The 49718-nt window shown below is 61.7% G+C and carries 43 protein-coding genes and 1 pseudogene; 32 read left to right on the top strand and 12 right to left on the bottom strand.

What is annotated here, in order from left to right; all coding sequences use genetic code 11:
• Positions 1–75 precede the first annotated feature (75 nt).
• Together AC3WWH_RS30950 and AC3WWH_RS30945 are read right to left on the bottom strand one after the other, a co-directional pair.
• Positions 76–324, bottom strand: a pseudogene (locus AC3WWH_RS30950) (GNAT family N-acetyltransferase); the annotation flags it as partial.
• 23 nt (positions 325–347) lie between these two features.
• Complete coding sequence (locus AC3WWH_RS30945; RefSeq protein ID WP_492377451.1) at positions 348–2705, bottom strand: Orn/Lys/Arg family decarboxylase; 2358 nt, start codon at positions 2703–2705, stop codon at positions 348–350.
• 277 nt (positions 2706–2982) lie between these two features.
• On the opposite strand from AC3WWH_RS30945, the gene AC3WWH_RS30940 reads away from it, so the two are divergent.
• Genes AC3WWH_RS30940 through AC3WWH_RS30910 form a run of 7 tightly spaced genes read left to right on the top strand, consistent with a single transcriptional unit; the run spans position 2983 to position 8984 of the window.
• Complete coding sequence (locus AC3WWH_RS30940; protein ID WP_113399310.1) at positions 2983–3408, top strand: biotin/lipoyl-containing protein; 426 nt, start codon at positions 2983–2985, stop codon at positions 3406–3408.
• Positions 3408–4805, top strand: coding sequence for an acetyl-CoA carboxylase biotin carboxylase subunit (locus AC3WWH_RS30935; RefSeq protein WP_113399309.1), 1398 nt, complete (start codon positions 3408–3410; stop codon positions 4803–4805). Before AC3WWH_RS30940 ends, AC3WWH_RS30935 begins: the two co-directional genes overlap by 1 nt.
• On the top strand, positions 4792–5259 hold the full coding sequence (locus AC3WWH_RS30930; RefSeq protein WP_058322051.1) for a hypothetical protein: 468 nt from the start codon (positions 4792–4794) through the stop codon (positions 5257–5259). Before AC3WWH_RS30935 ends, AC3WWH_RS30930 begins: the two co-directional genes overlap by 14 nt.
• Positions 5256–5966: a 5-oxoprolinase subunit PxpB gene (gene pxpB, locus AC3WWH_RS30925; RefSeq protein ID WP_058322052.1), complete on the top strand. Its 711-nt coding sequence runs from the start codon at positions 5256–5258 to the stop codon at positions 5964–5966. Before AC3WWH_RS30930 ends, pxpB begins: the two co-directional genes overlap by 4 nt.
• Positions 5963–6955 (top strand): 5-oxoprolinase subunit C family protein, encoded by a 993-nt coding sequence (locus AC3WWH_RS30920; protein WP_492377450.1) that lies wholly within the window; start codon positions 5963–5965, stop codon positions 6953–6955. The genes pxpB and AC3WWH_RS30920 overlap by 4 nt, the downstream gene beginning before the upstream one ends.
• Positions 6956–6964: 9 nt before the next feature.
• On the top strand, positions 6965–7732 hold the full coding sequence (locus tag AC3WWH_RS30915) for a LamB/YcsF family protein (RefSeq protein WP_058322053.1): 768 nt from the start codon (positions 6965–6967) through the stop codon (positions 7730–7732).
• Positions 7733–7781: 49 nt separating this feature from the next.
• Positions 7782–8984: a pyridoxal phosphate-dependent aminotransferase gene (locus tag AC3WWH_RS30910; protein WP_058322054.1), complete on the top strand. Its 1203-nt coding sequence runs from the start codon at positions 7782–7784 to the stop codon at positions 8982–8984.
• An 11-nt stretch (positions 8985–8995) separates the two neighbouring features.
• Here AC3WWH_RS30910 and nac read toward each other — a convergent pair whose 3' ends face one another.
• Entirely contained in the window at positions 8996–9901 is a 906-nt protein-coding gene (gene nac, locus AC3WWH_RS30905; RefSeq protein ID WP_058322055.1) for a nitrogen assimilation transcriptional regulator NAC, read from the bottom strand.
• Between the two features lie 148 nt (positions 9902–10049).
• On the opposite strand from nac, the gene AC3WWH_RS30900 reads away from it, so the two are divergent.
• The 11 genes from AC3WWH_RS30900 to gnd all read left to right on the top strand — a co-directional run bounded on the left by AC3WWH_RS30900 (position 10050) and on the right by gnd (position 19554).
• Entirely contained in the window at positions 10050–10808 is a 759-nt protein-coding gene (locus tag AC3WWH_RS30900) for an SDR family oxidoreductase (RefSeq protein ID WP_058322056.1), read from the top strand.
• Positions 10805–11512: an amino acid ABC transporter permease gene (locus tag AC3WWH_RS30895; RefSeq protein ID WP_093233868.1), complete on the top strand. Its 708-nt coding sequence runs from the start codon at positions 10805–10807 to the stop codon at positions 11510–11512. The genes AC3WWH_RS30900 and AC3WWH_RS30895 overlap by 4 nt, the downstream gene beginning before the upstream one ends.
• Positions 11509–12273 carry an amino acid ABC transporter permease gene (locus AC3WWH_RS30890; RefSeq protein WP_058322058.1) on the top strand — a complete coding sequence of 255 codons (765 nt, stop codon included), beginning with the start codon at positions 11509–11511 and terminating at the stop codon, positions 12271–12273. Before AC3WWH_RS30895 ends, AC3WWH_RS30890 begins: the two co-directional genes overlap by 4 nt.
• Positions 12270–13037 (top strand): amino acid ABC transporter ATP-binding protein, encoded by a 768-nt coding sequence (locus AC3WWH_RS30885; RefSeq protein WP_058322059.1) that lies wholly within the window; start codon positions 12270–12272, stop codon positions 13035–13037. The genes AC3WWH_RS30890 and AC3WWH_RS30885 overlap by 4 nt, the downstream gene beginning before the upstream one ends.
• Before the next feature lie 33 nt (positions 13038–13070).
• Positions 13071–13907, top strand: a complete 837-nt coding sequence (locus AC3WWH_RS30880) for an ABC transporter substrate-binding protein (protein WP_113399307.1) — start codon at positions 13071–13073, stop codon at positions 13905–13907.
• A gap of 100 nt (positions 13908–14007) precedes the next feature.
• On the top strand, positions 14008–14682 hold the full coding sequence (locus AC3WWH_RS30875) for a 4-carboxy-4-hydroxy-2-oxoadipate aldolase/oxaloacetate decarboxylase (protein WP_113399306.1): 675 nt from the start codon (positions 14008–14010) through the stop codon (positions 14680–14682).
• A 51-nt stretch (positions 14683–14733) separates the two neighbouring features.
• Positions 14734–15501 carry an SDR family oxidoreductase gene (locus tag AC3WWH_RS30870; protein WP_113399305.1) on the top strand — a complete coding sequence of 256 codons (768 nt, stop codon included), beginning with the start codon at positions 14734–14736 and terminating at the stop codon, positions 15499–15501.
• Between the two features lie 31 nt (positions 15502–15532).
• A complete protein-coding gene (locus AC3WWH_RS30865; RefSeq protein ID WP_492377449.1) occupies positions 15533–16045 on the top strand; it encodes a gluconokinase in 513 nt (170 codons plus the stop codon).
• Positions 16045–16992, top strand: coding sequence for a 2-hydroxyacid dehydrogenase (locus AC3WWH_RS30860; protein ID WP_492377448.1), 948 nt, complete (start codon positions 16045–16047; stop codon positions 16990–16992). The genes AC3WWH_RS30865 and AC3WWH_RS30860 overlap by 1 nt, the downstream gene beginning before the upstream one ends.
• Positions 16993–17001: 9 nt before the next feature.
• Positions 17002–18033, top strand: coding sequence for an L-idonate 5-dehydrogenase (locus AC3WWH_RS30855; RefSeq protein ID WP_113399304.1), 1032 nt, complete (start codon positions 17002–17004; stop codon positions 18031–18033).
• Positions 18034–18135: 102 nt separating this feature from the next.
• Complete coding sequence (gnd, locus tag AC3WWH_RS30850) at positions 18136–19554, top strand: NADP-dependent phosphogluconate dehydrogenase (protein WP_492377447.1); 1419 nt, start codon at positions 18136–18138, stop codon at positions 19552–19554.
• Positions 19555–19609: 55 nt separating this feature from the next.
• On the opposite strand, the gene AC3WWH_RS30845 is transcribed toward gnd, so the two are convergent.
• From AC3WWH_RS30845 to AC3WWH_RS30830, 4 genes are all read right to left on the bottom strand, one after another.
• Positions 19610–19867 (bottom strand): hypothetical protein, encoded by a 258-nt coding sequence (locus AC3WWH_RS30845; RefSeq protein WP_058324660.1) that lies wholly within the window; start codon positions 19865–19867, stop codon positions 19610–19612.
• 773 nt (positions 19868–20640) lie between these two features.
• On the bottom strand, positions 20641–21972 hold the full coding sequence (locus AC3WWH_RS30840) for an HlyD family type I secretion periplasmic adaptor subunit (RefSeq protein WP_492377446.1): 1332 nt from the start codon (positions 21970–21972) through the stop codon (positions 20641–20643).
• Entirely contained in the window at positions 21969–23822 is a 1854-nt protein-coding gene (locus tag AC3WWH_RS30835; RefSeq protein ID WP_082641189.1) for a type I secretion system permease/ATPase, read from the bottom strand. Before AC3WWH_RS30835 ends, AC3WWH_RS30840 begins: the two co-directional genes overlap by 4 nt.
• Before the next feature lie 93 nt (positions 23823–23915).
• Positions 23916–28091 (bottom strand): beta strand repeat-containing protein, encoded by a 4176-nt coding sequence (locus AC3WWH_RS30830; protein WP_492377445.1) that lies wholly within the window; start codon positions 28089–28091, stop codon positions 23916–23918.
• Between the two features lie 1627 nt (positions 28092–29718).
• On the opposite strand from AC3WWH_RS30830, the gene AC3WWH_RS30825 reads away from it, so the two are divergent.
• Positions 29719–30189, top strand: a complete 471-nt coding sequence (locus tag AC3WWH_RS30825) for a hypothetical protein (protein WP_058324663.1) — start codon at positions 29719–29721, stop codon at positions 30187–30189.
• A 49-nt stretch (positions 30190–30238) separates the two neighbouring features.
• Here the strand turns inward: AC3WWH_RS30825 and AC3WWH_RS30820 are convergent, their stop codons facing one another.
• Complete coding sequence (locus AC3WWH_RS30820; protein WP_058324664.1) at positions 30239–30880, bottom strand: LuxR C-terminal-related transcriptional regulator; 642 nt, start codon at positions 30878–30880, stop codon at positions 30239–30241.
• 5 nt (positions 30881–30885) lie between these two features.
• On the bottom strand, positions 30886–32271 hold the full coding sequence (locus tag AC3WWH_RS30815; protein ID WP_058324665.1) for a sensor histidine kinase: 1386 nt from the start codon (positions 32269–32271) through the stop codon (positions 30886–30888).
• Between the two features lie 280 nt (positions 32272–32551).
• Between AC3WWH_RS30815 and AC3WWH_RS30810 the strand changes: the two genes are divergently transcribed.
• The 4 genes from AC3WWH_RS30810 to AC3WWH_RS30795 all read left to right on the top strand — a co-directional run bounded on the left by AC3WWH_RS30810 (position 32552) and on the right by AC3WWH_RS30795 (position 37555).
• Entirely contained in the window at positions 32552–33286 is a 735-nt protein-coding gene (locus AC3WWH_RS30810) for a hypothetical protein (RefSeq protein ID WP_058324666.1), read from the top strand.
• 65 nt (positions 33287–33351) lie between these two features.
• Complete coding sequence (locus tag AC3WWH_RS30805; protein ID WP_058324667.1) at positions 33352–34119, top strand: EAL domain-containing protein; 768 nt, start codon at positions 33352–33354, stop codon at positions 34117–34119.
• A 218-nt stretch (positions 34120–34337) separates the two neighbouring features.
• Entirely contained in the window at positions 34338–35573 is a 1236-nt protein-coding gene (locus AC3WWH_RS30800; RefSeq protein ID WP_058324668.1) for an HlyD family secretion protein, read from the top strand.
• Entirely contained in the window at positions 35555–37555 is a 2001-nt protein-coding gene (locus AC3WWH_RS30795; protein ID WP_058324669.1) for a glycosyltransferase, read from the top strand. The genes AC3WWH_RS30800 and AC3WWH_RS30795 overlap by 19 nt, the downstream gene beginning before the upstream one ends.
• A gap of 600 nt (positions 37556–38155) precedes the next feature.
• On the opposite strand, the gene AC3WWH_RS30790 is transcribed toward AC3WWH_RS30795, so the two are convergent.
• The gene (locus AC3WWH_RS30790; RefSeq protein ID WP_058324670.1) at positions 38156–39088 is read right to left on the bottom strand and encodes a LysR family transcriptional regulator; all 933 of its coding nucleotides are present in this window, start codon (positions 39086–39088) and stop codon (positions 38156–38158) included.
• Between the two features lie 91 nt (positions 39089–39179).
• Between AC3WWH_RS30790 and speB the strand changes: the two genes are divergently transcribed.
• The 5 genes from speB to betA all read left to right on the top strand — a co-directional run bounded on the left by speB (position 39180) and on the right by betA (position 45166).
• Complete coding sequence (gene speB, locus AC3WWH_RS30785; RefSeq protein ID WP_058324671.1) at positions 39180–40157, top strand: agmatinase; 978 nt, start codon at positions 39180–39182, stop codon at positions 40155–40157.
• Between the two features lie 56 nt (positions 40158–40213).
• The gene (locus AC3WWH_RS30780; RefSeq protein WP_058324672.1) at positions 40214–41722 is read left to right on the top strand and encodes an aldehyde dehydrogenase family protein; all 1509 of its coding nucleotides are present in this window, start codon (positions 40214–40216) and stop codon (positions 41720–41722) included.
• 109 nt (positions 41723–41831) lie between these two features.
• Positions 41832–41999, top strand: a complete 168-nt coding sequence (locus AC3WWH_RS30775; RefSeq protein WP_113399746.1) for a hypothetical protein — start codon at positions 41832–41834, stop codon at positions 41997–41999.
• Between the two features lies 1 nt (position 42000).
• Complete coding sequence (locus tag AC3WWH_RS30770; RefSeq protein ID WP_058324673.1) at positions 42001–43464, top strand: cytosine permease; 1464 nt, start codon at positions 42001–42003, stop codon at positions 43462–43464.
• Between the two features lie 16 nt (positions 43465–43480).
• Positions 43481–45166 (top strand): choline dehydrogenase, encoded by a 1686-nt coding sequence (gene betA / locus AC3WWH_RS30765; RefSeq protein ID WP_058324674.1) that lies wholly within the window; start codon positions 43481–43483, stop codon positions 45164–45166.
• 374 nt (positions 45167–45540) lie between these two features.
• On the opposite strand, the gene AC3WWH_RS30760 is transcribed toward betA, so the two are convergent.
• A complete protein-coding gene (locus AC3WWH_RS30760) occupies positions 45541–46398 on the bottom strand; it encodes a LysR family transcriptional regulator (RefSeq protein WP_058324676.1) in 858 nt (285 codons plus the stop codon).
• A gap of 92 nt (positions 46399–46490) precedes the next feature.
• Between AC3WWH_RS30760 and AC3WWH_RS30755 the strand changes: the two genes are divergently transcribed.
• The 4 genes from AC3WWH_RS30755 to AC3WWH_RS30740 all read left to right on the top strand — a co-directional run bounded on the left by AC3WWH_RS30755 (position 46491) and on the right by AC3WWH_RS30740 (position 49216).
• A complete protein-coding gene (locus tag AC3WWH_RS30755; protein WP_058324677.1) occupies positions 46491–47276 on the top strand; it encodes an SDR family oxidoreductase in 786 nt (261 codons plus the stop codon).
• Positions 47277–47291: 15 nt separating this feature from the next.
• On the top strand, positions 47292–47999 hold the full coding sequence (locus tag AC3WWH_RS30750) for a ribonuclease activity regulator RraA (protein WP_058324678.1): 708 nt from the start codon (positions 47292–47294) through the stop codon (positions 47997–47999).
• Entirely contained in the window at positions 47996–48922 is a 927-nt protein-coding gene (locus AC3WWH_RS30745; RefSeq protein WP_058324679.1) for a dihydrodipicolinate synthase family protein, read from the top strand. The genes AC3WWH_RS30750 and AC3WWH_RS30745 overlap by 4 nt, the downstream gene beginning before the upstream one ends.
• Before the next feature lie 171 nt (positions 48923–49093).
• Positions 49094–49216 carry a hypothetical protein gene (locus AC3WWH_RS30740; protein WP_256436675.1) on the top strand — a complete coding sequence of 41 codons (123 nt, stop codon included), beginning with the start codon at positions 49094–49096 and terminating at the stop codon, positions 49214–49216.
• 127 nt (positions 49217–49343) lie between these two features.
• On the opposite strand, the gene AC3WWH_RS30735 is transcribed toward AC3WWH_RS30740, so the two are convergent.
• The coding region (locus AC3WWH_RS30735) for an aldehyde dehydrogenase family protein (protein WP_492377444.1) at positions 49344–49718 on the bottom strand (375 nt) is incomplete at its 5' end.

The raw sequence follows: 49718 nt of genomic DNA, 5'->3' as shown, positions 1-49718 counted from the left end.
AATCGCAGGCGAAAGACGCCAACAGCCATCAGGCCGCGCCGCCGATCACCAAATCAGCGGTAATTCGAGGTCTCCAGGTCGCTTGCGAAACAGTACGACATAGGCGTAGCCGACCACTGCGCCCTCCTTGATCGCGACAAGGTGCGGGAAGCGGCGGCTCTTCAAGTTCTTCCGCCGCTCGCGCAGATCGTCCGGCTGCGGCGTGTCGCCCTCGTCCACACCCTCCTCGATGCCGCGGCGAATGTGGCGGCGATAGATCGCCAGCATCGCGTCCACGTCGCCGTCCCGCGACGGGCGAATGACGATTGACTTGTCCTGCGGCATGAGGGATCCGAAATTCCTAAATCCTATTCGGCGACGACGTAGGTATGAAGTCGTACGCGGCCCGATGCGTCCGTTTCACGGTAGAGACCTTGGATCTCGACGTCAAAGCCGGGAAACGTGTTGAAACAGGCTTCGAACATCTTGAGGTATTCGATCATTGGCTGCGCACGCTCGGTCAACCGCTCGCCCGGCACGATGGTGGCGATCCCCGGCGGATAGACGACGAAAGGCGTCGTTGCGATCCGTCCGGCGATGGCGTCGATCGGAAGATAGTCCACATCGTTGCGCACGAGGCAGCGCGCCGCGTCGTGGGGCGAAAGGGCGATATCAGGCAGGTGCGCTTCGGAAAATTGCTTCGCCTGCAGCGCGCTGACATTGGCGTCGCGGAAGAAGCGATGCATATCGCCGCACAGGTCTCGCAACCGCACGCCAGCGTAACGACCGGGCCGGCGACGATAGAATTCCGGGATCGCCTCTTCCAGAGGCGCATTGTCGTCATGAAGCCGCTTGAAAGCGACAAGGCCGCTGATCAATGTGCCCGCCTTGCTTGCCTCGACGCCGGGCGTGAGCAGGAACAGCAGGGAATTCAGGTCGTTCTTTTCCGCGACGATCCGGTTCTCACGCAGGTATTGCGCGACAATCGGCGCCGGAATGCCGTGCTCGGCATATGCGCCGGTCGCTCTGTCGAATCCGGGCGTGAGCAGCGTGAGTTTGTTGGGATCGGTCATTGCGAAGCCCGGCGCCATATCGGAAAAGCCGTGCCACGCAGCACCTGGGGCGAGGTGCCAGAAGGCCGGGTTGGTGGCGAGCTGATCGGTGGCAACACTCTCCCAGGGCACGTCGTGCACCGCTCCAGGGCTTGCCACATCCGGCATCGCCACACGGTCCGGCACGAAGGGCTCGAAAAACCAGCGGCGCTCGGGCCGACGCTCCTTCTCCTCGAACTCCCGGCGCACGGCCCGTATCTTCTTGCGCAGTTCGATGCCGAGGCGGATCGTATCGTCCCACAGCACTTCGCCAGAGCGGCCCTTCATCATCTGCGCGCCGACGTCCAGGGAGGCGAAGAGCGGATAGAAGGGCGATGTCGACGCGTGCTGCATGAAACTCTCGTTGAAGCGCCGGTGTTCGACCCGGCGCTTCTGGCCGGTGATGTGCCGATCCTTCATGTGGATCTGCGAAGCCTGTGAAAAGCTCGCAAGCTGCTTGTGCGTGGATTGCGTGGCGATGATGCCCGGCGCTTCGGGTCCGAGTTCTGCAAGGCCCATGGCAAAACGACCGGCATAGAGCGGATGAAACTTCATGAAGCCCGCCCAGGCCTCGTCGAACAGGATGTAGTCGCACAGATGCCCGATGGCCTTCAGGATCATCTCCGCATTGTGGATCGTGCCATCATAGGTGCACTGTTCCACCACCGCCACCCGAAACGGGCGCGGCTTTTGCCAGGCGTTGGGGTCCTTGACCAATGGGTGGGTGCGGATGCGTTCCCGCAGCGTCTCCTCGTTCAGGGAGCCAAAATCCATGGGCCCTATCAGGCCATGGGCGTTTCGCGCGGTCGGCACATAGACCGGGATACCGCCGGAGATCATCAGCGCGCCGTGATGGGCTGCCTTGTGGTTGTTGCGGTCGAACAAAACAAGGTCGCCATCGGTGACGAGGGCGGAGAGCGCGACCTTGTTGGAGGTCGAGGTGCCGTTGAGGACGAAATATGTCTTCTCCGCGCCAAAAATCTTGGCGGCTTCCTTCTGCGCCGCGAGCGCCGGGCCCTCATGGGTCAGGAGATCGCCGAGGTCGAGCACGGAATTGTCGAGATCGTCGCGGAAAACCGCTTCGCCCAGATGCTCCATAAACACGCGGCCGACCGGGCTGCGGCTATAGAACACGCCCCCATTATGACCGGGACATGTCCAGAGCTGGTTGCCTTCCTCGGCGTAATCCACCAGCGCGCCAAAGAAAGGTGTCTTCATCGTCTCGGCATACTGCTTGAGGCGGCTGATGAGATTCTTTGCGATGAAGGCGGGGGTCTCCTCGGACAGGAAGACATAACCGTCGATGAAGTCGAGCACTTCTACCGGCACATCCTCGAAGCGCTTGCGGCGGATCAAGAGAATGATCGGAAATTCGAGACCTCGGCGGCGCATCAGATTGATGAGGGAGGCTGTCTTGCCCTCCATGCCCTTCTTGCCCCAATCGACCATCATGCAACCGATGGCCGCGTCCGTCTGGACGGCGATTTCGGCGTCTTCAAGATTGCGTGCGCGCACCACCTCGAAACCGGACCGTTCGATCTCCTCAACGATCTGGTGGTAGCGGGCCCCCTCCAGGTCCTCGCTGTCGAAGGCGGGTGTCGCGAACAAAAAGGTGAAGCGCCTGAAGTAGTCCATCTGAGCCTCCGCCATCTATACGCAGCGAGTTGTTCGTGTGTTTCGTGACGATGTTGTGACGGCGGCCCGGATTATCTGTGATCTTCGAAACCAACTCGTGCGGGCCATTCGTCCAAGAGTCCTCGTGGAGCAGCGGGAGAGGGAGCGGTGGTTCTCTCTATTCAAAGTTTGTCTGCCCCCATCAAACGGGATGCTGTGTAAGATTTCCCCAACTGCACCGGACGGATCACGGCTCTCAGGACCGCACCCCGGTGACCTTCGTTCCGTGGGGAAAACAATGGATCTGCAAAAGATCAAGACGCTTCTCGACTTTGTCGGGCGTTCGCGTGTCTCGGAGCTGGCAGTCAGCGATGCGGACACGACTGTCGTCATTCGCAATCCGGTTCGTGTAGCCGACCTGGAAATCCCAACCACCGTGCAGGCAACGCCAACGACGGTCGAGCCGCCAAGGTTGGACGACCAGCCGCAAACGCAGCTTGTTCGTGCTTCGACCTCAGGCATCGTACATCAGTCAAACAGCCCGGGATCCGCTCCAATCGTGGCGGAAGGCGATCCGGTAGAGGTGGGTCAGGCTCTCTGCATCGTGGAGGCGATGAAGGTCTTCACGACCATCTCGGCTCCGTTCGGCGGTATCGTCAAACGCATCTTCTTTGCGGACGGCCAGGAGGTCGCCTTTGGCGACCCGCTCGTGGAGATCGGGTGATGGACGCGTCTTTCGAGGTCACCCGGAAAACCGGTCATCCATTCCAGTCCGTCCTCATCGCCAATCGAGGAGAAATCGCCGTCCGGATCGAACGGGCCTGCAAGGAACTCGGCCTTCGCGCGATCCGTGTTGCATCCGAGGCAGATAGGGCCGGCGCGGCAGCACCGGGCGAAGGCGGTCCGCTTTCGATCGGGCCGTCCGCACCAGCCAGGAGTTATCTCAACCAGGCGGCGATCCTCCTTGCTGCGCGTGTGACCGGCGCGGAGGCGATCCATCCGGGTTACGGGTTTCTCTCGGAGAATGCGGAATTCGCCGAAGCGGTCGAAAGGGCCGGACTGGCTTTCGTTGGCCCGCCGGCCTCGGCAATCCGCATCATGGGCGACAAGATCGCCGCGAAGCGCGCGATGATGGCGGCCGGCGTCCCTTGCGTGCCGGGACCGGGCGAGCCTCTACCTGATAACATAGATGCCGTGCGCGCCACCGCTGAGGCCATTGGTTACCCGGTCATCGTCAAGGCGGCCGGCGGCGGCGGCGGGCGGGGCATGCGCGTCGTGCGCGATGGCGCCGATATAGCCGATGCGGTCGCGATCACGCGCGAGGAGGCGCGCCGCGCCTTCGGCAAGCCTGAGCTCTACGTGGAAAAGTTTCTGGAGCACCCGCGCCATGTCGAATTCCAGGTGCTCTGCGACAATCACGGCAATGCAGTCTGGGTTGGTCATCGCGATTGCTCCGTTCAGCGACGGCACCAGAAGGTCGTCGAGGAGGCGCCGGCACCCGGTATTGCACCGGAACTCGCAGAGAGGATCGGCGCGCGGTGCGCGGAGGCCTGCCGGCAGATCGGTTATCGTGGGGTTGGGACCTTCGAGTTCCTTTACGAGCACGGCGAGTTCTACTTCATCGAAATGAACACCCGGCTCCAGGTCGAACATCCCGTGACGGAGGCGACAGCGGGCGTCGATCTCGTGCACGAGCAGCTGCGTTCGGCCCAGGGCGACGTGCTCGACACGCGCCGTTTCCGCGGAGAGGCGCAAGGACACGCCTTCGAATGCCGTATCAATGCAGAGGACGCGACCACTTTCGTGGCCGCTCCCGGCCGCATTTCAGCGGTTCGTTTTCCAAGCGGACCGGGCATTCGCGTCGATACCCACATCTCGGCCGGATACCGGGTTTCCCCATACTATGATTCCCTGATTGCCAAGCTGATCGCCCACGCCCCGACCCGCGACGAGGCGATCCGGCGCATGCAGGTCGCGCTTTCGGAAACCAGGATCGAAGGCATCTCCACCAACCTCCCGCTGCACGAAAGGATCTTTGCAGATCCGGATTTCATGCAGGGCTGCGTCGATATCCATCATCTTGAAAAACGTTTGAGGGAGGAAGCCGGTGTCAAGGCGTGACCACTCGTCAGGCAGATCCGGGATCGGTGATTTCTCCGATCCGGCCCTCATCTCCACTCTGACCACCTGGCTTGGCGCTTCCGGCGCGAGCGAGTTGGAGATCAGCACGAAGGACGGCCACGCCTTGAAGATCGTGCTGGCCCCCGACACCAGCCCTGTCGAGCGTCGTCAAGAGGCTCAGGATGTGACCTCGTTGGTGCCCGAAGGCCGGGCCGTCAAGGCGCCGCTTGCCGGGGTTTTTCGCGACCGACATCCCGCTGGATCAGACGCTTCACCGCTTGCCGGTGAGGGCCGAGCGCTCGAAGCCGGCGATATCGCCGGTTTTGTCGAGGTCGGGCCCATCCTCGTCCCGGTGGTCGCGCCGGCAACCGCGATCGTCGCAGGCGTTCATGCCCGTGCCGGAGAGTTGATCGGCTACGGAGATCCCGTTTTGACCATGGAACACGCCCAATGAGCCTCCTGCAACAGGCCCCGTTCCCGTCGCCTGCCTCAATCGTCCCGAATACCGAGGCGCTGGCGAAGATTTCCTTCATCGGCACGCGTGCCTTTCTGCTCGAAGCACCCGGGGCCTTCGACCTGCCGAACCAGAGGCGCATCTGGGCGCTCTCCCGCGCGCTCGAGACGCACGAAGACGTCGCCGAAATCGTTCCTGGCATGACCAACCTGTTGGTCCTCTTGAAGGAGACCCCGGACGATCCGCAAGCGGTCGTCCGGCACCTGCAGGACGAATGGCAGCATTCGCAGGGCATCGAACTTGCCGGTCGGCAAATTGAAATCTCCGTCACCTATGGCGGCGAACATGCCACCGACCTGCCGGCGCTCTGTGACCTCAGCGGTCTCAGCGACCGGGAAGTCGTACGTATTCATCACGAAGGCATCTATCGCGTCTTCGCTCTCGGCAGTGCGCCGGGCTTCGGGTACCTGCACGGGCTTGATCCACGCATCCACATGCCGCGAAAGACCGTGCCCTCGCTCAAGATGGCGCGGGGCTGCGTCACGATCGGCGGCATGCAAACCGGTGTGGCCGTGCTGACCGGCCCGAACGGATGGAATTCGATCGGCTTTGCCGAACTTCAGATGTTCGATCCGCTGGCTGCAGCGCCCGCCTTGATGGCGCCTGGCGATACCGTGCGCTTCCGCCCTGAAAGGATCGAGTTGTGATCGAAATCCTCGAAACCGGCCCGCTGAACACTGTCCAGGATCGGGGGCGTCCGGGCTATCGGAATATCGGGGTCACGGCCTCAGGAGCAATGGACCCCCTGGCACTGGAGATCGGCAACATTCTCCTTGGCAATGCGCAGGGTGCCGCCGTCATCGAGGTCCAGACTTTCCCCTTCCGGCTATGTTTTGCCAAGGGTGGCGCATTCGCGCTTACGGGTGCCGATTGCAGGGCGAAGCTCGATGGTGTCGCCCTGCCGCCCTGGTGGGCTGCGGAAGCTGAGGCCGGTCAGGTGCTGGAGCTCTTCCCGCCGCTTCGCGATGCGCGGGCCTATATGAGCCTGGCTGGCGGCGTCGACGTGGCGCAGGTGATGGGATCGCGCAGCACGTCGTTGCGTGGAAGCTTCGGCGGGCTTGCGGGCAGGACCCTTGCCGCCGGCGACGGCATCGCGACCGGTCCGGTTGAACCCGCTGTCCTGCCGAAAGGTGGTTTAGGCGTTGTGCCGCCAGCGGTTGCTTTGAAGGATGTGTTTCCTGTCGACGAACACGGTGCGCTTCTCATTCGCGCACTCCCGGCCGGCGAACACGACCTCTTCGGAGCCGACGCGGACCGGTTCTGGCGCCAGCCGTGGAAGATCTCGGCGCGCAGCGACCGCACCGGCTACCGTCTCAGCGGAGATCCGATCCATGCGGTGGAGGTGGTGGAGATGCGTTCGCACGGCGTCGTGCCCGGTGTCATCCAGGTGCCGCCTTCAGGCGAACCGATCGTCCAGATGAGCGATGCCAACACGGCCGGAGGCTATCCGAAGATCGCCGGCGTCATCGAGGCGGATCTCTGGCGGATGGGGCAGGCTCGCATCGGTTCGACGCTGCGTTTCGTGCCGGCCACGCACGCTGAGGCTCGGGCCATTGAGAAGGCGCTCGCCGCCTATGTCGAAGACATCAGAAATACCGCGCGCCTCGTCCGCAAGGCGCTCGCCGCCATGGCTTAGGAGACATTCATGAAGGTGGATCTCAATTCCGATATGGGCGAGGGCTTCGGACCCTATTCGCTTTGCGACGATGAGGCGATGATGGATGTCGTGACCTCTGCCAACGTCGCCTGCGGCTTTCATGCCGGCGACCCGGAGACGATGGCCCGGATGGTGCGTCTCGCACGGGCGAGGGGAGTTGATGTCGGTGCACATCCGGGCTTGCCGGACCGGCAAGGTTTTGGCCGCCGCGAACTGCCCTTCGCTCCTGATGAACTGCGCCAGCAGATGCTCTACCAGCTGGGCGCGCTGATTGCGATCGCCCGCGCGGAAGGTGTGCGCGTCTCCCATGTCAGTTTTCATGCTGCAATGGGCAACATGGTCAATCGCGACCCGACCCTGGCGGCTGCGATGATGGCGGCGATCCGTGCGGTCGATCCCGAATTGATTGTCTTTGGCACGTCCGGCAGCACCATTGAACGGGCGGCGCTCGATGCCGGGCTCAAGACGCTGACCCTCTTCCTTGCGGACCGCGCCTATGACGCCGAAGGCAAACTCGTGCCGCGTGGCAAGCCCGGTGCCCTCGTCAAGGAGGAGGCCCTGGTGCGCGCAAGGGTACGGCAGTTTCTGATCGAGGGGACCGTAACCGCCATCGACGGGACCGTGATCCCCATGCTGGCTCGTTCCATCCTCGTGCACAGCGATACGCCGGGTTCGCTCGAACTTGCCAGTACCGTCCGCAGCGAAATCGAGGCGGCTGGCGGCGTGGTCACGCCCGTCTCCAAGCTTCTGGGTTGAGCCCTCGCACACTGCAAAACCTTATCCGTCCCTATCGAAAGCAACGACCATGCCCGCTATTGCCGACCGCCTGAAGAACGTTTCCGTTTCCGCTTCTGCCGCCATGAGCCAGCGCGCCCGCGACCTTGCGGCAATCGGCGTCAAGGTCATCAGCCTCTCCTCCGGCGAGCCCGATTTTCCGACGCCCGCCAACGCCGTCGAGGCGGCCCATGCCGCAGCTCTTGCAGGCGACACGAAGTATCCACCACTCGACGGAACGCCCGCACTTCGGCAGGCCATCGCCCGCAAGTTCAAGCGGGACAACAACCTCGACTTCGATCCCTCCGAGATCGTTGTGGCCGGCGGCGGCAAGCAGATCATCTTCAACGCCGTCCTTGCCACCTGCAATCCCGGCGACGAGGTCGTCATCCCTTCGCCCTCATGGATCAGCTATGCGGATATCGTGAAATTCGCCGGCGCGGTACCGGTGCCGGTCGATTGCCCGCAACAGAACGGATTCAAACTCAGGGCCGAAGACCTCGAAGCCGCGATCACGCCGCGCACCAAGTGGCTGTTTCTGAACTTCCCGAACAACCCGACCGGTGCTGCCTGCTCACGCGCCGAGATGAAAGCAATTGCCGAGGTGATGCTCAGGCACCCGGATGTCTGGATCATGACCGATGACATGTACGAACACCTGATCTACGACGACTTCGAGTTCTGCACTATTGCCGAAGTCGAACCGCGCCTTAGGGATCGCGTGCTGACGGTCAACGGTGCTTCGAAAGCCTATGCGATGACCGGCTGGCGTCTTGGTTTCTGCGGCGGTCCGAAGGACCTGATCAAGGCGATCAGCAACGTCAACGGCCAGAACAGCGGCGGTACGTCGACGATCACGCAGGCCGCTGTTGCCGCCGTGCTGGACGGACCGCAGGACATCCTTAGCGAACGGGCGGCAATCTACAGGAAGCGGCGCGACTTCGTGGTTGAGCGGCTGGGCGCAATCGAAGGGATCCGCTGCCATAAGCCGGAAGGTGCATTCTACGTTTTCCCGAACATTGCCGAGCTCATCGGCCGGACCAGCAAGAAAGGTCGCAGGATCGAGAACGACACGGATTTCGTATTGGCGCTGCTCGACGAACATCACGTGACGACCGTGCAGGGGGCTGCCTACGGCATGAGCCCGTTCTTCCGCATTTCCTATGCCACCAGCATGGAACAGCTGAGCGAGGCCTGCGACCGCATCGCTGATTTCTGCGCCGGTTTGAAGTAAACGCTCAGCAGTTAAACCTTGAGGCGGGCGGTGAGCTCCATGAGGATAGATCTCACCGCCAGTGCCGGCTCCGACAGTTCGCTCTGATCGGAAACACAGAGCGAAAGGGTCTCTTCGATCTTCGGCGTGACCATGCGCGAGACGAGAGGTTCCGGCGACTCTGCAATGATCCGTTCAGCTATGGCGCGTGGCATGATGGTCGCCCCGACCCCGCCGCTGACGGCGCGCGCGAGTGTGCGGACGATCTCGACCTCGGCCACGACATTCAGCGAGAAGCGGGCGCGCGTGAAGGCAAGGTCGATCGCCCGGCGCACGAAATTGTAGGGCGGCGGCAGGAGCAGCGGAACGTCGTTGAGAGAACTCAACGGCAGCGGCGCGTCACCCGGTTCGATGCCGAAATCGCGGTGCGCCACAAGGTGAAATTCTTCCACGAACACAGGCTCGAACCGAACACCCTTGATGGGTCCGGTACCATGGATCAGTGCCATTTCCAGCCGGCCATTCATGATCATCTGGCTGTAGGTCTGACCCACACTTTCGGTCAGATGCAGTAAGATGCCGGGATGGCGCTTACGCGTTTCTGTCAACAGCTCGACGGAGAGCGTGGCCGCACTCGAAAAGGGCACGAGACCAACCGAGACGCGTCCGACAAGCGTATCGCCGGCTGCCTTTACGTCCGCCTGTGCCTGGTCCATTTGCCGCAGGATGATTTGGGCGTGACGGTAAACGGCCTTGCCGGCCTCGGTCATCGAGACCCCCTGCTGGCTGCGGATCAGAAGCTTCTGGCGGAAATGGTCTTCCAGCGCGGCAAGCTGCTGGCTGAGGGCCGGTTGGGCGATGTGGAGAACGTCGGCTGCCCGCGTGATGCTACCGGTGTCGACGATGACGATGAAGGATTTGAGACGCCTGATATCCATATGCCCTGCCTGCCTGTTCGCCCCAGATGTTACAGAGCAACGGGCTCGCCGCAAGTCCATAAGCCATCCTTATCCATCCAGATTCAAACGGTCTTATTCAGAGCCGGAAAGCTTCGCTACTCTCTCTTTCAACAACAGGGGAACCAAAATGTCCTTTTCCGATTACAGAACCGCACTCGTGACGGGCGCATCCTCCGGGATCGGTGCTGCGGTCGTCGAGCGGCTCCGCCGCGAGGGCCTCGAGGTGCATGCGGTTGCCCGTAGCGCCGATGCGCTGAAGGCACTTGCCGAGCGCACCGGCTGCATTTCTCACGCAATCGACGTAACCGACCGTGCCGCACTGGCGAAGCTTGCCGGTGAAGTTGAGTTCGACATTCTGGTGAACAATGCCGGCGTCGACCGGCCGAAGAAATTTCTCGAAGCAGAGGATGGCGACATCGATCTCCTCGTCGATGTCAACCTGCGCGCCGTCCTCCATCTCTGCCGGCTGATCGTGCCTGGCATGGCTGAACGCGACCGCGGCCATGTCATCAACATTTCTTCGATTGCCGGCAACTACAACTTCAATGGCAACTCCACCTATCACGCGACCAAGGCCGGCGTCAGCATGCTGTCCAACCAGCTGCGCATCGACACCTTCGGCAAGCGCGTGCGCGTAACCGAGATCTGCCCGGGTCGAGTCGCAACCGACATCTTCAACCATGTTCACGGCAACGATCCTTCCATCCGCGAGCGCTTCATCGACGGTTTCGAACTGCCGCAGGCGAGCGACATCGCCGATGCGATCGCCTTTGCGATCGCCGCACCCGTCGCTGTCAACATCGGGCACATGGAAATCACCCCGACGCTTCAGGTGATGGGTGGACTGCAGACGGCCAAACCGCAGACGAAGGAACCACGGTCGTGAAGGGCTTCGAACTCGCCGCGATCCTCGGGAACCCGGAATACGTGGCCATGCTGCTGCATGGCATCGAGATGACCTTCATCATCGCCGTGTGCTCGTGGACCCTGGCGATGACACTTGCGGTCATCCTGCTCGCCGTCCGTTTTTCTCCCGGCCGCATCGGCAATGCGGTGGTCGCAGCTTACGTGTCCTATCACCGAAATGTGCCGACGCTCGTGCAGCTCATGCTCTGGTACTTCGGCATCTACACCATCCTGCCCTCCGGGCTGGCTGACTGGCTCTCTGCGCATTCGGCCGAAATGATCTTCGCCGTCGTCGGCCTTGGCCTCTGCCAGGCGGCTTACTTCAGCGAGGATCTGCGCTCCGGCCTGCGCTCGGTCAATCCCGGCCAGATGGAGGCGGCACGTGCCCTGGGTCATGGCTATCTCTCTGCGATGCGCTTCGTGCTGATCCCGCAGGGTGTTCGCAATGCCTTGCCGGCGCTTGTCAATCACAGCGTTTCGCTCTTCAAGAACAGCAGCCTTGCCATCGTGATCGGCGCGCCGGAGCTCACCCATGCCGTCAAGGAGATCGAGAACCTCTCCTTCCGAACCTTCGAAATCTACCTGGTCGGTACGGTCCTCTATCTCTTCTTCACCCTGATAATCATGGCCGCTGGTGCCTACCTCACCTGGCGAGCTGATCCGGCGAATGGAGCGAGACGATGATCCATGACCTGATCGCCATCGTCGACCAATACTGGTTGCTGCTCCTTATCGGGCAGTACCCGAACGGACCGCTCGGCGGCCTTGCCAATACGCTGATCCTTTCGGCGCTTAGCATCGCGATTGCCTTTCCGTTCGCGATCCTTCTGGCTTTCGCCAGGCTCTCTAAATACCGGGTCCTGCGCTGGCCGGTGACCGTACTCGTCTATGTGACGCGCGGAGTGCCGCTCCTGATGCTCGTGCTCTGGAGCTACTTCCTCGTGCCGCTGCTCACGGGCGCCGATGTGCCGAGCTTCCTCACCATGCTGACGACCCTGGTTGTCTACCAGGGCGCGTTCCTCAGCGAGATCATCCGGGCAGGCATCGTTGCCTTGGGGCAGGGCCAGATGGATGCAGCTCGTGCGCTCGGTCACAGCTATTTCAGCGCGATGCGCTACGTGATCCTGCCGCAGGCGCTCTACAACATGATCCCGAGCATGCTGTCGACCTTCGTCGCAACCATCAAGGACACGACGCTCGGCTACGTCATCAACGTGCCGGATCTCACCTTCGCTGCCAGCCAGGTCAACAACCAGCTCCTCACGCAGCCCTTCCAGGTCTTCCTCATCCTGGCGCTGACCTACTACTTGATCTGCTGGTCGCTCACCTGGGTCACCAATGTCGTCGAGCGACGCATTACACGCCGTCGCGCTGGCCTTATCGCCCCGAAACGCCGTGGGCAGTTGCCGATTTCCCTGACACCGAACGCCACGGAGCAGCCATGACCGCGTCAACCTCCACTATTGCAAAGGATCAGGCAATCCGGCTCGCCGATGTCCGCAAGAGCTATGGCGACTATGACGTCTTGAAAGGCATCGACGCGACCGTGGCGCGGGGCGAGGTGGTTGTCATCTGTGGTCCCTCCGGCTCGGGGAAGTCAACCTTGATCCGCACGGTGAACCGGCTCGAGGAGATCAACAGCGGTTCGATCTTCTTCGAAGGGCAGGACGTTCACGCGCAGATGAGCGGGCGGGACCTCAACCGCCTGCGCAGCCGCATCGGCTTCGTTTTCCAGAGCTTCAATCTCTTCCCGCACCTTTCCGCGGTCGACAATATCGCGATGTCCCCGATCCGGGTGAAGGGGGTGGCGCCGGCGGAGGCACACGAGAAGGCGCTGAAGCTGCTCGACCGTGTCGGACTTCGCGAAAAGGCCAACTCCTATCCGGGCCAATTGTCCGGCGGGCAGCAGCAGCGCGTGGCGATCGCTCGCGCGCTCGCCATGGAGCCGCCCGTGATGCTGTTCGATGAGCCGACCAGCGCGCTCGACCCGGAAATGGTCGGAGAAGTGCTGAACGTCATGAAGTCGCTTGCCGCCGAAGGCATGACCATGATGTGCGTCACGCACGAAATGGGCTTCGCCCGTGATGTCGCCGACCGCATCTGGTTCATCGACGCAGGCCAGATCATCGAGACCGCGACGCCTGAGGAATTCTTCAAGAACCCCAGGCATCCGCGTGCGCAGCGGTTTCTCGCCGACCTGCGCCACTAGAACAAGCAAGACCAACAACGAAGGAGAACAGCAATGAAGTGCAGCCATCTTTTTCTTGGATTGACCGCCGCGGCGGCAGCGCTCGCAGGTCCGGCGAAGGCCGATCAACTCGAAGACATCCTCGCCAAAAAGACACTGCGGTGCGCGACTTTCGCAGACGTGCCGCCCTTCGCCGCTCCGGACGCAAAGACGCGTGAAATGGTCGGCTTCGACGTCGATCTGTGCGGCGCAATCGCCCGTGAACTCGGCGTGAAGGCCGAGGTCAAACCGGTTTCCGTTGAAGCACGCGTACCGGAGGTGAAACTCGGCCGGGTCGATATCACCGTCGCCAATCTTGCCTATACGCAGAGCCGTGCCGAACAGATCCAGTTCAGCGATCCCTATTACCTCGCCAAGGAAATGCTGATCGTGCCGGCGGACGATGCAGGCAAGGCAAAGACCGATTATGCCGGCCAGCGCCTTGCCTCCACCAAGGGTTCGACCTCCGAAATGTCGATCAAGCTCAACAAGTCCGAGCCGCTCACCTTCCAGGACACGGCATCGGCCTATCTCGCCGTGCAGCAGGGCAAGGCCCGCGGCATGGTCGCCAACACGATGACGACCACGAAGCTGGTCAACGAATCGAAGACCCGCGGCAAGGAAATGCGCATGATCCCTGAGCCCATGCTGTTCCAGCCGATCGGCGTCGGCATGGCGAAGGATCAGCCGGCACTGACGGCCAAGATCAACGAAGTGCTGCACAAGCTCGATGATAGCGGCGAGATCAACCAGATTTGGGACAAGTGGCTCGGCCCGAACACCGAATACAAGATGGCTCGCACCGACAAGGTTGCACCGCTCTCCGAACTGAAATTCGACCCGATCCCCTGATGGGGCCGGGTCGCGCGTAAGCGACCCCCGTTTTTCCAAATGTTTTGAACAACGCAAACGGCGGGCGTCGCGCCCGCCGCGACCACCCATGGGAAAAATTATGACGCATATCAAGAAAATGCCCGTTCGCCCGAGTGCCGCCGAAGTGGAAGCGGTGGCCAAATTCTCGCCGGCAACGATCCATGAGGCGCAGGGACGCCGGGGGGCATTGTCCTCCCGCATCAAGCCCGTCGATTACCGCATGAAGCTCTGCGGTCCGGCCTTTACGGTCCGTTGCGCACCGCGCGACAACATCATGCTACAGCTTGCAATCAACTACGCTCAGCCGGGCGACATCATCGTCGTTTCGGCGGGCGAATACGAAGAGGCCGGATCGTTCGGCGACGTGCTAGCCAACGCCTGCCTTGCCAAGGGAATTGGCGGTCTTGTGACTGACAGCGGCGTGCGCGACACGCTGCAATTGCGCGAACTCGGTTTTCCGGTGTTTTCGCTCAGCGTCTGCATCAAGGGCACGGTCAAGGAAACGCTGACCTCGACCAACGATCCGATCATCATCGGTGGAGAGGTTGTACATCCCGGCGACATCATCGTCGGCGACGCTGATGGCCTGGTCGTAGTGCGGCGGGAAGAAGCATTTGAGGTCGCGAAGCTGTCGCAGGCGCGCGAAGATGCCGAAGCCGAGTACATTGCCGCATACAAGGCAGGAAAATCGGTCATCGAAGTCAGCAAGCTCGAGCCGGTGCTGAAGGCAAAAGGGCTCGTGGTCGAAGGCTGACCAAGGGCCGGGACGTCTCGTGCGAGCGCCCGGCGGTGAAGGAGAACAGGCTTGTCATTTCCACTTTTTGACCTCAAAGGGCGACGCGCCTTGGTGACGGGTTCATCGCAAGGGATAGGCCTGGCGCTGGCGCGTGGTCTTGCCGAACACGGCTCTGCACTGGTCCTCAACGGTCGCGACCGTTCGAAGCTGGAAGCGGCTGCTGCCGCGTTGAAGGATGCCGGCTACACTGTCGATGTCGCGGATTTCGACGTCACGGACGCGGACGCGGTAAAGCGCGGCGTCGATCAGATCGAGCAGGATATCGGCGCCATCGACATCCTCGTCAACAATGCAGGAATGCAGTTTCGCGCGCCGCTTGAAGACTTTCCCGCCGAGCGCTGGGAGCAATTGCTGAAGACGAATGTCTCCAGCGTCTTTTATGTCGGCCAGGCGGTCGCCCGGCACATGATCAGCCGCGGCGCCGGCAAGATCATCAACATCGCCTCGGTGCAGAGCGAGCTCGCGCGCCCGTCGATCGCGCCCTACACGGCGACCAAGGGCGCGGTCAGGAACCTGACGCGCGGCATGTGCACCGACTGGGCAAAATATGGATTGCAGGTAAATGCAATCGCGCCCGGCTACTTCAAGACGCCTTTGAACCAGGCGCTGGTCGACAGCGCCGAGTTTTCCTCCTGGCTGGAAAAGCGCACGCCGGCGGCCCGCTGGGGTGACGTCGAAGAACTGGTGGGTGCGGCGGTCTTCCTGGCGAGCAACGCCTCCTCCTTTGTCAACGGACACACGCTCTATGTCGATGGCGGCATCACGACCAGTCTCTGAACTCCGCCGCGGCTTCGGCCCGGTCGTCGTCATGGGCGTATCCGGCTGCGGCAAGTCCGCGGTCGGCGAACGGCTCGCCAGCTATCTCGGCGCGCGCTTCATCGAGGGCGACAGCCTGCATTCGGCGGCCAATGTCGAGAAGATGCGCAGCGGCACCCCGCTGACCGATGCTGACCGCTGGCCCTGGCTCGACGAGATCGGCACCCGTCTGGCCAGTCCGGCCGCGACCGTCGTGTCGTGCTCGGCGTTGAAACGAGCGTATCGCGAACGTCTTCGTGACGTCGCCTGGCAGCCGATCACCTTCGTCTTTCTGCAGGGAAGCCGGGCGCTGCTTGCGGCGCGGCTCGGTGAGCGAAAGGGCCATTACATGCCGCTGTCGCTGCTCGACAGCCAGCTTGCCACCCTCGAACTGCCATCGGGGGAGGCGGACGTCGTGACCATCGAAATCGATCAGTCGCTGGAGCGCATCGTTGCGCTGGCGATGAACACGCTGGCGATCCGCGCGGGTCGCGCCGCCAGTGAACCAACCACGGGAGGAAACTGATGACGAGACCGGACATTCTGCTAATGGGTCCTTATCCGGACTGGGACCTGGTGGAACTCGAAGCGCGCTATGCGGTTCACAAAATCTACGAGGCTGAAGATCGGGATGCCTTCCTGAGAGCGCATGGGCCAAAGATCCAGGCGATCGCCACCCGAGGCGAAATTGGCGCATCGGCGGATCTGATCGGCAGACTGCCGCAGGTCAAGATCGTTTCCGTCTATGGGGTCGGCTATGACGCCGTCGATCTTGCCGCCTGCCGCGAGCGCGGGATCCGCGTCACCAACACCCCTGACGTCTTGACCAACGACGTTGCCGATCTCGGCGTCGCCATGATGCTCTGCCAGTCGCGCGGTATGATCGGCGCGGAAAGCTGGGTCAAGGACGGAAGCTGGGCGAGCAAAGGCCTCTATCCGCTGAAGCGGCGGGTTTGGGGACAGCGGGCCGGTGTACTCGGCCTCGGCCGCATCGGCTTCGAGGTGGCCAAGCGCCTCAAGGGCTTTGACATGGACATTGCCTATAGCGACGTCTCCGAAAAACCCTATGCGGATGGCATGACCTTCGTCGCCGATCCGGTTGCTCTTGCCGCCCGATCCGATGTCCTGTTCGTGACGCTCGCGGCCTCGGCTGCGACGCGGCACATCGTCTCGAAGCAGGTCATCGAGGCGCTCGGTCCCGAGGGCATGCTGATCAACATCTCGCGCGCCTCCAACATCGATGAGGACGCGCTGCTCGACGGGCTTGAGAGCGGAACGCTCGGCTCGGCGGCGCTCGATGTCTTCGAGGGTGAGCCGATGCTCAATCCCCGCTTCCTGAAGCTCGACAACGTCCTGCTACAGCCACACCACGCCTCCGGCACGATCGAAACCCGCAAGGCCATGGGCAAGCTGGTGCGCGACAATCTCGCCGCGCATTTTGCCGGCGAAGCTCTGCCCACCCCTGTCGTTTGAGGTCCTGAAATGAAAGCCGTTGTCATTCACGCCGCCAAGGATTTGCGGATCGAGGATCGGGAGACGCAGGCGCCTGGAACGGGTCAGGTCGAGATCCAGATCGAGGCCGGCGGCATCTGCGGATCTGATCTCCACTATTATAACCATGGCGGCTTCGGCACGGTGCGGCTGCGCGAACCGATGATCCTCGGTCATGAGGTTGCCGGCACGGTCAAGGCGCTCGGCGACGGTGTCTCGACGTTGGCCGTCGGCGATCGGGTGGCGGTGTCACCGAGCCGCCCCTGCGGGTCCTGCGACTATTGCCAGCGCGGTCAGCAGAACCATTGCCTGAACATGCGCTTCTACGGCAGCGCCATGCCGATGCCACATATCCAGGGGGCGTTTCGGCAGCGGCTGGTTGCCGAGGCGTGGCAGTGCCACAAAATCGCTGATGGCGTCTCGAGCAACGAAGCCGCAATGGCCGAACCCTTTGCCGTCACCTTGCATGCCGTGGCGCGTGCAGGCTCGCTACTCGGCAAGCGGGTCCTGGTCACCGGCTGCGGGCCGATCGGGGCGCTGGCGATCATCGCCGCCCGAGCGCACGGCGCGCGTGAGATCGTCGCGACCGACGTGATGGACGGTGTGCTCGACAAGGCACTATCGATCGGCGCGGACCGGGTGATCAACGTTGCCAACAATCCCGATCAGCTTGCCGCCTATGCCGCCAACAAGGGTACCTTCGACGTTCAGTTCGAGGCCTCGGGCAATGCGCAAGCGGTGCGCTCCGGTCTCGACGTCCTCAAACCCCGATCGGTGCTCGTCCAGCTCGGCCTTGGCGGCGACGTCGCCATCCCGCAAAACCTTGTGGTGGCAAAAGAGATCGAGATGCGCGGTACGTTCCGGTTCCACGAAGAGTTCGGGCTGGCCGTCGATCTCATTAACGCCGGCCGCGTGGACCTGACCCCACTGTTGACCGGCATCTTCCCCCTGGAAGACGCGGTGCGTGCGTTCGAGACGGCCGGCGACCGTAGCCGTTCGATGAAGGTGCAACTCGCCTTCTAGCCTTCATTGCCCCAGCGGTCGACCGGTCCCCCGATCGATAGAGCCTCCACTTCGAGCGCGCGAAAACGTCAGCTCGCGTTCAATCTCCTGAGGAGCAATCACGTGTCACAGGCGGAAATCGGCCTAATCGGTCTCGGCGTCATGGGCTCGAACCTGGCGCTCAACATCGCTGAAAAGGGCAACAAGATCGCCGTGTTCAACCGCACCGTCGAGGCGACGCATAAATTCTACGCGGAAGCCGGCGACCTTCAGGGCCAGATCGTGCCCTGCGACACCATTGAAGAGTTTGTTGCCGCCATCCGTCCGCCGCGGCCGATCATCATCATGATCAAGGCCGGTGAGCCGGTCGATCAGCAGATGGAAATCCTGAAGCCCTATCTTTCCAAGGGCGACATCATGATCGATGCCGGCAACGCCAACTTCCGCGACACGATGCGCCGCTTCGAGGCGCTGAAGGACAGTGCCTTCATCGGCATGGGCGTTTCCGGCGGTGAGGAAGGCGCGCGCCACGGCCCGTCGATCATGGTCGGCGGCAAGGAAGAATCCTGGAAGCGCGTCGAGAGCGTTTTGACCTCGATTGCCGCGAAATACGACAACGACCCTTGCGTTGCCTGGCTCGGCGAAAACGGCGCCGGCCATTTCGTCAAGACCATCCACAACGGCATCGAATATGCCGACATGCAGATGATCGCCGAAATCTACGGCATCCTGCGCGACGGCCTGAAGATGTCGGCGACCGAGATTGGCGACGTCTTCGGCACCTGGAACAAGGGCCGCCTCAACTCCTACCTGATCGAGATCACCGAGAAGGTGCTGAAGGCCGCCGATCCTTTAACCGGCAAGCCGATCGTCGATTTCATCCTCGACAAGGCCGGCCAGAAGGGCACCGGCAAGTGGTCGGTGATCGAGGCACAGAACATGGGCGTGCCGGCAACCGGCATCGAGGCGGCGGTGGCGGCGCGCAGCATCTCCTCGATGAAGGACGAACGCGAGGCGGCCGAAAAGATCCTCGGGCTGCCTGAGGTCGGCGACTTCAAGGTGGCCGACAGGGCCGCCTTCATCAGGGATCTCGAAAGCGCGCTGCTGGCCGCCAAGATCGGCGCCTATGCGCAAGGCTTCGCCGTGATGTCGGCGGCATCGAAGGAGTTCAACTGGAACCTGCCGATGCCGACGATCGCCAAGATCTGGCGCGCCGGCTGCATCATCCGCTCGCAGTTCCTGGACGAGATCACCACCGCGTTCACCAAGGCGCCGGACGCCGCCAATCTGATCGTCACGCCGGCCTTTGCCGCCATGGTCAAGGAAACCGACGCAGCCCTGCGCCGCGTCGTTTCGGCTGCCGTTCTCGGCGGCCTGCCGGTGCCGGCCCTTGCCTCGGCGCTCGGCTATTTCGACAGCTACCGCCGTGGCCGCGGCACGGCCAATGTCATCCAGGCGCAGCGCGATTTCTTCGGTGCCCACGGCTTCGACCGCATCGATGGCGCCGACAGCCACCACGGCCCGTGGGGCCGTGGCTTTTAGCCGGCACGCCGAAATTGCGACCGTTCGATCCCTTCAGGAGCCAAGAGGCGAGCACTCAATTGACAAAGCGAGGACTAACATTGGTAAGCAAACTCACGACTTTGTCTTCGATCGCCTGACAGTCGTTCTCGTATCGGGCGGTCAGAGGTTCGCCTGAGATCGCGTGTTCTCGGAGTTCATCCCGGGTGATCACCGCGATGCCATAAGCCTCTAACAGGGTACTCAGGGAAAGGAACCTTAGCTCCGCAAGCTGTTGCCGATGCCTCGGCAGCCGCATCATCAGGCGTGCCCGTCCGATCTTCTCAAAATCCATCGTTTCCGCCTTCAGGTAACGCCTGTAGGCCAGTGTCCTCCACAATCCGAGGGGTAGCAACATGAATATGACCGTGCAGGCTCTATAGCGGCAATTGAGCGCGGCAGGACCGCGAGATGGAAATCCTCAATCCGACCAGTGAGATCAGTAGCGTCAAGAGCGATGTTGACGAGGTCGCTTGTTCGACAGCCGCGCCTCGGCCCTCCAATGACCAAACGCGTTTGTGCCGGAACGAGGAGTGGGGGATCCCAGAGCGCTTAGTCGAATGGGACTGGGGCGAGCGCTCTGGGATCACTAGCGCCAATGACGGAGGGCAGTCCTTGGCTCTTTGGCGCTTAAACAGCATGGCGGGCGGTTTCGGAATGAGCAACGCCGCTAGGACCTTTGCCAGAGCGCACCAGACCTAAGTCTGACATGATCTCAAAGAAATGGCCCCCCGAAAATCGACCACTGGGCCAGTCAAGTGTACCCGTTTGGCTCCCCATCGGAACAAGGGACAGACCTCTGATGTCGGTGGGTCGAACACGAACGTTTCGTAAGGTTATGCGGGAGAATTGAGGTCGCAACGACTATCGGGCAACGACGCGCGTGTCGTGGGCTTTCTTGGCAGATGTTGGACCGTCGTGTCGGGTGTCGCATTGCATTTGAGAAGCAAATCTATCCGCGCATCATCCGCTCGGTTGAAACGACCAGAGGCTCATCACATCTCTTCTTGCTCGCCCAAAGCCAAACGAACCCGTTCGTCGCTCTTCTGCCGCAACCGGGCTGGCTCCCTATTTTTCCCGTAGCGCCCGGCGGAAGTTCTGCGTGATTGGTTCTGCAAGGTAGGCAAGCACGGTGCGGGCACCCGTCCGGATCATTGCCTCGCTCGACATGCCGGGCAACAGTTTACGACCCTCGAGCTTGGCGAGTTCGTGCCTGTCAATCAACACGGTTGCGGTAAAGTATGGCACCCCGCTGCGTTCCTCTACCATGCGGTCCGCCGATACGATCTCCACGACGCCTTCGAGTGGCGGCAGGTTGTAGCGTGCAAAGGCTGGAAAGCTGACACGCGCCGGCTGTCCGGGGGCGATCGTCTCGACATCCTCCGGCCTGACCATAGCCTCGACCACGAGTTGCTGTCCGACAGGCACCACGGTCATTAACGTTTCGCCGGGCTTCACGACACCGCCGTCCGTGTGGACCTTCAGGTCCATGATGATACCGTCAACCGGTGCGACGATGTCGGTGCGGGCAAGCACATCGTTGGCGGAACGCTCCTGCTGTTTGAGGTCAAATAAATCCGCCTCAACCTTGCTCAATTCCTCGACAGCATCTTTCAGCCGCACGGTGTTAAGGTTCAGAATCTGCGCGTCAATTTCGGCCATGGCGCTTCTGGCACGAGCGATCGCCGCGATATTGGTAGCGCGCTCCCCCTCGATCTCGCGCTGTTGTTGTCTGAGCAGCAGGTTCCGTGCGCGGGTGGTGAGTGCCTTCTTGAGCAGAGTTTCAAGATCCTTGGTCTCCCCTTCGAGAGCCTCGATCTGCTTGTCCTCGGTCGCAACGAGTCTCTCCAGTCCGGTTATCTCCTCCTCGGCCTGGTGGCGGCGTTGTCCGAGAATGATCCGCTCGTCGTTCAAGTTGTGGCGCTTTGCCGCGAACACGTCCCGCTGCGTGGCCACCGCGTCCTTGGCAGCGGTCGCACGGTTTGCGAGCAGCGCCGGATCAAAGTCGATCTCGGCCTTGTCGTCACGCTCCGCCCTGAGCCGCGCGGCCAGCGCCTCGCGCGTTGCGATCCGGTTCTGAACCAGGTCCAGTTGTGCTTTGGCTTGCGTGTCGTCGAGCCGGATCAGAACCTTGCCAGCCTTGACGATGTCACCGTTGGCGGCGTTCAACTCCGCGATGATGCCACCCTCAAGGTGCTGGATGAGCTTGCGGTCGCCGGCCACCTTGACAACGCCCGGTGCCACTGCGGCGCTGTCCAACGGCGCCAGTGCCGCCCAACCTCCGGCCATGCCGAAGAACAGGAACATGATGGCGAATCCGGCCCACGTCACGCCCGCGATACGCAAGGGTATCGGCTTCGGCATCGGGGACGGTGGCGCGGGTAGCGGCACAACGGTCATATCTTTTTCCATTCGGGTGGTTGCGCCGCGTCTGCATCTACTCCTGAAATGCTTCCGGCAACAATTTCTGACATAGGTGACGAATTTCGGACTGTGAATCGACCGGCCGGACCAGCGCCGACGCCTTGGTTCGCGGCTATGGCTGTGATCCGGGTTACCGCGCCGTTGCGCTTGGCAAGTTCGTTGAAGACATGGTCACGCGGACCGAAGAGATCTTGTTGGCCTCGGTTGAGGACCAGTATCTTGTCAACTTTCTGCATGATGCTCGGTCGGTGCGCGATCATAATAATCGTCGTGCCTGCGGCCTTGATCGCGCTGATGGCTGCGATCAACGCGTCCTCACCTTCGCGGTCGAGATTGGAATTTGGTTCGTCCAGGATAAGGAGTGCCGGATCGCCGTAGAGCGCCCTCGCTAACCCGATGCGTTGACGCTGCCCGCCCGATAGTGTCGCGCCCGACTCGCCGATCTCGGTAGCGTAACCCTTCGGCAGTCCCTTGATCAGTTCGTGAACTCCTGCCAGTTGCGCGGCCTTGACGACGTTGTTGAAGACCGGCGTGTCGAGCTTCGCGAAGCGGCAGATGTTCTCGGAGACAGTACCGGCGAAGAGCTCGATGTCCTGCGGCAAGTAACCGACATAGCGGCCACGGTCCTCTGCCGCCCATTGGGCGACATCCATGCCGTCAAGCAACGCGCGTCCTCCGGATGGGCGCCAGGCACCGGCCAGTATCCGCGCCAGACTCGTCTTGCCGGCCGCGCTCGGGCCGATCAGCGCCATTACCTCGCCCGGTTTGAGCTGGAAGCTGATCCCTTTCAGGATATGTTCGCCGCCCTGCCGGGCAAGCATAAGATTGTCGGCCTCAAACCCACCCTTCGGCCGCGGTAGTGGCAGAACCGGTGTGGCCTCCAGGTGTTTGCCGGCGACTGCAGCAAGACGACGGTAAGCGGCCCGCGCTCCAACAGTCGCCTTCCAGGTGCCGATCGCTTGCTCGACCGGGGACAATGCGCGACCCATGAGGATCGAGGCGGAGATCATGATGCCGGGCGAGGCCTCGTTGCGAAGTACGAGATAGGCCCCGAGGCCCAGTATGGCCATTTGCAAGGCCAGTCGGTGACACCGCGCGATTGCCGCGATGAAGCCGCCACGGTTGGCGGCGAGAACCTGTCCATGGTTTGCCTCGTCCTGCTGCGCCTTCCACCCCTCCAGCAGCGGTTTCAGCATGCCCATCGCCTGCACGACCTCTGCATTGCGAATAGCCGCCTCGGCCTGCACATATGCGCGCGATTGGGCGCTTTGGGCCTCAGTCAATGGCTTGCGTGTGAGGTATTCGTTGAGCAATGCCAACGCGAACAGGACGATCCCGCCGCCCAGCGCCAACCACCCGAGCCAAGGGTGCATGAGGAATATGGCCCCGAAAAACAACGGCGCCCAAGGCGCGTCAAGGATCGGGAAGATGCTCGGGCTTGTGAAGAAATTCCGGACTTGATCCAGGTCGCGCAATGGACGGGCATTGACTTGACCGGGCGCTGAAGCGGCATATTCCACCGCTGCTGTAAGGAGCACCGGCGCCAACCGCGCATTCATCCAGGATCCGACTGTTGCGAGCAGACGCCCGCGCACGATTTCCAGCCCCGCCATTGTGGCGAGCGCGCCTATCGCCATCAGCGACAGCATCCCCAACGTTTCCAGGCTGTGGCTGGACAACACGCGATGGTAGACTTGGAGCATATAGATCGCGCCGGTTAGCATCAGCACGTTGATGCCGGCACTGAACCAGATAAGCGGCCGGATGGCCCGGCCGGCTTCTTTCATCACAACCTGCAGGGCGGGGCGTTGTTGGCTGGTTTTCATCTTTTACAACTCTAGTACGCGGGACCAGAAGAACGCATAGCTGGACGAGCAGATCATGGGGGGGCAGGCTTGACTGCCCCCCATGGGGAAATATCAGCTGACGTCAACAAGTATGTGCTGCGTCGCTGTCTGGTCCGCGTCCGCGTCCGCGACCTGGAAGGCGAAGTCGAGGTCGGCCGGGATCGTCCCCGACGTGCTTTGGACAAACCCGATGTCCACGATCTTCAGCACATCGTTATCGGTCGTGTCGAAAGCAGTCAGGTTGCTGGTGGCATTGCTGCCGCCGTTGGCCCCGGTCGCCCCGATGAGGTTGATGGCGTCACCCGTCAGCCCATTGGCGCTCTGCATGATCTGGACGCCCTGTATCTGGTAAGTCTCGCCAGCGACCGTGTAGTCGTTCTGCTCGATGATGAGCAGGGCATCGTTGTTATCGAGCGTGAACTCAGTGTTGTACGGGGCGGGGACATTTGCGTTCCCTTTGATCAGGTCCGAGTTCTGCACGTTGACCGCCCGCGTGATCTCGTTCCCGTTGGCATCCTTCAGGTCGAGGATCACGACCAGGTCTTCGCCGTTGCCGATGCCATCGAACTTGATGACAATGCCACCGGCTTTCGTGGTCGGGTCCAGTCGCTCAGTGCCACCACCGGGCGCGCCCGGGTTTACATCCGGCAGAATGTTTTCTGCGAAGAACCGCAAGGTCAGAAGTTCACCCTTCTGGATCGTGTCGCCGGCGACCCCGTTTGTCGCTTGGGTTGCACTAACCCAGTCTTCGTTGACGTTGGTGACCATCTCATGGGCACCCTGCGTGAATGCGGTATCGGCCGGCGTTCCACTCGGCGCTCCATCGCCGGTTGAGTTGAACCCGAACCCGATCTTCTGGGTGGTCGAGTTCGCGGTGAACTGAACAAAGAACGGATCCGGATCGCCGTTGGGCGTGAGCTGCTCCGCTACGATCAGCGGATGGCCGGTGTTGCCGGTGGGGGCCTTGGCCACCAACTCACTGGTGTGCAGCACGTCGAAGCTGAAGCCGTCGATCACGTCCGTCAAGGTGAAGGTGTAGGTGTCGGCTACCTTGTCGAAGACAAGAGTGCCGCCCGCCGTTGCGTCCTGCACGCCAGCGGTGATCGGATCCTTGTCGTAGTGGAACGAGAAATTGAACGTGGCAGATGTTTCGGTCTCAGCCGTGAGGGTTGCGACCGCTTGGGTGATGTTCGGGTTCTGCGCGTTATCGACCGTGCCGGTGAGCCCGATCTGGACGCCCGCCAAAGCACCGTTGCTATCGACAAAGTCACTGATACCCGCCGCATACTCCGCGGCCGTGTGCCTGTCGGTCATGTCGTAGCCAAAGGTTCCGCTGGCCGTTGCTCCCGCGGTGTTGGCAAGATGCTCCGGGGTTTGGATGCCAGGAGTGCCGGGATCAGCGTCGAACGCTGCCGTGATCGTCGGATCGGTGTCGTTGAAGGTCAGCGACAGTCCCGAGCTCGTGCTTTGCTGCGACACGACGTCTTCGTCGCCGTCCGTCACCGTCACCGTCGCCACGACGTTGATCAGACCGTTGAGGTCGAGGGTGTTGTCCTCGCCCGCGCCTTGCGAGTTATCGTGCTCAAGGGCAACCAACGAGTTCAGCGTCACCGTCGTGCCAGACAGCGTCACGGTGAACGCCGTCGAATCAAGCACGGTGTCGCCGTCGCTGTCGTACTGGCCTGAGATCAGGGTAGCCGAGACGGCCACCAGCGTGATCGCAAAGTTGCCTTGCGTCGTTAGCAGCCCGGTTGCCGGTGCGCCCGCCAGGGAGAGCGCGTAGCTCACATTCGTCGTTTTGCCGTCGACCGCGCTGGAGTTGAAGGTCGGGGGCGTGATCGTTACCTGATTCTGCCCGCTAGCCCCGCTCGCCTCACCCACCACGGCGGCACCGACCACCGGTGCGGCCGTGATCAACAGCGTCGGATCGGTGTCGTCGAAGGTCAACGACAGACCCGAACTGGTGCTTTGCTGCGACACGACGTCCTCGTCGCCGTCCGTCACCGTCACCGTCGCAACGACGTTGATCAGGCCGTTAAGGTCGAGGGTGTTGTCCTCGCCGGCACCTTGTGGCGCGTTCGAGTGCTCAAGGGCAACCAACGAGGTCAGCGTCACCGTCGTGCCGGACAGCGTCACCGTGAACGCCGTCGCATCGAGCGTGGCGTTACCGTCGCTGTCGTATTTGCCCGAGATCTGGCTGGCCGAGTCAACCACCAGCGTGATTGCATGGTTGCCGTCCGTCGTCGTGAGCCCGGTCGCCGCTCCGCCCGCCAGGGAGAGCGCGTAGGTCACATTCGTCGTCTTGCCGTCGACCGCGCTGGAGTTGAAGGTCGGGGGCGTGATCGTCGCCTGGCTCTGGCCGCCGGCCCCGCTCGCCTCGACCACCACGGCGGCGCCAACCACCGGCGCAGCCGTGATCTCAAGCGTCGGATCAGTGTCGTTGAAGGTCAGCGACAGCCCGGCACTCGCGCTTTGCTGCGACACGACGTCTTCGTCGCCATCCGTCACCGTCACCGTCGCCACGACGTCGATCAGGCCGTTGAGGTCGAGGTTGTTGTCCTCGCCGGCGCCTTGCGGCGCGTTCGAGTGCTCAAGGGCAACCGATGAGGTCAACGTCACCGTCGTGCCGGACAGCGTCACCGTGAACGCCGTCGCATCGAGCGTGGCGTTACCGTCGCTGTCGTATTTGCCCGAGATCTGGCTGGCCGAGTCGACCACCAGCGTGATTGCATGGTTGCCGTCCGTCGTCGTGAGCCCGGTCGCCGCTCCGCCCGCCAGGGAGAGCGCGTAGGTCACATTCGTCGTCTTGCCGTCGACCGCGCTGGAGTTGAAGGTCGGGGGCGTGATCGTCGCCTGGCTCTGGCCGCCGGCCCCGCTCGCCTCGACCACCTCGGCAGCACCAACCACCGGCGCAGCCGTGATCTCAAGCGTCGGCCCAGAGTCATCGAAGTTGATGAACGAGCCGACCTCTTCGGTGTAGGCGTTGGTGTCCGTCGCCGAGAAATGGACCTCGGTGATGTCGATCCCTTCATTCGAATCGACTGACTCGACATGTAGCCGATCCATAAAGCCGCTGGTGGTGATATCGACGGTGGTTGTGTTATCGAGCCCGGTGATGGTGACAGCGTTCCCGGTCCCGCTTAGCCCGCTGATGGTGACATTGCCGCTCGCTGTGGCATAGGTTCCGTCGGCGGTGATGGTGGAAGCAAACCCCGATGCGCCGGTCAGCTTGATGCTGGTGATGTCCACGGCGATGGTCGGGCTGCCGTCGAAGAAGCCCGAGCCTTGCTCGTCGCCCTGAACGTTGAAGGCGCGGATCGTGATGTCCGCCCGCCCACCCGGAGCCGACGGCGTGAGCTGGTTGATTATGAAGCCAGCCTGCGAGATGTTTTCGAGATGGCTGCCGTACGCGATGTCCGCGCCATCACCTGCACCGTCGGCACCGCCGGTCACAAAATCAATCTGCAGCACTTCACGTCCCAGGGGTTGATTTTGCCCGTCCGTGTCCGGTTGAATGCTTTGGTTATCGACGCCAAAACCCTGCTGACTCACGTTGCACTCGCTGTTGACCAGCGCGCTGTTCGGGTCGAGTTGGCTCGACCGCACGAGCCCCGTCACCAGCAACTGCTTAGAAGCGTCATCGGGCGAACTGAGCAGGTTGAATTCATTACTGCCGGGATGGGCATTCTCACCGGTGAAACTGATCACTGAGGTCCCCGTGACCGAGGCGAACACATGATCAGTCAGATCGATGCGGTCGTCCGGGTCGGTCTCATCCGGATGGAGCAGCGGCACGTACTGAACCAGGTAAAGGTCCGCTTTAGTGGCGCTCGTGGGGTCCAGCCCAAACGCGAAGGCGAGCGGCCCGGTTTCATCGGGTTCTGCAAGCGGGTCGGAGGTTCCGATGACGCCGATCACGACGTTTGGATTCGTTGGGTCCTGGAACAGCCAGACATAGTTGCCATCGACCGTGCGAATGCCGCTGTTCACGCCGACGGTTTTGGAAAAGGGTGTGCCGGAGGCATCCTGCGCGAGAACGATCCCGGAGATGGTTTCCCCTGCGCTCGCCGAGGCCTGCACGAAGTCGGCTTGGTAGGCGACCTCCGGTGAGCTCAGCCCGCCCGGATCGTCAAGACTTAGGAGATACAACAGCGTGGTGTTGGTGTTGCCCAATGGGTTAATATCGTCGTCCTGAAGACCGGTGCTCTCATCGATGATGATGTCTTGAGCCAGAATATCCAATGCCATCGAGCAATCCTCCGCGAGAGTGAATTGGCAAAAGAAAGGGGCTGCCCCTTAAGCGTCAGGGCCCCCTTCACTTCGGACAAACAGATTTGTTCTGGGAAATTTTCCTCTTATGCGTGTTCTCTCATCACGCCTTGTTAGGTGCTCTATTTTGAGGCACCTGCTTTAGATTGGGACGCTACGCCTCTTGTATAGGCCCTTCAAGTCATCCATAAGAACTATCTAATAAATCGGAAGTTGTGCCGCCTCGCGAAACCAGATCAGCGTAAGGGCATCGGTAGCGTTGCGGCTGAACGGTCGAGCCGTCTGGCATAAATGTCCCAGCGAAAAGCAGAGATGACATGCGGAGGTTCGGATTTTTAATTAAAATTAATGAACCTGCGAGCAGTTTGGCGCTGTGTTCCAGAGTCGCCCGGAAAGGCGTCACACGCGACTCTGGAACCACTTTTGCGGCCGTGGCGGTGGATGACGCCATGGTTGTAGTTAGGATATTCTGGGATTGAATTGCGCAACAAGCAGGATAGGACCTTTGCCGGCACAAATAGGACTTAGGTCTTATGTGCGAAGGGACCTCACCAGCGGGGCCGACAAGCAATCTAATCCTCAACCGGGCGTCCGCCCTTCTTGGTATACGACGACAGGCCTTTGGTCGACTGTTGCAACGCAACCGTTCCGATTGAGACGTCGGTTCTTTCGCAGGACGCTGCCTTTGAAAGCGTTCATGAAGAGTAGATTGGAAGGTGTGCGGCTGCCACGCTCTTAAACCGCCGCTCAACACTGTGCAGGCACCAGGTTACGCCTTCGGCTAATCAGGGCTAGTCCCTTTAGGGACGTTGTCTTTGGGCGGGGCCTCAGTCACCCTTGTCTCATTGCGATTGCCACCCTCAATGCAGTCCCCGCTGCAGAGGCCAATCGCATGCACCGACTGAGCCTCTTCCTTAGCGGTAGAGGCTCTTTTTTTCGCGATGACCGCCGGAGGATCGGGCAGCGGCACCAGAGCCGTCGGGCGGGGACGATAGGACCACTCTGAAGCCGCTACCCTCCCATGGCGGTTACGGGCCGAAGTGCCATGGGCTGAACAGGAAGACTAGGGCGACCGGAACGTGCGACAACGGAACTAAGACCTTTGCCGCGAGGAGTGAGGCTGAAGTCCCATGGCGGAACCTTTGGCGCCACTCTACCTCTTGGAGAAACACCATACGCTGGCGCGGCAATCGATGAATATCTAGCCCCGCCCTAACAGCATGCCCTTCAAATGGGGTCAACCAGGAGCATTCATAGATCGGCGATCCTGACATTTGGCCCCTTCGCTTTCCTCATCGGCTCCTCCGGGAGCCGTCTTTTTAACCAGACGGCGGCATCAGGCTAAACCCAGCACCCCCCCAGTCAGAGACCGGCTCAAGCGCGTCTGCCTGGCTGATCAGCCGGATCGCACCAGCGGATCCCCGCCCGGTCTTCCGACCATAGTCTGGCTTGGATGGGACGAAGGTCCAGCCGGGCTGAGGGAAAGGTCCTGTGCAGGCAGGATCTTTGCTGGAGCGAGTTGACTGTGCGTCTCGGTCAAGGGCAAAGTCGGTTCGTTGCCCGCCGCGCTGAGTGCGCTTGCGCACGAAATGACCTTGGAGACATTATGATCACGCGTCGGATGGTCCTGACAGCATTCTTGCCGGCAGTCTGCACCCTCGCCATCTCCTTACCCTACAGCCTCGAAACGTCGAGCGCTGGGCTTACGATCGTCAAGTCGGTCGCCTTCGCCAACAGTGGCAATGGTAATGGAGGCGGGGGCGGGAATGGTGGAGGAGGCGGCGGCGGGAATGGTGGAGGCGGCGGCGGCGGGAATGGTGGAGGCGGCGGCGGCGGGAGCGGAGGTGGGAGTTCAAATGGCAGTGACCGCTCCAACTCCAACAGCGAGCGTTCCAAGAACTCCAATCGTGGGAACGCAAAGGCCAATGGGCAGGATGTCGGCGTTCGCCACGAAGGCGGCATTACCGAAGAGATCGCGAATGGCCGCTACATCATGAAGGATGCCCGCGGACGCACCATCATCAACCGCCGCGCGACGGCAAACGATAGAAAACGGATAGATTCATTCTTGCATTAGGTGAGGGTAGGCGCACGCCGCCCTTTGCGCCATCCTTGTTCGACGTGGATCAGACTTCGCGCGCGTCGCGTAGCACCATGGCCGCTTCAGTGCGGTTGCCGACGCCCAGCTTCGTCATGATCTGCGTCATATGATGCTTTACGGTCTTTTCCTGCAGGTCCAGTTGGATTGCGATATGCTTGTTGCTCATGCCGGCTGCCACCAATTCCAGAACTTCCCTTTCCCGAGGCGTTAGACCGGCGATCAGGCCGGACTTGCCGCCTGCCGCTGGTGTCCGGCTGGACAAAAGCTTGGCCGACAAGGTCGGCGCCACATAGCGCTCTCCCGAAGCCACGGTGCGAATAACCTCGGCAAGCGCTCTTGCGCCGACGCCCTTCAGCACATAGCCGGTGGCACCTCGATCCAGCGCAGTTGTCACGTCGTCGCCGTCTTCGGAAACGGTGAGCATGATAATCTTCTGTGATGGGACGATTTTCAGGATCGCCGGTATGGCCTCCAAGCCACCACCGGGCATGGAGATATCCATGAGCATGATATCCGGTCCAAGGCGCTCCGCGATCTGGGTGGCATCGTCCTTCGAGCTGCCCTCGGCGACAATTTCAAAGCCTTCGATCTCCGACAGGCTCCGCGTCACACCTTCCCGAAACAAGGGGTGATCGTCCACGATAGCAACGCGAATGGGAAACGCCATAATTGTCATATCTCCTTGACGCTGGTCGTCATGCGAACGGTTGTACCGGTCGCTGCCACAACGAGCTCGAACGTTCCTCCGAGACTTTCGATCCGTTCTCGTAAGCCGGCAAGACCAAGACTTGTGGGCAGAACTGTGTCCGGGTCAAAACCGGGTCCACTATCGGCAACCTCGATCGTGACACGGTCGCCATCCGTCCGCTGCGTTACCCGCTGTCCGACACCGCCGGCGTGGTGAAAGCCGTTGTTGAGGGTCTCTTGCACGAACCGGTAGATGCATATCTTCGCCGCCTGCGAGAGGCGTTCGGGAGGCTTCGTCAAGTGCAGCTCGACGGGTGAACCAGTCCGCTGCTGATGCGCCTTTACGCACCGCTGCAGGATTTCGGTCAAACCCGCCGTTTCTATCTGCGGCAGGACCAGGCCGCCGCAGATCGTGCGGATCTCCTGCATCGCTTCGTCCAAGCTCGCCTTTATCGCACCAATTTCGCGGTCGCGCGTGGCGGCCGGCGTTTTGCTGCGCTTCAAGGCTTCACTATCCAACCTGAGCGAGGCGTAGGCGACGAGTTGGGCAGGGCCATCGTGCAGGTCCGCTCCGATACGTCTCAGATAACTTTCGTTCAGCGCCGTGGCGCGCTGCGAAGCGCGTTGGAGGCGACCCCGCAACTTTTCGTTCTGCGCGAGCGATTCCGAGAGCTCCTCGACCCGTTGCTTGAGGGCATGGCGCTGGCTCTCGATCGTCTTGCTACCGCGAAGCACGATTGCCGACAGCACGACAAAGAAGGCAAGTGTGAAGGCCGCGACCGCCAACCAAGTGTGCATACGCGCCTCATTGAGACTTTGCTGAAACTCATTGGCGACCTCGTGGAATTCCGACACGGCAACCACCTGCCCGGACCAAGGCTGCAGTACGGGATTGTAGATCACAAGCGCCGGTAGCCCTGAACCTTTATCAGTCGCTACGTCCCCTTCCTGATCGAAGCGCGCGGCCATCTTGCCGGAAAATGCGGTTTGCAATTCACCGCTAAGCTCAACCTTCGTGCCGACAGCGGCCCGATCGCTCGAATAGAGGAGCGTGCCGTCCGCGCGCCAAAGGCGGAAAGAGAGAAGCCGGTCACCCAGTGCGCCTTGGCCGAGGGTCTCATCCAGCGCGCGTGCCACGGTCCCGTCTAGGACTTCGTTCCTCTGCATGTCGGGCAGCAGCGGCGCAATCACACTATCGACATAGAGTGCAGTCGTCGCGGCCGAGTTCCGGGTGACCGCATCTTCGATCCGGTTCGAAACAAAGGCTCCGATCAACACCATGGCGCATGCGGAGACTGCTCCCCCAATCAGCAGAAACTGCCTGGCGAGCGATTGAGAATTCCAGCGGGTGATGAGTTGATTGAAGCGCACCAGGTCTCTCGGATCGGGCCGCCGGCTCGTGCGGCGCGACGATTGTAGCAAGCCCAGCTCAACCTAACCACTCTCGAAGCGCGGTCAATGGCAGGACGATCGACGCGAGCTTGATCGGACCTTTGATGCTTTGGGCCCGGACCTAAGTCCCAAGTGCGGAGGCAATGGTCTGGGGCCAATGGCGCCGTGTCCGGGGCGCAGATATCGTCCGTTCATCAATGATCGTTCGCCTGAGTCCGCGAAAGGACAGTGAACAGCAAGTTGGAATAAGGAGATTCTCATGGCCATGACGAGACTGATCGCGCGAAGCATCATGACACTGACACTGGCAATCGCGCCGGTTGCTGGCGGTAACTTGGGGCTGAACGGTTTCGCCTATGCCAAGGGCGGCAACGGCGGCGACCATGGTGGCGGAAACGGTAGTGACCATGGTGGCGGCCACGGCAGTGATCGTGGTGGCAGTTCCGGCCACGGCAAGTCCGATAATGCGCGTGGAAGCAAGGACACGAAGGGAAACAAGTCCGGCGAGAAATCGCATAAGAAGACCCATACATCAAACGGCAAGGAAAAAGCGTCCAAGCCGGCGAGGGCCGAGAAGGTCGTCAAATCGGCGCCGGTGGAGTTGGAGCCGGTTGTTGAACCGGTAACGCCGGGGAATGCGCCGGGCTTTCGTTCGCTCAACCGGAATTACCACGCTTACCTCAATTCGAACGATCCGAAGATGGCCGGGGTTCGGGCCTATGCGATCGCCTATGCCGAGTTTGAGGCTGAAAACGGTGAGGATGCCATCCCCACGGACCCGGCGCTGAGTGACGAAGCGCTGCGTGATGCGCTTGCCAGCTTCACCAAGGACGGTGTGGTGACTGACGACATGGTCGACGAAGCCAAGGAGATACTCGGCGTTGGCCCTGCGGTCGGCAAGATCGACGAAATCCGCGAGACGCTGCCGCCGTCGACGGTGGATGAGACGGACCCGGAAGTAGAAACGGATCCGGAAGTAGAAAGCGCCCAGTAAAACAAAAACAGGCGGCCGGCTCCGGCGATGTTGTCGGGCCGGTTGCCAAACCAGGCGGAGTTCGAATGTTTGATCGTGTCGCGGAAGTCTTCGACCAGGCAATGAAACAGGGACGTGTCGGCTTTTCGCTTCAACACATCAATTCAGTCGCCGACGTCGGCCGCGTCCTTTACTCCGAATGCCTGGGAAGGCTCGTCAAACCCGATGGCGAGATCATGGCAGCCAGCGAGTTCATCGGCTATCTGGAGGCGGCAGGCCGTGTTGCCGCGCTTGACAGGCATATGCTCGCCCTCGCTTTCGACTGGCTCGCGTGCCAGCCATCCGGCGTCCTCGGGTGCAACATTTCAGTCGAAAGTATTTCCGACGAACGCAACAGAGCGCTTCTCTTCGATCTGCTGTCTGCAAATACGAGGTTTTCATCGCGGCTTGTGCTCGAGTTGACGGAAAGTCTGCCCGTATCGGGACTTCCAATAGCCGGCCGGTTTCTGCAAAGTGTGCAGGCGCTTGGTTACAGGATTGCCGTCGACGACTTTGGCACAGGGTTCTCGACACCCGAAGCGCTTTTGTCGCTGCCCGTCGACATCGTGAAGATCGACGGATTCTTTTTGCGTCTGGGTCGTGACGACGCGGAGCGCTTTCTCTCGCACATGGTCGGCCTCGCATCCTGTGTCGCCCCGGTCGTGGTCATTGAAGGCGTCGAAACCTATGCGCAGTTTGAAGCCGCGCAGGCCGCGGGAGCAACACATGTTCAAGGGTTTCTGCTCTCCGAACCTACGCTCACTCCGCTATTTGGCGGAGAAGTGCACGATCACTCAAATATGATGCTTTGCTGAGAGAAAGAGGGGCCCGCGGACGCCCGCGCCTCTGTCTGAAATCGACGCCACACACGGCGGTAGCCCGTCCGAATCTTCCGAAAATGAGACAATCTTCAGCTGCAAAACATACAATTTTGAGGGTTGTTCATCTCGTCATCTCACCGGAAGTTAACCCGGCGGTGGGAGCATGTCGCTAGCCCCGTCGTCGTTGTCAACGGTAGTGAGTGGGATTGCGCATGCAGCTCCTGAACCATCGCGTCACACGCATTGTCGTTGGGATCCTGCTTCTGGCACTTGCCATTGTCGTGCTCTTGCCGGGGCTCACGGGCTTTACCAGCCTTGATGGCACGGTCAACGCTCGCTTTGCAGTGATCAACGCGCCGATCGATGGCGAGATTGAGCAGGCACCACCCCGGATCGGCACCCCGGTGGCCGCCAGCGAGACGCTTCTGACGATCCGCAATGATCGGGTCAATCGGGCGATCCTTGCTTCGCTGCAGGCGGAAGGAAAGACCGCTGTTGATCGCGTTGCGGCGCTCGAGCGGGAACGGGACGAACTTGTCGCGTTGCGCACCCAACTCGCCGATCGGCTCGAGAATTTCAAGAACGCCACCATTGCAAGTCTGGAACGCGAGCTTCGCATCCTGCAGAAGCGGGTCGAGGTATCGCGCGCCCAGGACTTCGTCGCCAAGGTAGACCTCGACCGACGGCAGGAGTTGGAGTCGAAAGGGATATTTACGCGCAAAATGGTGGAGTCGGCCGCAGCCGCGGGCGCCGCCACGGGCGGTGAGGTCGAGATCAGCAATCTGTCGCTCGAACTGCTCGAACAACGACTGACGGCGCTTCGTCAGGGGATATTCATCGTGGGCGATGGTCAAAACGATGTACCCTATTCCCGCCAGCGCCAGGACGAGGTGATCGTTCGCATAAACGATATCAACACCCGCATAGTCGAAAACAGCACGCGCGCCGACCAGATAGACCATCAATTGGTCGAGGAAGAGAAGCGCGTTCGCAGTCTCGAATTGGCGGCGATCTCTTCGCCATTCAGCGGCGTGGTGTGGACCCGGAACGTCGTCAACGGTTCCAATGTCATCTTGAACAACGAGCTGCTGCGTATCCTCGATTGCCGCGAGCTTTTCGTCGATATCCTCGTTCCCGAAGTCGATTACGACGAAATCTATCCGGGTCGCGAAGCGGAGGTTCGGCTCCTCGGTCGGAGCGAAGTCTTCAAGGGGAAAGTGCAGGCAGTCAAAGGCTCTTCAGCCGTTGTCGAGAAGGACAATCTAGCTGCCAAGGAGCCGGAGGCCGAGGAGCGCGATGCCAGGATCCGCGTTCAACTCATACCCTCAGCGCTCAACACCGATTTCGACAATTTTTGCCAGGTGGGGCGGACCGCCCAGGTACGCATCTCCAGGCACAATCTGCAACTGACGCAGTGGATCAAAGGCTTGTGGTTCAACCTCTTTTAGCGCTCGCGCCCACATTGCTGGTTATCGCCTTCTTCCTGCTTGGGCCATCCAACTGGTCACGGCATCAAAGCTGGGCGCGCACGATCACCTGTGCCGTCGTTGGCGCTGTCGCACTGCGCTATATGGTCTGGCGTCTTTTCGAGACCGTTCTTCCCTATCCAGCCGATGGCGCGAACGCGTGGTGGGTTTGGGTTGTCTTCATCATCGAGCTCCTTGCCTTCACCGAGGTCGTTCTTTTCCTCATTTTGATGAGCCGTTACGTTGACCGGAGTTCCGAAGCGGACCGCTTGGGAAAGACGTTCTTCGCTCGCGAACAACAGGATCTGCCTACAGTCGACGTTTTTATTCCGACCTACAATGAACCGCTCGATGTCTTGGAGCGGACGATCGTCGGGGCGTTGGCACTCGACTATCCGAAAGACAAGTTCAAGGTCTATGTCCTCGATGACGGCCGGCGTGATTGGCTGAAGTCCTTCTGCGCAGAGCGAGGCGCGGTCCACTTGACGCGAACGGACAATGCGCACGCGAAAGCCGGAAACATGAACAACGGGCTCCGCGCGAGTTCGGGCGACTTCATTGCCATTTTCGATGCCGACTTCGTTCCATATCGCCATTTTCTCAAGCGTACCTTGCCGTTCTTCTCGGACGAGGAGATCGGGATCGTCCAGACGCCGCAGCATTTCTTCAATGTCGATCCGGTCCAGTCAAACCTGGGTCTGGAGAACATCTGGCCGGACGAACAGCGCCTCTTTTTCGACGAGATCGCTCCGAGCCGCGACGTCTGGGACGTCAGCTTCTGCTGTGGGTCGTGCTCGATCGCCCGCCGCAAGGCAGTCGATGCGATTGGCGGCTTCCCGACGGAGTCGATCACCGAAGATTTGTTGACGACACTGTCGATGCTGAACAAAGGCTACAAGACCCGTTACTTGAACGAGCGCCTGTCGATGGGGTTGGCAGCCGAGAACCTGACGGGCTATTTCGTCCAGCGTGAGCGCTGGTGCCAGGGCGGCATCCAGACGCTCTATCTCCACAACGGCCCCTTGCGCGGACCGGGCTTGTCGTTGTTCCAGCGGATCATGTTTCTTCCCATGTCCTGGCTCGTGCAGTACGTCGTGCGCCTGATCGTCCTGATGGTGCCGATCGCCTATCTCTGGTTCGGCGCCTTGCCGTTGCACTTCACCGGCGTTGCCGACTATGTCTCTAACCAGCTTCCCGTTCTGGCGGCCTATTTCCTGTTGATGCTGTGGATCACCCCGACGCGCTACCTCCCTGTAGTTTCCAGCGCCGTCGGGACGTTCGCAACCTTTCGCATGCTGCCGACGGTCGTTTCCAGCCTCGTACGGCCATTCGGCAAGCCGTTCAAGGTGACCCCGAAAGGCACCGGTAACGAGGCCAACGCCTTCGATGCCTACACGTTCTCTTGGATCGCGGCCTTCATCACTGCAACAGCACTGGGGCTCTTGATCAACATCGTTCCGGAAACCGCGCGGGTACACGGCTCGTTCTCGGCGATTGGGGCTCTCTGGTCGGGGATCAACATCGTCGTCCTTGTCATCGCTTCTCTCATCTGCTTTGAGAAACCGTGTCGCCTTTTCCAGGCTTTTAGGCTCGATGAGCCCGCCAATGTCGACGGCACGCCGGGGCGCGTGGTCAGCCTCTCACTCGACAAGGCGGTGGTCGCCGTTCCGACTGAAGTGCGTTTCCAGTCCACACAGGTGACGCTCAGACTTGATGGCTTCGAGCCGCTACACGCAGATCTCAGGCAAGTGACGCAGCGGCGCGGCGACATCTCGCGCGCCGGAGACAAGAGGCGCTTCTACCTTCACCTTCACTACGAACTCAGCGGCAAAGAGCGCGACCAGATGATCGTCAAGCTCTATACCGGGCGCTACTCCCGAGACGTCCCCGACATCGACAAGATCGCTGTTTCGGTGAACCTGCTGCTGCGCGCCTTCGGACGCACACGCACCGTCTCCCAATAGCAAACGGTCCTCGAGGATCACATTTCCCGGTTCAAGGCATCACGATGCGCGTTGCCACCTCGCGGCTGCCAGCGCGCTCGCTTTTGCACCGGACGCCCTGCGCGCTGGGAAGTGGTGCACCGCTTCCTTGTGCAGGTTCTTCAGTGCGGGGACGTCTGGTTCGCGCCGACGGAGGAGATCGCACCGCATGTGCGCACGGCCGTCGACAAGGGACGGTGGTCGCCGCGGATCGACCGGCTGCCCTACTACGCCGAGCCCGTTCGGGTTCGGTAGGGCAGGGAGCGGAAAATGCTGCGCGGCATCGGCTACGTGGTTGCAGATCGGGGCGATAGGGACGTGAGCAGTGAAACTGCGGTCTGCCTTGAGTTTTCCGGCTGGGCAGGGCGCATGCTGCACCGCTTTGCACCATGCCTGCCCTCAGCGATGCGGCGGTTGCGGCACCTCGACCGGCCCTAGATCATTTCTTTGTTTCATCGAAACACTGAAATGATCCAACTCGTTGAAACAGCGCAATTCCGGGCGGAAAACGGTTTCACGCTTTTCCTGGAATTGTCCCAGGACTGAGCCGTCTGGCCCCGGTTCCGGGGCCAGCGGAAAACATCAGTGCGGCTTTCGCACGCTCTCGGTGATCGCCTCTGCCAGGGTTTCGGCCGCGCGTGAAGGCTTGTTGCGGGGATAGGCGATATGGAACATATCCTCGAAGGTCATGCGCTCGGGGGCAAGGACCCTGAGGCGGCCGGTGCGCACCCATTCGTCTGCATAGTGATCGGGCAGGAAGCCGATATAAGCGCCGGAAAGCAGAAGCAACAGTGTGCCCTCCATATGCGGCGTTGCGGCGGCCCAAGTGAAGTTCACGCCGCAGATCGTCTCGTTGAGCATATAGGTGCGGCCGGCAAAGGACTGGGATGCCAGCACCGCGTCGGTGAGCTCTTCGTCGGGGCGGGCAAAGAGCTGGTGGCGCTCGGCGCAATAGAGCTTCTGGACTTCGGAAAACACCGGCTGGCTGCGGACATGCGGCGTGACGCTGCCGACCGATGGCATGAGCACGACCTGATAGGAGCCGTTCAGTAGCCCTTGATGCAGCACCTGCGGTGCTGCGACATCGATTTCCAGATGCACGCGCGGCGCTTTTGCATGGAAGCTGGCGAGCGCGCCCTGAAGGTCGAGTTCGCGATTGGTGATCATCGCATCGACGGTGCCGAAGCTGAGATTGCCGGAAAGCTCACCCTGCGCCTCGCCGATGCGGCTCTGGAATTTCTCCAGCGAGCCGAAGAGTTCGAGCGCCGCGTCATAGACGAGCCGCCCTTCCTCGGTTAGCTGGAAGCCGCTGCGGCCGCGGGTGCACAGGCGCAAGGCCAGCCGCTGTTCCAGATTGCGCATATGGGTGGAGATTGTCGCCTGCGTCATGCCGAGCGCTGACTGCGCGGCGGAAAAGCCGCCGTGCTGCACGACTGAAGCAAAGACGCGCAGCAGCCGGAGCTCGGCATCGCCGAGCGATAGGTTGAGAACGCGGTGGCGAACCTTGTTGATCATTGCATTGATTAAGTCACAACTAAACATCCAATCATAGATATTTTTAAGCGTATCGACCTTCCGCACACTCCTTCACCTGTGGAGGAGACACATGACCAGCAATTCCTATGAAACCGGACGACTGAACCTGCCGTTTGTCGGCATCTGCACCTTCGGCAAATATCCCTACCAGCCGGACTGGGACGCGATCGACGCCGACGTGGCGATCCTCGGCGCTCCGTTCGACTGCGGCACCCAGTGGCGTGCCGGCACCCGCTTCGGCCCGCGCTCGATCCGCGAAGCCTCCACCCTGTTCTCCTTCGGCCATGGCGGCGCCTACGATCACGAGGACGACGTCACGTATCTTCCGAGCGGCGCGGTCTCGATCGTCGATATCGGCGATGCCGATATCGTCCACACTGACACGATGAAGAGCCACGCCAATATCGAGTTCGGCGTGCGCAAGATCCTCCAAGCCGGCGCACTGCCGGTGGTGCTCGGCGGCGATCATTCCATCAACATCCCCTGCGTCAACGCCTTTGCCGACGATTGCGAGAAGAACGGTCCGATCCACATCGTGCAGATCGACGCCCATCTCGATTTCGTCGACGAGCGCCATGGCGTGCGCTACGGCCACGGCAACCCGATGCGCCGCGCGGCGGAAAAGCCCTATGTCAGCGGCCTGTCGCAGCTCGGCATCCGCAACGTCTCCTCCACCGCCAAGGAAGGCTATGAGGATGCCCGCAAGATGGGCTCCGATATTCTCTCCGTTCGCCAGATCCGGGCGCTCGGCATAGAGGGCGTGGTGGACCGCATCCCCTCCGGTGCGCGCTATTACGTCACCATCGACATCGACGGCTTCGATCCGTCGATCGCGCCGGGCACCGGCACGCCATCGCATGGCGGCTTCATCTATTACGAGGTGCTGGAGATCCTGGCGGCGCTCACCAAGCGCGGGAACATTGTCGGCATCGATCTGGTCGAGGTCGCCCCCGACTACGACCACACCGGAGGCACCTCCATTCTGGCCGCGCAGGTTCTCATGAACCTCATCGGCCGCGTCATGCATGCAAGAGCCGAAAAACGCTGAGCAAAGACCCCGGGAAGGGCCGGCTCGCCAGCGGCGGCCGACGAGGAGGAAGAGACATGGACGAAAGCGTCCGCAATTATCTGGATCAATACGGCGTCAGCGATGCGACGCGGCGGTTTCTGGCCAAGCCCCAGAAGATGTTCATCGGCGGCGCCTGGGTCGACAGCGGCAATGGCGCGACCTTCGACATTTTCGAGCCCTCCACCGGCGGCCTGATCACCCGCGCGCCCTCGGGCACTACGGACGATCTCGACCGGGCCGTCCGCGCTGCCCGCGCCCAGTTCGATGGCGGCGCATGGCGTCTCCTCAAGCCGCTCGAGCGCGAACGGCTGCTGCATCGCCTTGCCGATCTCATCGAAACCCATGCCGACGAACTGGCGGAAATCGAAGCCATCGACATGGGCAAGTCGGTGACCTTCGCCCGCGAGATCGATATCCAGGGCACGGTCGATACGTTCCGCTATTTCGCCGGCTGGCCGACAAAGCTGCACGGCCGCACCGTCGAGCCGTCCATCCCCGGCAATTATCTCGCTTATACCCGTAAGGAACCGCTCGGCGTCGTTGCCGCCATCGTGCCGTGGAACTTTCCGCTGCAGACCATGGCGTGGAAGCTCGCGGCTGCCCTTGCTGTCGGCTGCACCGTCATCGTCAAGCCGGCGGAACTCACCTCGCTATCCACCCTGCGCTTTGCAGAACTGGTGCAGGAGGCCGGCATTCCCGATGGCGTGATCAATATCGTCACGGGCCGGGGCAGTGTCATCGGCGCGGCCATGTCGACCCATCCGGGCATCGACAAGGTCACCTTTACCGGCTCGACGCCGGTCGGGCAGGAGGTCGGCCGCACGGCGGTCGGCAATCTGAAGCACGTCACGCTGGAACTCGGCGGCAAATCACCGGTGCTGGTGCTCGATGATGCCGATCTGGCAAGTGCTGCCCGCGCAGTGGCAAACGGCGTGTTCTTCAATTCCGGCCAGGTCTGCGATGCCGGCACCCGCGTCTATGTCCAGCGATCGGTCCATGACGCCTTCCTCGAAGAGCTGGTCGCTGTCACCCGCACGCTGAAGCTCGCGCCAGGCCTCGACCGCGATTGCTACATCGGCCCTATGGTCTCGGCGCAGCAGAAGAAGGTCGTTTCCGGCTATATCGAGGCCGGCCGCCGCGAAGGCGCGGAGTTGATCCATGGCGGCGGCTGTCCCGACCGACCGGGCCATTTCATCGAACCGGCGATCTTTGCCTATTGCAAGCCGGAGATGAGCATCGTGCGCGAAGAGATTTTTGGGCCCGTGCTGGTCACCAGCCCCTTCGACACGCTGGAGGACGCGGTTTCGCTGGCGAACGACACGCCGTTCGGCCTTGCCGCCGCGATCTACTCGAACGATCTCGCGCGCGTGCACACGCTTATCCCGCGCCTGCATGCGGGCTCCGTCTACGTCAATGCCCACAGCACGATCGATCCCTCCATGCCCTTCGGCGGCTTCAAGGCCTCGGGCTTCGGCAAGGACCTGGGGCCGGAGCAACTCGACTACCTCATGGAGACCAAGGCGGTGTGGATCACATTGCCGTAAACCTTGCGGCCGCCGCCCATGGGCGGCCGCTTCGCACCACCGGCGGCTGATGGAGCCGCCTTTCATCGCAGAAAGACGCCGAAGGCGCGACGCGATTGGGGAACCAAAAATGGAAAACGATATCGCCTGGCAGTACGAACTGGGACGACGCGCCCGCATCTATGAAGACATCGAGGCGGGTCACCGCTTCGAAAGCACGATGACCGCCCTCGATTATGCCGGCATGACCGTGCTGACGCTCGTGCTGGTCCTCGGCTCCTGGTTCTGGGGGGCATGAGATGACCGAACACGTCGCCAATGGCGGGCTTGCCGCCGCAGAAATCCAACGGGAGGAAGCTTCCGCCAACCGTGCCGCCGCCGAACGCGGCGATGCACCGCTTCTGCCCTCGGAACGGCTCTGGGGCTTCTGGGAATTCACCTACGCCAATTCGGCGCTTGCCATTGCCACCTGGGCTTTCCTGATCGGCGGCTCCGTCGGTCTTTTCGTCGGACCGAAGGAGGGCATTGCCGCCATCATCATCGGCAATATCGTCGGTGTCATGCTGACGGCACTCGCCACCACGCCGCTTTCCGGCCGCTACGGCATCGAGCAGTTCGTCGCGCTGCGCAGCCAGTTCGGTTATAACGGCAGCCGCGTCGTCTATGTGCTGGCCGTCGTGGTGCTCACCATGGGCTGGCTTGCGGTGCTGGCCATGATGTTCGGCCGCTCGATCGACGGGTTGACGGCGCTGAGCTCCGGCGAGGCCGCCAACCCGACCGGCATCAAGATGATCATCGCCGCCGTCGGCGCTATCCTCGTTACCTGGTTCATCGTCGCCAAGGGGCCGACCTCGATCAAGTTCTTCAACATGGTCGTCTCGCCCGCGCTGGTGATCCTGATGATCGTGATGCTCTACCTCATTCTCCAGCACCGCTCCTTCTCCGAGCTGCTGGCGATGCCGGCGCTTTCCCCGCCGTTTGAGGATAATACGCTCAACTTCATTATCGCTATCGAAGTGAACCTTGCCGCCGGCTTCTCCTGGTGGCCCTATATCGGAAATCTCGCCCGCCTCACCAAGAACGAACGCACCGCCTTTTGGCCGAACATCCTCGGCATCTTCGGCGCCGCAGCACTCGGCGAAATTGTCGGCCTGCTCGCAGCCGTCGCACTCGGCGACAGCGACCCGACGATCTGGATGACCAAGATCGCCGGGCCCGTCATCGGCATCATCGCACTGCTCTTCGTCGCCTTCGCCAACATGACCTCGATGGCCAACATCCTTTACACCTCCATCGTCGGTCTGCGGCAGGTGGGCACGGCCTCGGTGCGGGCCATCTCCTGGGGGGCGATCCTCTTCCTGTTCTGCGTCATCCCGCTCGGCCTCGTGGTCTTCTATCCGCAGATGTATGACGGCTTCTTCATCTTCCTCGTCTGGACCTCGGCGCTCAATTCCGCGCTCGCCGGCATCGGTATCGCTGACTACTTCTTCCTGCGCGGGCAGAAGCTCGACATGCGCAGCCTACACGGTCCGCAGGAAAACGGTCCCTACCGTTTCTGGGGCGGCTTCAATCCCATCGGCCTCTTTGCACTTGCCGTCGGTTTCGCGGTCTACGTGCTCGTCTTCAATCCGCAGACGCTCGCAAGCCTGCCGGCCTTCAAGTACCTCACCGCCTCCGTGCCTTCCTGCCTTGCAGCCGGCGCGGTCCACTATGCCCTGACCCGGCTTTTCGCCCGCGGGCGTGGCTGGGGCCTCTATCCGTAATATCGGGATGACCGCCATGAGCGATACCTTCGACTACATCATCATCGGCGCCGGATCGGCCGGCTGCGTGCTCGCCAACCGGCTTTCGGAAGACCCGGCCGTAAAAGTCCTGGTCCTCGAATACGGCGGCAGCGACAAGTCGATCTTCATCCAGATGCCGACGGCGCTGTCCATCCCGATGAACGGCACGAAGTACAACTGGAAATACATGACCCTACCGGAGCCCGGCCTCGACGGCCGCCGGGTCCACTGCCCGCGTGGAAAGGTCATCGGCGGTTCCTCCTCGATCAACGGGCTTGTCTACATGCGCGGCCATGCCCGCGACTTCGACGAGTGGGAGGAGTTGGGCGCGCGCGGCTGGCGCTATGCCAATTGCCTGCCCTATTTCCAGCGCGCCGAAAGCTGGCAGGACGGGGGCGACGCCTATCGCGGCGCCGCCGGCCCGCTTGCTACAAATGCCGGCAACAGGATGCAGAACCCGCTCTACCGGGCCTTCGTCGATGCCGGCCGCGAGGCGGGCTATATCACGACGAAAGACCCGAACGGCCATATGCAGGAGGGCTTCGGGCCGATGCACATGACCGTCAAGGACGGCGTGCGCTGGTCGACGGCCAATGCCTATCTCAAGCCGGCGATGGGCCGGCCGAACCTCACGGTCGTCACCCACGCCATGACGCGGCGCGTGCTGCTCGAGGGAAAACGCGCCGTCGGCGTCGAATACGAGTTGGGTGGGGAACACATCGTGGCGAAAGCGAGCCGCGAAGTGCTGATTTCGTCCGGCCCGATCGGCTCGCCGCACCTCCTGCAACGCTCCGGCATCGGCCCGGCTGCGGTGCTGCAAAAGGCGGGCGTCGAGGTGCTGCACGATCTGCCGGGCGTCGGCGAGAATCTGCAGGACCACTCCGAGGTCTACATCCAGTATGCCTGCAAGGAGCCGATCACACTCAACGGCAAGATGGGGCTTTTGAGCAAAGCCCTGATCGGTGCGGAATGGCTACTCTTCAAGAAGGGGCTTTCGGTCTCCAACCATTTCGAGAGCGGCGGCTTCATTCGTTCCGACGCCTCCCTCCAGTGGCCGGATATCCAGTTCCACTTTCTGCCGGCCGCCATGCGCTATGACGGCAAGAAGCCGCTCGACGGTCACGGTTTCATGGTGTTGACGGGGCCGAACAAGCCGAAGAGCCGCGGTTATGTGCGGCTGCGCTCGCCGGAGGCGCACGAGCAGCCGGATATCCTCTTCAACTATCTCGACCGCGAGGAGGACCGCGAAGGTTTTCGGCGCTGCCTGCGGCTCACCCGCGAAATCATCGCCCAACCCACCTTCGACCGCTTCCGCGGCGAGGAGATTGCGCCCGGCAAGGATGTGCGCAGCAATGACGAGATCGACGCCTGGGTGCGCGAGACCATGGAAAGCACCTACCACCCCTGCGGATCCTGCCGTATGGGCGAAGACGAGATGGCCGTCGTCGACAGCGAACTCCGGGTGCGTGGCATCGGTGGCCTCCGGGTCATCGACAGCTCCGTCTTCCCGGCGGAGCCGAACGCCAACCTCAACGCGCCGACGATCATGCTCGCCGAGCGTGGCTCAGACATGGTGCGCGGCAAACCGCTGCTTGCTGCCTCCAATGCGGAGATCGGCACGGCTCCCGGCGTCGGCGTCACCCAGCGCAGCGGCAAGCCGCTGCGTGCCTTGCGGCACTGAGGCGGCCGCGATGTTGCGGGGGATCGGCTATGTGGTTGCCCGGCGGGATCTGGACGGTCCCGAGGAGCCGCGCGGTTGGTCGCTCTTCATAGAGGCGCTTTTTCGCGGGCTCCTGGCCCGTTTTGCCGGCTGGTCGCTTGGGGCACGACGGCAGCAGCCTCAAGGCCGGGAAAGCGCCTCGGCAAAGCGGCCGGGATAGGACCGCATGCACTCTGCGGGCACGAGCGAGGTCAGCGTGCCAAGGCATGACGACGGCGAAAGCGGCCGTCGATTGTTGGTGTACACGCGCCCATCGCCGGGTCAGCTTCGAGCCATCGTGGTGCGCGTAAAGACCAGAATGAGGACGGGCCGGGCGGTCGGAAGTCCGGTCCGCTCTATAACCGGATGGCATCGAGAATGGCCTGTATCAGTCGGGCTGATGGCACGTTGCGAGGTCTGAGCAGGCCGATCTCGCGGCACGGTGCATTGCGTAACGGAAGCCGCGCGACGCGCAGGTTGTCGAAGAGGGACGAACGCCAGTCGGGCATAAGCGATACACCCAGCCCGGCTTCAACCATCACCGAAATGGCTTCGAGCGAGTCGAGTTCCAGCCACTCGCGAGGAAGATACCGCTGGGATTGAAGATAGGTGTCTGCCAGGCGGCCACCCCAATTGCTTCTGTCGTATCGGATGAACGGTTGCTCGCGAAGCAAGCGGTCGGCGGGGATGTTCGCAAGGTCGGGCGGCGCCAGAAGGACGAACGGTTCCGATCGGATCAACTCCCAGTGCAAAGTCTTGGGTATGGGGAAGGGTGGCTTGACGAGGATTGCCGCGTCGATCTTTTCCTCCAGGACGCTGTTATAGAGTTCTGCCGACGTGCCCGGCAGCAGGAAGATGTCGACGCCCGGCATCGTGTCGAACACCCTTCGCAACGCATTCGGAAGCAGGCCCGTCAGTGCCGTCGAGATGGCACCAAGCCTCAGTTCTCCGAATGCCTGGTCGTCGTGTGCCAGTCCTTTCAACTGTCTGACTTCCGATAGAACGCGTCGGCTCTTTTCCAGGATCGCGACGCCCGCTTCGGTTGGCTTCACCCGTCGGCCTGATCGCGCGAGAAGGGGCAGCCCGATCTCGTCTTCCAACACCTGGATACGTTGCGCGACCGCCGCCGGCGTCACGCCCAGGCGGCGCGACGCTTCAGCCAGAGAGCCGTGTTGAACGACGGCCAGGAAGGTTTCGAGAAAGCGGGTTTCCATCGATACTTTTACTATCGTCTGAACGAATAAAAAGGAAGGTTTTTCTCTTGTTTGTGCGTTGCCATAGTGACCCGGAAACAAAGGAGGAAGAGGTGGATCTACATTTGAACGGCAAGACGGCGCTTGTCTTCGGCGCCGGCGGTGGACTTGGCGGCGCAATCGCAAGGTCGCTTGCGGCCGAAGATGTTTCCGTCGTCGGCGCCGACATCCACGAGGAAAGCGCCAAGGCGACCGCGGACGCAATCAAGGCCGAGGGTGGCAAAGCCATTCCGCTCACCTGGGATATTGGCGACCTGTCCCTGGTTGGTCAGAAGCTCGACGCCATAAGCAAGGCGTTTGGCCCGGTCGACATCCTGGTCAACAACACCGGCGGCCCGCCGCCGACGCCGGCCGCGGGCCAATCGCCCGACGATTGGTCGAAATATTTCGACCTCATGGTTCGCTCGGTGATCGCGGTCACCGATGCCGTTCTGCCGACGATGCGCGAGCGCAAATGGGGACGCATCATCACCTCCACGTCTTCCGGCGTCGTCGCACCGATTGCAAATCTCGGGATATCGAACAGCCTGCGCCTCGCGCTTGTGGGCTGGTCAAAAACGTTGGCGCGCGAGGTCGGGCGCGATGGCATCACCGCAAACATCGTGTTGCCAGGACGCATCGCCACCGGGCGCATCGTGTTTCTGGACGAGCAGAAGGCGAAGCGTGAGAACAGGCCGGTGGCCGACGTCACCGCCGAAAGTACCGGGTCCATTCCGGTCGGGCGCTATGGCGACCCGAAGGAATACGGCGACACCGTCACCTTCCTCGCCAGCCCCCGCGCATCCTACATCACCGGCTCCGTCGTCCGTGTTGATGGCGGTCTGATCAACAGCATCTGATCGAGCGGGATCCTCATGTCACTTGAACCTCAAGCCGTCGAAACCCTGAAGGACGTGTCCACCGCAACGCTCACGACGGTTCTCCTGAAAAAGGGACTTCGCAATGTCTGGATGCGCGGCACCAAGCCGCTGAAATCCGGCCAGGGTCGGGTTGTCGGCAAGGCTTTTACGCTGCGCTTCATCCCTGCCCGGGAGGACCTCTCCACGCCTGCGAGCTGGGCATCGCCGATCTCCACCCGGGCAGCGATCGAGGCGATGCCGGAGGGCTGTGTCGCGGTCGTCGACGCGATGGGCATCGGCGATGCCGGCATCTTCGGCGACATCCTGTGTGCCCGGATGGCGAAACGCAACGTTGCCGGCCTCGTCACCGACGGCGTGATGCGCGACGCCGAGGGTGTGCTGGCGAGCGGCATGAAGGTGTGGTGCAATGGCATCGCAGCACCGCCGTCGGTCGCAGGGCTGACCTTTGTCGGATGGCAGGAGCCGATCAACTGCGGCGGCGTTGCCGTGCTTCCGGACGACATTGTCGTCGTCGATGACGACGGTGCAGTCCTCATCCCGGCAGCGCTTCTCGACGAGGTGCTCGCCGAAGCGCCCGAACAGGAGCGCATGGAGGCCTGGATCATGAGTGAAGTCGATCGGGGCGTGCCGCTTCCCGGTCTTTACCCAATGAATGCAGAAACGAAGGCCCGGTATGAGGCCTGGAAGGACAGCCAGAAATGACGTTCAGCACGCAATCCAAGGGCGTCTACGCCATCGCAACCACCCCGTTCTTCGAGGAAGGCTCGATTGATTTCAATTCGATCGACAAGCTGACGGACTTTTATCAGGAGAGCGGCTGCACCGGCGTCACGATCCTCGGGATCATGGGCGAGGCCCCGAAGCTCGAGCCGGAGGAAAGCAGAGCCATCGTCAAGCGCGTGGTCTCCCGGTCCAAAATTCCGGTGATCGTCGGGGTTTCCGCTCCAGGGTTCGCCAGCATGCGCTCGTTGGCGCGTCACTCGATGGACATGGGTGCCGCTGGCGTGATGATCGCTCCGCCTCCCGCCCTGCGCACCGATGACCAGATCGTCAACTATTTCGCAGGCGCGGTGGAAGCTGTCGGCGAGGATGTGCCGTGGGTTCTCCAGGACTATCCGCTGACCCTTACGGTCGTCATGACGCCTGGCGTGATTGCGAAGATCATGACCAACCACACGTCCTGCCTGATGCTGAAACACGAGGACTGGCCAGGCCTTGAAAAGATATCGAAGCTGCGCGCCCTGCAGAAGGCGGGAGAGCTTCGCGATTTTTCCGTGCTCTGCGGCAATGGAGGCATGTTCCTCGACTTCGAGCCGGAACGAGGCGCCGACGGCGCCATGACCGGCTATGGCTTCCCGGACATGCTCACCGAACTGATGCGATTGTTTGCGGCTGGAAAGAGGGATGAAGCGCACGATCTCTTCGATGCGCACCTGCCTTTGATCCGTTACGAGCAACAGCTAGGCATCGGCCTTGCCGTTCGCAAGCACGTTTTGAAACGCCGCGGCGTCATCGCCTCCGACGCCCAACGCAAGCCGGCCCAGATGCTGACCCCGACAGCGCGCGCAGAAGTCGACTATCTGCTTGCTCGCGTTGCAAGGCATGACAAGCGCGCTGCCCTCTAGTCAGTTCGATCTCCCTGAGCCCGTTCGTAGCTGATCAAGAGCCGCGGACGGGCCTACAAAGTCATCCGTCGTATCTGCGCCTCGTCGTCGCGATCTGTGCTGAGGCTCGCGAGGATGATACTTTGGCTTTGGCGATTGTCGAATACACCTGTTGAAGAACGAGGTTTGACGATGCAGGGCCAGGAAACCTTCCTTGATAGGATTTTGCGTATCGGCGTGATCGTTGCGGTCGCGCTCCTGCTTGCGGCGATCCAGTATGTGGTGTCGTCGCGCTCCCTCTATGCCGTCCTCTGAGAGCGTATCTGATCGCCAGACTTGATGACCCGCGTGTTAGCGGTTGCTGCGTCTGTTCGGATCATTGGAATTGCCCCGCCGTTCAACACGTTAATCGCCAGTCGAACGGCGGGGTGAATGCTCACATCTACGCCGACGTGTAGGCCGTCTTGACTGTTGTGTAGAATTCGGCGGCGTAGCGGCCCTGCTCGCGCGAGCCGTGGGACGAGCCCTTGCGGCCGCCGAACGGCACATGGAAATCGACGCCGGCCGTCGGCAGGTTGACCATCACCATGCCGGCCTCGGCATTGCGCTTGAAATGGGTCGCACGCTTGAGGCTGGTGGTGGCGATGCCCGACGACAGGCCGAAGGGCGTGTCGTTGGCGACGGTGAGCGCCTCGTCATAGTCCTTCACCCGGATCACCGAAGCGACCGGCCCGAAGATTTCTTCGCGCGAAATCCGCATCTGATTGGTCGCCTCGGTGAACAGCGCTGGCTGCAGGTAGAAGCCGGGCGTGTCGCG

It is taken from the genome of Ensifer sp. EB106-03-01-XG145, from assembly GCF_058792075.1.
The sequence above is the reverse complement of the archived record's forward strand: the minus strand, read 5'-3'. Positions and strand labels throughout refer to the sequence as shown.

Coding starts and splice junctions, on each gene's coding strand:
- AC3WWH_RS30740 (WP_256436675.1), top strand. CDS start 49,094: ATGCAGGGCCAGGAAACCTTCCTTGATAGGATTTTGCGTATCGGCGTG.
- AC3WWH_RS30900 (WP_058322056.1), top strand. CDS start 10,050: ATGTCCTTTTCCGATTACAGAACCGCACTCGTGACGGGCGCATCCTCC.
- AC3WWH_RS30915 (WP_058322053.1), top strand. CDS start 6,965: ATGAAGGTGGATCTCAATTCCGATATGGGCGAGGGCTTCGGACCCTAT.
- AC3WWH_RS30880 (WP_113399307.1), top strand. CDS start 13,071: ATGAAGTGCAGCCATCTTTTTCTTGGATTGACCGCCGCGGCGGCAGCG.
- betA (WP_058324674.1), top strand. CDS start 43,481: ATGAGCGATACCTTCGACTACATCATCATCGGCGCCGGATCGGCCGGC.
- AC3WWH_RS30890 (WP_058322058.1), top strand. CDS start 11,509: ATGATCCATGACCTGATCGCCATCGTCGACCAATACTGGTTGCTGCTC.
- AC3WWH_RS30845 (WP_058324660.1), bottom strand. CDS start 19,867: ATGGATTTTGAGAAGATCGGACGGGCACGCCTGATGATGCGGCTGCCG.
- AC3WWH_RS30760 (WP_058324676.1), bottom strand. CDS start 46,398: ATGGAAACCCGCTTTCTCGAAACCTTCCTGGCCGTCGTTCAACACGGC.
- nac (WP_058322055.1), bottom strand. CDS start 9,901: ATGGATATCAGGCGTCTCAAATCCTTCATCGTCATCGTCGACACCGGT.
- AC3WWH_RS30885 (WP_058322059.1), top strand. CDS start 12,270: ATGACCGCGTCAACCTCCACTATTGCAAAGGATCAGGCAATCCGGCTC.
- AC3WWH_RS30745 (WP_058324679.1), top strand. CDS start 47,996: ATGACGTTCAGCACGCAATCCAAGGGCGTCTACGCCATCGCAACCACC.
- AC3WWH_RS30940 (WP_113399310.1), top strand. CDS start 2,983: ATGGATCTGCAAAAGATCAAGACGCTTCTCGACTTTGTCGGGCGTTCG.
- AC3WWH_RS30810 (WP_058324666.1), top strand. CDS start 32,552: ATGGCCATGACGAGACTGATCGCGCGAAGCATCATGACACTGACACTG.
- AC3WWH_RS30770 (WP_058324673.1), top strand. CDS start 42,001: ATGACCGAACACGTCGCCAATGGCGGGCTTGCCGCCGCAGAAATCCAA.
- AC3WWH_RS30855 (WP_113399304.1), top strand. CDS start 17,002: ATGAAAGCCGTTGTCATTCACGCCGCCAAGGATTTGCGGATCGAGGAT.
- AC3WWH_RS30835 (WP_082641189.1), bottom strand. CDS start 23,822: ATGAAAACCAGCCAACAACGCCCCGCCCTGCAGGTTGTGATGAAAGAA.
- AC3WWH_RS30775 (WP_113399746.1), top strand. CDS start 41,832: ATGGAAAACGATATCGCCTGGCAGTACGAACTGGGACGACGCGCCCGC.
- pxpB (WP_058322052.1), top strand. CDS start 5,256: ATGAGCCTCCTGCAACAGGCCCCGTTCCCGTCGCCTGCCTCAATCGTC.
- AC3WWH_RS30860 (WP_492377448.1), top strand. CDS start 16,045: ATGACGAGACCGGACATTCTGCTAATGGGTCCTTATCCGGACTGGGAC.
- AC3WWH_RS30875 (WP_113399306.1), top strand. CDS start 14,008: ATGACGCATATCAAGAAAATGCCCGTTCGCCCGAGTGCCGCCGAAGTG.
- AC3WWH_RS30750 (WP_058324678.1), top strand. CDS start 47,292: ATGTCACTTGAACCTCAAGCCGTCGAAACCCTGAAGGACGTGTCCACC.
- AC3WWH_RS30805 (WP_058324667.1), top strand. CDS start 33,352: ATGTTTGATCGTGTCGCGGAAGTCTTCGACCAGGCAATGAAACAGGGA.
- AC3WWH_RS30945 (WP_492377451.1), bottom strand. CDS start 2,705: ATGGACTACTTCAGGCGCTTCACCTTTTTGTTCGCGACACCCGCCTTC.
- speB (WP_058324671.1), top strand. CDS start 39,180: ATGACCAGCAATTCCTATGAAACCGGACGACTGAACCTGCCGTTTGTC.
- AC3WWH_RS30865 (WP_492377449.1), top strand. CDS start 15,533: ATGGGCGTATCCGGCTGCGGCAAGTCCGCGGTCGGCGAACGGCTCGCC.
- AC3WWH_RS30825 (WP_058324663.1), top strand. CDS start 29,719: ATGATCACGCGTCGGATGGTCCTGACAGCATTCTTGCCGGCAGTCTGC.
- AC3WWH_RS30790 (WP_058324670.1), bottom strand. CDS start 39,088: ATGATCAACAAGGTTCGCCACCGCGTTCTCAACCTATCGCTCGGCGAT.
- AC3WWH_RS30780 (WP_058324672.1), top strand. CDS start 40,214: ATGGACGAAAGCGTCCGCAATTATCTGGATCAATACGGCGTCAGCGAT.
- AC3WWH_RS30830 (WP_492377445.1), bottom strand. CDS start 28,091: ATGGCATTGGATATTCTGGCTCAAGACATCATCATCGATGAGAGCACC.
- AC3WWH_RS30910 (WP_058322054.1), top strand. CDS start 7,782: ATGCCCGCTATTGCCGACCGCCTGAAGAACGTTTCCGTTTCCGCTTCT.
- AC3WWH_RS30820 (WP_058324664.1), bottom strand. CDS start 30,880: ATGGCGTTTCCCATTCGCGTTGCTATCGTGGACGATCACCCCTTGTTT.
- AC3WWH_RS30935 (WP_113399309.1), top strand. CDS start 3,408: ATGGACGCGTCTTTCGAGGTCACCCGGAAAACCGGTCATCCATTCCAG.
- AC3WWH_RS30800 (WP_058324668.1), top strand. CDS start 34,338: ATGCAGCTCCTGAACCATCGCGTCACACGCATTGTCGTTGGGATCCTG.
- AC3WWH_RS30840 (WP_492377446.1), bottom strand. CDS start 21,972: ATGACCGTTGTGCCGCTACCCGCGCCACCGTCCCCGATGCCGAAGCCG.